Here is a 57,671-nt window from a genome sequence, read left to right as displayed (position 1 = left end):
CCGCTGACCACGCTCCCAATTGGCGCGACTCAGGGCAAGTTTCGGTGTGATCGGCGCATCCTCATGAACGACCAGTACGCGAAGACGCTTTTTATGCGCAGGATCGTCATGCCGGTTATCCGTGACTTCTGCCGAGACCTCCGACGACTCCTTGCCGAACGTCTGGTCATTACCGGTCTGTTGACCAATGACCCGGTACTCGGAAAAAAGCCCGGAAAAGTCCCGCGCGATGACGGCGCTCAACACATTCTTGCCGAGTTCGAGCGCGTCTGCGCTCTGCCCGCGACTACCCGGCCTGGCCAGCACCACATTGCCGTATTCGTCATCGGTGGAAAAAATCCGGAACAGGGTCAGCAGCCGGTCAATGGACTTGAACACGGTTTCGGCAGGCTCGATGGTGTGATCGGCCATCTTCGAGGTCTCCGGTATTTCGCTGATCACCGACAAACCATAAGGAGCAGCCAGCGCTTCAACAATCTTCAACACCCCCACCTCCTTCCACTGGCTCGGCCTGTTGATGGCCGAGCAGTCGATGAGGTCGGCGGTTTTCGAGCGTCCGGAAATCTTTAGCGTGATTTGCTTGCCGTCATAGCTGATCGGCGCGGCAAACACCCAGCCGGTCAGAATCAACTCGCCGCCGATACGTACTTCGCACGCTGCGCCGGGCGTGATCGGATGCGAGATTTCAGTGCCCGGCCACTGCCAGGTAATGCTCACGTCAAAGCTGCGCGCCTGACGCTCGATCCCGGCAGAGATTTCCACCGACTTCCAGCCGGCATAGTCGTGCTCGTCAACCGTCAGGGTGACAACGTTAGGGTCGATCATGGGTCACTCCTGTGCGATCTTCAGCGTGCCTGGCGGTACGAAACCCGGGTGGGCCAGCCGATTGCGCTGCACCATTTCCTGCGCCCGGCTGGCGTCACCGAATCGGCGATAGGCCAGCACCAGCGCGGGCAAAGGCTCGGAGACCTTCATGTCCACCAGACGTACACCGGAGGCCGCCACCGCGTTGAGGTGCCTGATCAACGCCTGACGCAACGTGTTGAGCGCCAGGTAATGTTCGGGATCGGCTTTCAACGACGCTTCCCAGATCGCCGAACTCAGCGTGTCACGCAGTTCGATGACGTCATCGGCAACCGGCACATCGACGCGCTGCAGCGCTTGCGTCACTTGCTGATCCAGCGACGGCACCACGGTGAGCGGCGTGACGGTCGTCGCAACCGGCATGCTCGCGACGATTTTCGCCACCTTGACCAACAAGGCATCCTGAACCAGATTGGCCGCGGCCTGAGCCGTCACGCCGGTATCCAGCCCGCTGCCCTGGCTAACCAGATTGATGCCGGACACCGCTTCCGCCTGTTGCGTGGCCTCGGAAATCACGGAGCGATAATCGACCGTTTCAACAGAGGACACGCCGCCATTGCTGCCGGACCTTGCTGCCGTGCTGCTCGCAGCGGTGCCGTTACTGCCACTCGCGGAACCGCTGCCTGAACCGCCCCCTGTCGAGCTGCCGGAACCTGACCCGGCATTCGTTCCGGTACTCGCCCCGCCAATACTGCTGGTGCCGTTCGCTCTTCTGGCTCGACGGCTGTCGCCGTCGAAACTGGCGAAGAACGTGGTAAACAGCGTGCTGACCGTCAACGGCGCATTGACCAGCGAATGCACCAGCGCGGTGACATCCGAATAGATCGTCATGAACGGTGTGAACTGCCGCTGAATGGTCGCGAATACGCCCGACAAGGCACTGCGCAGCGCCTGAATGTTGATACGTACCGCGTCCACTGTGGCCATCACCGAGCGGTAGCGCCTGAGCGCCGAATCCAGCAGGCTCTCGGACGCGCCCAGCAACTGCCGTCGCGTATTGAGCGTCGACACGGGAAACTTGAGCGGGTTGGCCGGATAGAATTTCAGGTCCAGTCGGACGAGTCCGCCTTCGTTCAGGTTGTGTGTGACGCCGCACTCGCCAACCTGGACCTGCACACGACCCAGCCACGGATGCACCAGCTCGCCGGCACCTTCCTGCTCCAGTGCCTGTAGCAGTCTGTCTCGCTGTTCGAAACAGTCGGGACCGACAATGAACCCCGTCAGCGTATGCACTTTCGACTGTTTGCCCAGCGACTCGAAATAAGGCTCGTCGCGTTGTGGAAACTCATGCAACTGCCCCTTGCGACCTGCCGGAACGACGGCTTTTTCAATGAAAAAACCGACGCCACGGAAAGACGCCGGCAGCAGGCTGTCACGCCATGTACTCATGATCCGGCTCCTGCGCCGAGGGTTCGATAACCGACGTTTGGCGATATCGTCAAACCCGGCTGGTTGGTTTGCACTTGTACGGCGCGCATGCCCAACGGCGCGTTTTCAAAGCGAATGTTGAGCTCGCCTTCAAGTCGCGGGCCGGCCCCGGCTGCGCCCTGTTGCAACAACAGGCTGCCGGGCGCCAGCGGGGTGGGTACGCCGAGCAGTTGGCTGGTCGACGGCACGCCAGTGGCCTGATTGAGCAACTGCTGATTCATGCGAACGTTCTCGACGGCACCGGCCGCCAGAAACGCACCGGTCCCGCCGCCCGGCCCTGCGTTGCGTATCCGCTGTTCTTCCGCGAACCGATTGGCCGTCTCGGTCGCCCTCTGCAGGACGGTCTTATCAGTGTCGCCACCAAACCGGCTCATGATCGGTTCGATGAATGGCTTGATGCCCGCCCACAGACCTGCGAACCAGGTTTTGATCGGCTGCCAGTTCTCGATGACCATGCCCAGCGGCGAAAAACTGAACAGCGTTGCCAGCACATCGGTAAACGGTTGCGCCTCGGCCTTGATGGTTTCCCACAGGCCGACCAGGTACTCGGACAGCGGCTGCCAGTTGGCCACGACCATGCCCAATGGCGACCACGCAAACAGCGTCTGCAGAAAATCAAAAAACGGCGTGGCCAGCGCCTTGATCACGTCCCACAGCGCAGCAAAGAATTCGGTCAGTGGCTGCCAGTTGGCCACAACCATGCCCAATGGCGACCACGCAAACAGCGTCTGCAGAAAATCAAAAAACGGCGTGGCCAGCGCCTTGATCACGTCCCACAGCGCAGCAAAGAATTCGGTCAGTGGCTGCCAGTTGGCTGCGATCATGCCCAGCGGCGTCCAGGCGAAGACCGCCTTGAGTACGTCCCACAGCGCCATCACCGGTCCGCGAATCGCCTCCCAGACCGCCTGGAAATAAGGTGCGACGGTCGACCAGTTGGCGATCAGAAAACCTGCCGCCAGCGCGAGGCCGCGCACGATCAGGCCCAACGGTGACATGCCCATGACCGCAGCCAGCAGCTTGGCGGCACTCGTCGCAGCGAGAACGGCGACTTGCAGCACGCCGAAAGCAATCGCGGCGCCCACGACGCCCTTGATCACCTCTGGATGTTCGGCCGCCAGCGCGGCGACCTGAGAAATCATCGGCCCGATCACGGCCATTGCTTCGTTCATCGCCGGCAGGAACATACTGCCGATATTGATGCCCAGACGATCGACACGGTTGGTCATCTCTTTGATGGCAGTGGCCGTGGTCTGGGAGTTGTCTGCGAACTCCTTCTCGATGGAGCCGCTGTTTTGCACGCCCTCCCCGACCTTGGCCAGGTTGGACCTGAGCACATCGAGGTGGGCCAGCAGCGGCGTGATCGCGCCCAGCGATTCGGCACCGAACAGCTGCGTGATGACGTCCGACTGTTTGCCGGGATCAACACTGGAAACCGCCGTCAGAACCTTTTCAATGGTCCCGGACGGGTCGCTCTGCATGCCCTGGGTCAGCTGATTGACGTCGAGCTGCAACGCTTCGAACGCCCCGGCTTTCGCCGCGCCCCCTTCGGTCAACGACTGCATGAAACGCTTCATGCCGCTGGCGGCCACATCGGCCGGCACATCGACGCTGGCCAGGGTTGCGCCCATGGCCGCCAGTTGCCCGGAGGCCATCCCCGCAACCGGCCCGAGCGGGCCCATTGCAGTGACCATGGTGGCGATTTTCTTTTCCAGGTTGTTGCCGCCGAGCACGTTGATCTTCTCGGACAACGCCGCGACCTGCGGCTGAGTCATCTGAAACGATGACCGCCACGAAGCCATCATGTCGCCCGACTCGGCCGCTGTCTGATCGAATGCGACGCCCATTTTCACGGCGTCGCTGGCAAACCCGGTCAGTTCTTCGCGCGGTACATTGGCCTTGGCGCCCGCGGCGACAATCGCCGCGATACCGTTGGCGCTTTCCGGCAGTCGTTCACTGAGGTCCAGAATGTCGGAACTCATCTGCTGGAACTGTTGCGGTGTTTCAAAGGTGACCGACCGTTTCACGCCGGCCATGCTGGTCTCGAAACCGATCGCTGCCTTTACCCCGGCAATCAAGGGCTCTGCCAAAGCATTGCCCTTGATCATCTCGCCCACCTCGACGCCCCCAAGACCAGAGCCTTTAAGCCTGTCCTCGAAGCCTTCAACGTTGTTGCGGATAGTTGCCAGCGTTGGAGACAGCTGGTCGACGCCGGTAATCAGCGTCTTGATAGTGTCTGCCATCACTCCCCCTGCAGGATCTGGTTGATGCGTTGCGTCTGCAAGATCGACTCGGTGATGACGTCCAGCTGCCTGGACATCATCAGTTCGGGATCGGTCTTCCAGAAATACGCGAGGTCGTAAACGACGGCGATCAGTCCTTCGAGGTCGCTGATGCCGCTGCCATGAAAAAACTCGCAACCTTCCAGCTCAACGTATTGATGTCGCACAGGTCCATCTGATTGACCGACGAGGGCGGGATGCCGGCGCAGACGGCGATGTACTTCGCCGCCACGTCCAGGTCCAGGGAAACTTCCTCGTTCTTGTCGATCCTGTACGGCAGAGCCTTGATGGCCCGCGCTTCCTGCGCCGTAGGGCGCCGGAAGGTCAGTTGCGAAAGGGTTTCGCCGTGCGCTTCGATCGGGCTGGCCAGGTCGATGACTTCACTCATTGCCAGCTCCCCTGATTGCCGTCGAATTGCAGCTCGATGGTGCCGTCGTCAGCTTTGCTGCTCGGCGTATCCACCAGGTAGGCGCCGGACAGGACGTAGGTCTTGCCGTTCTTGAATTCACAGGTGATGGTCATGTCCACACCGGTAGTGAGCAGCTTGAGCGGCAGATCCGCGGTATGCACGGCGGTGAATTTCAACCAGGCAGCCTTTTCGGTTTCCTTGTAGTAACCAGGCACGACCGTCTCGCGCTTGATGTTCATCAGAGGCGCTTCGCCGCCGCCGCTGATGGTCAATTGGGTGCCATCCACTTTGATGTAGCAGGTACCCGCAACTTTCTGACCCATGTTGTTTATCTCCAGAATGAAAAAACCCGCACGAGGCGGGCTTGAAAGGGTTGGTTAGGCTTATGCCGCTTCGTCGTACTGCAAGCGGAACTGGTTGAGCAGCGCGAACACGCGCAGGCCGTTGATGTAGTCAGGCGGGAACATCACGTTCACGCGGCTTGGGTCATTGCCGTCACGCTCGACAATCAGGTGCTGGGCGAACGTTTCGGCGTTCTCCACATGACCCTCTTCTTCAAGACGTGCGTATTGCGCAATCAACTCGCCACGGATGGTGCTCGGCGTGATGATCGGCTGGCCGGCACCGAAGCGCGTGCCATCGTTGGCCAGCTTGTGGCGGCCGTACTTGCTGGTGATGATGCCTTGCAGACGACGGATGATGAACGCCGACTGGTGCATGGTTTCACTGTCCAGGTACGAGTTGTCCGCCTGGCCGTAAGCGTTCTTCTGGTAGGTGGTGATCGAACGCTGAATGCGCACGTAACCGCCTTCGTAGTACGCCGTGGCGATGCCGTAACGCAGTAGCGACTCACGCTCGGTCAGGGTGAAACGCTGACTGGCCGGCGCCGGATCGATGCCAGGCATGGTGCCGCTCTGGGTCGGACGGCTGGCGTCGGCAGAGATGAACACCGCCGTGCGTGCAGCCAGGGCAGCGGCTTGCAGCCAGACAGGTTGCGGCACACCGTTTTCGACACCCTGCAGGGTGATGTGCTGATCGTTGCGCAGTTGACCTGCGGCCACCAGCGTACCGACCGTGCCGCGCTTGGCGCTGTAAACGTGACCGTACAACTGACGCGCCCAGCTCCAGCGACCGGTGCTGTCGTCCATTGCCGCTTTCCAGGCATCCAGCGTGGCGGTGTCGGTCCAGGGCATGCAGATGAACTCGAACGGCTCATCGCCCAGCGCAGCCAGTGCCTTGAGCTGATCAGGCGTACCTACGCCACCAGTCATGGCGGTGACTGCCGCCGTCAGGCCGGCAGGAATGACTTCGCCATTGGTCTTGCCCTGGCGATTGAATTCCAGCTGGATGTCATTGCCGCTTGCCCCGCTCCATTTGCAGGAAAGGGTCAGCACACCCGCTTCGACAGCCGCGGTGATCGGCAGATCAGGTGTGGCGTTGATTTTCACCGACAGTGCCGTGGCCGCCTGGGCAGCGGTTGCGCCGTTAACGACAGTGGCCTGCACTCGCATGCCGCCGACATACAGGTTCAGCAGACCGGCTTCGGTCGCCGCCCCGCTGAGGGTGACTTTCGCGCCGGCCTTGGCGCCTTCAGTATTGAGCAGCGGCAGGCACCAGACTTCGCCGGTGGGGTCCGCCTTGCGCCAGGTTTCATACATCGAGGCCAGCATGGAGCCCTGACCGCCGATGTTTTTCGCCAGCGCCACGCTTGGCACCAGCACCAGAGAACCCAGTTCGGGGCCGGACACATCGTCGTTGACCTGCGCAACGATCAGTCGACGCATGCTGGCCGACGCGCTGTTGGCGGCCGAGTTGTCCATCTCCGCATAAAACAGCGGAACGCGAACGTCGGATGGAATGTTGTTAAAGCTGATAGCCATTGTTTGGCTTCCTCTTGGTTAAGCCGTGAAGGCTTGATGGGTGGTGGTGGATTGCTCGGTTTTAAGGGTGATGTCGCCGTCGTTCTGACGACGCTGCCACCAGGCGTTGAAGGTCACCTGCCGGCCTTCGACGGGCAGCAAATCGCCCGCCTCCGGATCCGGCACAGTGCGGCCCTCGGCCGGTACTACGGTGATGCGTTGAGTCATGGGGTTACCTCTGCTGTGAACTTCGCTTCGATACGGCCATCAGGGCCGGGGGATTTCAGGTTCGGATCTGCGGGGTCAACGCAGTCCATCTCAATGGTGGCGCCGGTAAACCCGGGCAAACCATCCAGATACGCTTCGTGCCAGGTCTCGGCAGGCTGATCGGAGGTATTGCGGCCCAGTTGAAACTGCGCTGCAAAGCCGAAGCGATACGTCACCCGGTCGCCGCTGATCTGCACCAGCGCGCCACCGGTGTACTGCATCGCGTCGTAATCGTGATCCGGGTTCCAGCCCACCAGCGCACGCCACAGTTCGGCGCGCAGTGCATGCAGTTGCTCACTGGCTTCCTGCCCGCGCTTGTCACCGCCATCGAGCACCACCACGACATCGATCGTGTCGGTGATGTTCTGGCGAATGACGTTCTGCAAATCGTTGGCGGTGGACTGATCGCCAGTGGCAATCACGTACGCCGACGGGTGGGCGAGCTGATCACCGAGGGCGACCGCCGCCCAGTCGATACCGGCACTGATTCGCCCGGCAAAGCTCGGGCAGGTCGCCTGCAAGTGGGCAACTATCGGGGTTATCTTCATGAGGGGTTCCGCGTGTGTTGAAGGTTGATTGCGGCGTGGGAAACGCCTACTGGTTCGCCTTGCCCAACGCCTCATCAGCCTTGTCTGCAGCACGGCTGGCCGTGTGAGCGGCCTGATTGGCAATTGATGCAGCACTCTCGACCTTGTCTGCCGCCTGGGTGGTGGTTTCGGCCAGCCTGTCCAGGCGCCGGTCGCGCTTGCCCAGTGCTGCGTCGTAGGCATTGCGAACCTCGGCCAGCTGCTGCGTATGCTCGGCATTCGCCGACCACTGCCCGGCCTGAAAACCGAGCATCAGGCACCCAGCGATCAGCAGCACGGAAATCAGCCAGACCTCCAGGCGCCGCCACCAATGGCGAGCGATGAAATCAATTGCGCATCTGTGCATCGTTTGCACCTCCGAGTTGGGATCGCAGCCGGGCTATTTCGGCGCTTTGCGTGGTGACCTTGTCGGTGAGTTGAACGATGTGGCTGGTGAGGGCTTCGATCTTGCCCTCCATCCGCCCAACCGCTGCGGCGAGCTCGTTGCGCTCCTTGGCGAACTGATCAGCCCGCGCTTCAGCTTCCTTGCGCGCCTGGCGCTCGGAGTCGAGCAGTTCATTGAGGCGGCGCACCGTACCGATGTCCGCGTTGTCCATCGCCCGGTCTGTTGCATCTCTGGAAAGAAACTTGCGCAGCCATAGAAAGCCGCCAAGCAGTATTGTGCCCGTGCCGCCCAGCCAGGTAGCTGTGCCTGGGCCTAGGTCGGTTGGGTCCATTGGTGCTCCGTAATAGGGTGGTGGACTCTCAAGGCCCTCGAAAATCGAAAGCCTGAATAAACTGGAAAGAGCCCCTTGATGCGGGGCTCCGTTGTTGGGTCAGAACGGAATGACTCGCACCGTCATGCTTGTGCATAACCCCATAGGGCAATGCGCTCGGCAAAGTACGGTGTGACCAGTGCGACGGTCTCCGCCTGATTGCTGGCCTCCAGGCTCATCTTTTCGCCATCGGTGCCTGGCCCTGTGACCCACAGTGTCACTGGCACTTTTTCCGCCTTCGCTTTATCGAGCAGGTTTTTCAGCGCGGTGCGACCGGCAGCCGTTGGCGGAATCCCTGTTTCGCCGATAAATGCAGCCATCTTGTTGGTCTTGGCATAGGTCAGAAACGGACCCACGATTTCATCGCGCAGAACGGTCGGCGAGATCAGGTCGTTGTTATTGGCGTAGGCACCGCTGGAGCTTTTATCGTAATCGCCGTAAGCATGGGCTTCCCAGACAATTGCATTGGCCGGGTCGACGATCTTCGACTGAAGGTTGGCAGAGACGGTGGCCCAGTTTCTGGCGCTTGCAAACTCAAGCCCACAAATGAACACCGGCTTTTTCGAGCTGTTGCGCAACGCCTGCAGCACGGTATTCATCGTGCTGATGTACAGCGCCTCAAGAGCAGGGAACGTAATGTAGTCCTTGGCACCCACCGTAGTATTCGAATACGGCTCGTTACCCAACCCCCAGCCCAGCACCATCGGATCGTCGCATTCGGTGACCAGCTTCTGGTGAAAGTTGGCCAGGTGAACGGCGCTCCAGAAAGTGCCACTGACACCGTTCCCATCCTTGATCAATACCGACTCGGTTGCCTTCCAGCCGTTCTGATTACCGGCCTCCGCAGCAGGAAGAATGCGCCCGGTCAGGTTCCCGTTTGCATCGGTTTCGTAGCGATGCAAACGCATGTAGTGGTGCGGATCAGGAATGATTCTGGCCTCGCCATTGGAGTCTTCACGGATCCAGCCAAGCATTTCTTTCCAGCGCTTCACGAAGTCGGTATTCAGGTTCGCCCCTTGGCCTGGCAAGCCGTCCAGAGTCGACAGCTGAATAGCGCGCTGAAGTTCGAACGGGAAACGGATCAGACGCACGCCCCGATTCTTGACCCAGGTAGTGATGGTTCCACGATTGGGCCACTGATAATGAGTCCCTGCCTCGCCCGGCACGATCTGCCCGGCGTTTGCCACTGAACCCAGGTTGATACCTACCAGCGGAATATTCTTGAGCTGGCTGACAGCAGAACTGCTATTGGACATGATTAATACCTCTGGTTAGCACCGCGAGGCAGCAACGACGCTGCTGTACCTCTGTCGCTCAACGGCGATAACTCGAGGCTCGTGGCCTTCACATGATTCAACGTTCCGCAGCGGGAACATTTGATCTGGAGCTCTGTGTACTCACCCATGCGGGCCAGCAGCTTCTTGCACTGCCCGCATCGATAGTCCTTCAACATGTGCACTGGCCTCCGTGTGCCTGGCCCAATAAAAAACCCCGCCGAGGCGGGGTTTGAGATGGGTCGCGAGTGACCGGTTGTGGCTGTTGATCAGCCTGTTTCCGGCTGCTGCCCTGAGGCGCAAATCGCATATCGTGGGACCTTTTTACCCCCCTCCGGAAAGCCTGGGAAGGGGCAGTTTCGGGGTGGGTCGAGTTTGACCGGAGTTCAACACGAGTTCGGCCACAGCTGTGCAATCGACCCGGATAAACGGCGTGAAACCGTGTCTTCATTTACCCTTGCGCAGCCTTGTCGGCGACGGCGTTGTTGCTTCTGGAAGCGCTGCGCTCAGCGAGAATCGCCAGCACTTGCTGGTGAAGCTTGTTGATCCAGTTGCGATAGGTGCGGTCTGCGCCTTCATTGATGCCCACCAGACGCATCTGCTCGCGCACCGGCAACGACTCGACATAACGCAATGTCGCCAGTTGCGCCAGTTCAGGCCCGCGGCTCTTTGCAGGGCTGCGCGAAAGCTGCGCCACAGCCGCCTCGACTTCGCTGCTTATATAGTCCAGGCCGCTGCCATTACCCACCAGTGCGCGCGAGCCGGGTGTGCGACGCGGAATGTACGCGCCCCACTCCATGATCCCGGCCATCGGGCTGCTCAGTCCGCCGCCCAGGCCAATGCGCATGCGCTGTTCTCCCCAATGCTGCATCACGGCTTCTATTTTCTCGATCATCGTGTCTCTCCTGTGGGACCTTTCTGAAACGCTGCGCAACGTCTTTCGCTGCGCAGAACCAAGGCCTTACAATACATTTTGTATTTTTATGACACAACGAAGCATTACATTATGTATATTGCTCAACACCCTACAGCCTGTATGATTCGACGCATGAACAGAAAATGGTATGAAGTCGCAAGACAGGTCATGGAAACCCAGCAAATCAGCCAGGAAGAGATGGCTGAGCGGATGGGCGTGACGCCCGGCGCGGTAGGGCATTGGCTGAATGGCAAGCGTGAGCCGAAGATCGAGGTTATCAATCGGTTCCTGACCGAGCTCGGCCTGCCGATTCTCACCACCTCCATTCCGGCCAGCGAGCCCGGCATGCACAACGTGGAGCCTACGGTGCAGCCCTCGCGTTTCTATCGCTATCCGGTCATCAGCTGGGTAGAGGCCGGTGGCTGGAGCGAAGCCGTCGAGCCCTACCCTGCCGGCTATTCGGACACCTTCGAGATCAGCGACTATAAAGCCAAGGGCAGAGCCTTCTGGCTGGTGGTCCGTGGCGATTCAATGACCGCACCTGCAGGCCAGAGCATTCCTGAAGGCATGTTGATTCTGGTCGACACCGGAATCGAGCCCACTGCTGGCAAGCTGGTCATCGCCAAACTGCCGGAAAGTAACGAGGCCACGTTCAAAAAACTGGTCGAAGACGCCGGACGCTACTTTCTCAAGCCGCTGAACCCCGCCTACCCGACCCTTGCGGTGACCGAGGAGTGCAAACTGATCGGTGTCATCAGGCAGATGACGATGCGTCTCTGACCCCCGGCATGCCACGTCCAAGCCCCGATAACCGGGGCTTTTTCATGCGCCACCGTTTCGTCCCGGGCAGGTGTCCGTGTAGGAAACATTTGTAGCTTGCGTGAGAAACACCCCTCAATTACTGTATGCACATACAGTAAAAAGGAGTTCACTCATGCTCAAGCAGTTCCCCGACACCTCGCAACATGACGCTTACCTGGCCTTGGCACAGCGCATTCAGGACGCTATCACCAGTGACAAGGCGCAGATCGAGCATCAGGTCCTGCTGATCAGGGAGCCTGGCGAATCGGTGGCTCACTGGGAGCGCATCATGGATCAGATCAGCGAGGCCGAAGGTATCAGCGTGACCCGCAACCCTGAAAACGGCACTGCTCGCGTGTCCTGGTACATCGATTCCCTGTGAGACGAACAATACAAATCGTATTTAAAATACAAACTGTATTGTCACGACGCGCTACATATCGTATTGTTTGTCTGCACCCCATCTCGGGAGTACTCACATGCAAACCACAGGGAGTCATGGAATGAACGAAATACTGGATCAACTTCGCAAAGAATTCGCCACGCCGTGCCCTTCACTGAGCGCCGTCCGAGAGCGTTATTTTTCGCACCTGTCGAACGACAGGAATCTGCTGCGCAAGATCAACGCAGGACGCATCGACTTGAAGGTCAGCCGCACAGGCGGCAGTCGTCAGGGTCACCCCTTCGTGTACCTGCATGACCTGGCCAACTACCTGAGCGCCATCGTGACCAACAGGGCAGCCTGAGGTCAAAAAAGCACCGCCGCAGCGCGATAATGTTCATCGAACTTTGCAGCCATGAAAAATCTTGCTACGTTTCCGGTACAAAACAAAAACAATCGGGATCCGTTCATGACCAAGACATCGAGGCGCTGGCCCTTCGCGGCCTGCCTGTTATCGCTTGCCTGCGGCACCGCTGCTGCCGCGCCCTATTCGACCATGGTGGTGTTCGGTGACAGTCTCGCCGATGCCGGGCAGTTTCCGGACACCGCCGGGCCCAGAGGCTCCACGCTCAGGTTCACCAATCGTGTCGGCCCCACCTATCAGGACGGCAGCGGTGAAGCGTTCAACCTGAACTCGTCGACGCTGATCGGCAGGATGCTCGGTGTGCCGTCAGGAGATCTGGCGGCGTCGACGTCACCGGTCAATGCTGCGCTGGGAGTGCCCGATGGCAATAACTGGGCGGTCGGCGGCTATCGGACCGATCAGATTCTCGACTCGATCAACTCGCAATCCACCGTCGTCGACCCGAACACCGGCACGCTGCTGCGCAGCCGGACAGGTTATCTGCCCGCCAACGGTTTTCGCGCTGACCCCAACGCTCTTTACTACCTGACCGGAGGCGGCAACGACTTTCTGCAAGGTCGCGTGTTGAGTGCCAGCAGCGCCGCGCAAGCTGCCAATCAGCTGGCAGACAGCGCGCAAGCCCTGCAACAGGCCGGTGCGCGCTACATCATGGTCTGGTTGCTGCCGGACATCGGTAAAACGCCAGCCTTGAGCGGTTCGCCACTGGCTTCGGCCACCTCGGCACTCAGCGCGGGTTTCAATCAGCAACTGGTCAGCCGACTGGCGCAGATCATTCCGCTGAACGTTCCGTTGCTGATCAATGAGATCCTCGCTGAACCGGCACGCTTCGGGTTCGATCCCAACGAGAATCTGGTCAGCACCTGTTTCAGCGGCAATAGCTGCCGGGAAAGCACCACCAACGGCAGGTCCAGTGCGACGCCGAATCCGAACCGGCTGTTCTTCAACGATCGCGTGCACCCGACCGAGGCCGGACAGAGGTTGCTGGCCGACTACGCCTACTCGCTGCTTTCGGCCCCTTGGGAAGTCTCCCTGCTGCCGGAAATGGCCAATGGCACGCTGCGTATGCATCAGGACGAAATTCGCGCCCAGTGGCTAAGCGACTGGGGCAACTGGCAAGGTGTCGGGCAGTGGCAGAGCATGCTTTCGGCAGGCGGTCAGAAAATGGACTTCGACGCGCAGGACAGCTCGGCTGATGCTGACGGAAGAGGCTATAACCTGACCATAGGCGGCAGCTACCGGTTTGCCGAAAACTGGCGCACAGGGATTGTCGCCGGCGCGTATCGCCAGAATCTTGAGGCCGGCCCAAGAGACTCGGACTACAAACTCAACAGCTACATCGCCACTGCGTTCCTGCAGTATCAGGCCAACCACTGGTGGGGTGATCTGGCAGTGTCGGGCGGCAAACTGGACTACGAAAATGCCGAGCGCAAGTTCGCGCTGGGCGTCAGCGAAGGTCAGGAAAAAGGCGATACCGACGGTGAAATGTGGGCTGCCAGCGGGCGAGTGGGCTTCGACATCGCGGGCCCGACCAGTCGCTGGCATCTGTCGCCTTTCGTCAGCGCCGATTACGCGCACATCGATGTCGATGGCTACTCGGAAAAAGGCGACCGCTCGACCGCGCTGACCTTCAGTGACCAGACGCGCAAATCGCGGCGTGCAGGCGTGGGTGTACAGGGCAAATTCCAGGTGACACCGAGCACACAGGTATGGGGAGAAGTTGCCCATGAGCGGGAGTTCGAGACCGATCAGCAGGACGTAACCATGGCGCTCAACAGTGTCCAGTCAGTGGGTTTCACGCTGGAAGGCTACACGCCGCAACGCGACCTGAACCGGGCAACGCTGGGCGTCAGCCAGAAGCTGACTCAGGACCTGACACTGCGCGGCAATTACAACTGGCGCAAGAACGATGACGTTACCCAGCAAGGAGTGAATGTCGCGTTGAGTCTGAGTTTTTAGACTGCCGCAGGAGGGAGCGTGAGGGACGATGATCTGACTATCGTGCCCATGCTCCGCGTGGGCATGCCTTGCTGGACGCTCCGCGTCCTATCCTGAGAACTGCGGCGCGGTGCGGATCGGTGACGCGGAGCGTCACCCACGGCATTCCCACGCTGGAGCGTGAGGAACGATAATCTCAACTATCGTGCGTGGCGCTTTTTCAGGGTTTCACTATCGTGCCCATGCTCCGCGTGGGCATGCCTTTCTGGACGCTCCGCGTCCTATCCTGAGAACTGCGGCGCGGTGCAGATCGGTGACGCGGAGCGTCACCCAAGGCATTCCCACGCTGGAGCGTGAGGAACGATAATCTCGACTATCGTGCGTGGCGCTTTTTCAGGGTTTCACTATCGTGCGACGCTCTGCGTCGCATGCCTTTCTGGACGCTCCGCGTCCTATCCTGAGAACTGCGGCGCGGTGCGGATCGGTAACGCGGAGCGTCACCCAAGGCATTCCCACGCTGGAGCGTGAGGAACGGTAGCTCTCTAACTACCGTTCATTACCAGAGCAGCAAGCCTGCTCAACCCTCGGCAGTCTGCGAGGCCAGGGCCACGGCGCGGAACATGGCGCGGCGTTTGTTCAGGGTTTCTTCCCATTCCAGCACTGGCACGGAGTCGGCGACAATGCCGCCACCGGCCTGTACATGCAGCTCACCGTTCTTGATTACCGCAGTCCGAATCGCAATCGCCGTGTCCATGTTGCCGTTCCAGGCCAGATAACCGACTGCCCCGCCATAGACGCCGCGCTTGACCGGCTCCAGCTCATCGATGATTTCCATGGCGCGGATCTTCGGTGCTCCGGACAGGGTGCCGGCCGGCAGAATTGCGCGCAGAGCGTCCATCGCGCTCAGCCCGCTTTTCAACTGGCCTGTAACGTTGGACACAATGTGCATCACGTTGGAATAACGCTCGATGACCATTTTCTCGGTCAGTTTGACGGTGCCAATCTCGGACACCCGACCGGTATCGTTGCGGCCAAGATCGATGAGCATCAGGTGTTCGGCGATTTCCTTGTGATCGGAAAGCAGGTCTTCTTCCAGCGCGCGATCCGCCTCTTCGGTGGCGCCACGAGGGCGAGTACCGGCAATCGGACGCACGGTGATCAGGTTGTCCTCGACCCGCACCAGCACTTCCGGCGAACTACCGACGACATGGAAGTCGCCGAAGTTGAAGAAATACATGTAAGGCGTCGGGTTGAAGCAGCGCAGCGCCCGATACAGATCGATGGGCGCGGCGCTGAAATCGATGGACATACGCTGTGACGGGACAACCTGCATCACGTCGCCAGCGAGGATGTACTGCTTGATCGTCTCGACCGCCGCCTCGTAATCATCCTGAGTAAAGCTGGAGCGAAACACCGGGTCGGCAGCCGGAGGCCGGTCCAGGTCAAGACCGCGGCGCGGCGTGATCGGCTGGCGCAGCTTGTGCATCAGTTCATCGAGCTGCGCCACACCACTTGCGTAGGCGTCCTGCTGCGCTGGATCAATCAGCACGATGGCGTGCATCTTGCCCGCCAGGTTGTCGAACACCACGACCGCGTCAGACACCATCAACAGGATATCCGGCACGCCCAGCGGGTCAGGATTCGGGCAGTTGGCCAGACGCTTCTCGACATAGCGCACACAGTCGTAGCCAAAGTAGCCCACCAGCCCGCCGTTGAAGCGTGGCAGCCCGGCAATCGTCGGCACGTTATAGCGCGCCTTGAAGGTCTCGACGAAGTCCAGGGGGTCTTCGACATCCAGGCTTTCGATCTCGACGCCATCATGGGTCACGCTGACGTGATGACCATGCACGCGCATCACGGTGCGGCATGGCAGGCCGATGATCGAATAACGCCCCCACTTCTCGCCGCCCTGAACCGACTCCAGCAGGTAGGAGTTGGGCTGGTCGGCAAGCTTGAGGTAGATCGACAGCGGTGTGTCGAAGTCGGCCAGGGTTTCGCGGGCAAGCGGGATGCGGTTGTAGCCTTCAGCAGCCAAACGCAGGAATTCTTCACGGTTCATGAGCAACCTCGTGGTTTGAGGACAAAACGGTCAGGTAGGCAAACGTGCCGGCAGGCCGGCCAGAATCAGGTCAGGCGCGCCAACGCCAGCGGGCCAGGGCCTTGATGACTTTCATCCAGAGTTTGCGAGTGACCACCACGATGGATTCTCTTGAGGAGGGACGTTTGATGTCGGGCAACAGTATCTCAGCGTCCATGTCCAGGCAACCGGGAATCAGCCTGCGCAGATCATCGATGACCATCGCCGGGTTTTCCTCGGCAATCGGCCGCCCATGGTTGTAGCCATAGCTCAGCGCGACGCAGGCCACACCGGCAGCCTTGGCCGCCTGAACATCACTGCGCGAGTCGCCGACGAACAGTGATTGCGAGGCCGGTACGCCGGCCATTTTCATCACGAAAAACAGTGCAGCAGGATCGGGCTTTTTCTGCGGCATGGTGTCGCCGCCGATGATCCAGCGAAAGAAACGCCCCAGTTTCATCTCGTCCAGCAGCGGCGCGACGAAGCGCTCCGGCTTGTTGGTGATGAGGGCCATTTCGACACCCATTTTCTGCAGCCACTTGAGGGTTTCGCGCACGCCGGGATAGACCACGGTGAACTCATGCTTCTGCGCATAAGCGCGCATGAAGATCTCCAGGCCCTGCTCGGCCAGCGCGTCATCGACCCCGCTGTGGTCGAGGTTGTTGGCCAGCGCGCGGCGTACCAGCATCGGCGCACCGTTGCCCACCCAGGACCGCACCGATTCCAGCCCGGCGATCGGACGCCCCAGCTCGGCGAGCATGGTGTCCACCGCCACGGCCAGATCGGGCACCGAGTCCACCAGGGTGCCGTCCAGGTCGAACATGATCAGCTTGGGAAGTTTGCCTGCAAACAGCTGCTCGAAGCCGCTCATGCGCGGGATGACGCCAGTTCTGTGCGCATCTTTTCGATCACTTCGCGGTAGTCCGGTGCATTGAAAATGGCTGAACCGGCGACGAAGGTATCAGCACCTGCCGCTGCAATTTCGCGGATATTGTTGACGTTCACGCCGCCGTCGATTTCCAGGCGGATGTCGCGTCCGGAAGCATCGATCAAGGCGCGTGCTTCACGCAGCTTGTTGAGCGTGCCGGGAATGAACCTCTGCCCGCCAAAACCGGGGTTGACGCTCATGAGCAGGATCATGTCGACCTTGTCCATGACGTATTCGAGCAGGTTCAACGGCGTGGCCGGGTTGAACACCAGGCCCGCCTTGCAGCCACCCTCGCGGATCAACTGCAGCGAACGATCAATATGCTGGGTCGCTTCCGGGTGAAAGGTAATGTAGGTGGCACCGGCCTCAATGAAGTCGCCGATGATGCGATCCACCGGGCTGACCATCAGGTGCACGTCAATCGGTGCGGTGACGCCATATTTGCGCAACGCGCTGCACACCATCGGACCAATGGTCAGGTTCGGGACATAGTGATTGTCCATGACATCGAAGTGGACAAAGTCGGCGCCGCTGGACAGCACGTTGTCGACTTCCTCACCCAGACGGGCGAAGTCAGCGGAAAGAATCGATGGGGCAATAACGAAGGGCTGCATGACGCACCTGTTTGAGCAGAATCACGGTGCGCGGATTGTACGCCAAGCTTCGCCCGGAGCGGTAAGCCTCAAGCTGCACGCCAATGGATTCGCCCTGGCTGGCCGCTTGAGACTTGTCGCGCTCGGTTACTGAGCCGTTCTGAGTTTTTCGCTGCGCCCGCGTAACCACTCAAGCACCAGCAGCAAGACCACCGAAAAACCGATCAGCAAGGTCGCAGCGGCGGCGATGGTCGGGCTGAGGTTTTCGCGAATGCCGCTGAACATCTGCCGAGGCAAGGTGGCTTGTTCCGGCCCGGCGAGGAACAGCGTGACCACCACTTCGTCGAACGAGGTCGCGAAGGCGAACAGCGCGCCGGAAATCACCCCCGGCGCAATCAGTGGCAGGGTCACGCGCCGGAAGGCGGTCAGTGGCGACGCACCAAGGCTGGCAGCCGCACGCACCAGATTGTGATTGAAACCCTGCAAGGTCGCCGACACGGTGATGATCACGAACGGCACACCCAGCACCGCATGGACCAGAATCAGCGAGGTGTAGCTGTTGCCCAGGCCCAGCGGCGCGAAGAACAGGTAACTGGCGACGCCGACAATCACCACCGGCACCACCATCGGCGAAATCACCAAGGCCATGACCAGCGCCTTGCCAGGGAAGTTGCCGCGGGTCAGGCCGATCGCTGCCAGCGTGCCGAAGCCCATCGCCAGCAGGGTCGCGGCCGGGGCGACGATCATGCTGTTCTTCAGCGCGCGCATCCACTCGGCGGAGTTGAAGAAGTCCTGATACCACTGCAACGAGAAGCCTTGCAGCGGGTAGACCAGAAAGCTGCCGGAGTTGAATGACAGCGGCACGATGACCAATACCGGAAGCACGAGAAACAGCAGCACCAGGGTGCAGATGATGCGCAAGGCGTAGTACCAGAGGCGCTCGATCGGCGATGTGTAAGGGTTCAGCATGGTGACACTCCTCAGCTCAGACGCAGGCGGCTGGCGCCGACCAGCCAGCTATAAATCAGGTACAGCACGATGGTCGCCAACAGCAGCAGCCCGCCGAGCGCGGTGGCCATGCCCCAGTTGATGCTGGTGTTGGTGTAGAAGGCGACGAAGTAGCTGACCATCTGATCGTTCGGGCTGCCCAGCAATGCCGGGGTGATGTAGTAGCCAATCGACAGAATGAACACCAGCAGGCAGCCGGCGCCGATCCCGGCGTAAGTCTGCGGGAAGTACACGCGCCAGAAGCTCGCAAACGGGTGGCAGCCCAGCGAAATCGCAGCGCGCATGTAGGTCGGGGAGATGTTCTTCATCACGCTGTAGATCGGCAGGATCATGAACGGCAGCATGATGTGCACCATCGAGATGTACACGCCGACGCGGTTGAAGACCAGCTCCAGCGGCTTGTCGATGATGCCCATCGCCAGCAGCGCACTGTTGATCAGACCGCTGGACTGCAACAACACGATCCAGGCAGCCACGCGCACCAGAATCGAGGTCCAGAACGGCAGCAGCACCAGAATCATCAGCAGGTTGCTCTGCCGGGCGGGCAGGCTGGCCAGCAGATAGGCCAGCGGATAAGCCAGTACCAGACAGATCGCGGTAATCACCAGGCCCATCCAGAATGTGCGGGCGAAGATGTCCAGATAGATCGCCTGGTCCGGGGTCGCCGGGGCGACTTCGCCGAGGTCATCGATACGATGGTCGACGGCCGCCAGCAGGTAATACGGCGTAACACTGCTGGTATTGCGGCGCACCGCCTGCCAGTACGCCGGGTCGCCCCAGCGCTCGTCCAATGCTTCGAGCGCTTCTTTATAAGAGGCAGGCTCGGTCTTGAACGGCAGCGCGCGGGCGGTCTTGCTCAGCAGGCTGCGATAACCGGCCAGTTCCATGTTCAAACGCTTGGACAGATCGCCCAGCGTGGAATTCTTGCGTGTTTCGGCCAGGTCCAGGCTCATTGCCTTGTAGACCGACTCGGGCGGCAGCCCTTTTCCATCCCACTTTTGCACTTCGACCACAGTGGTCGGCAGTGCAGTCACGACTTCCGGGTTGCCAACACTCTTGTAGAGCAGCGCGGCGATGGGCACCAGAAACACCAACAACAGGAAAATCACCAACGGCGCGATCAGTGCCTGAGCCTTCCAGCGGTTGACCCGCTCGGCGCGAGCGAGACGTTGCTTCAAGTTGGGGCTGGCGCCTTCAGTCAGGGGCACGGCGATGGCCATAGCGAACTCCGGGATCTTTCAACGAGGGGGCGCTCCCCGTTTCAGGGAGCGCCCGGTTCTGACTCAACGCAAATGACTTACTTGGCAGCCCAGGCAGTGAAACGCTGCTCGAGGGATTCGCCGTTGTCGGTCCAGAACGCCACGTCCATCTGCACCTGATCCTTGATGTTCTCAGGCGTGGTCGGCATGTTCTGCAGGGTTTCCTTGTCCAGCAGCTTGACCGCCTGGGTGTTGGCCGGGCCGTAGGCAATGTTCTGCGAGTAGGTCTTCTGCTGATCGGGGCTCAGCATGTAGGCGATGAACTTCTTCGCGGCATCGGCGTTTTTCGAACCCTTCGGGATGGCCCAAGCGTCGAAGTCGTACACGCCGCCAGCCCACACGACCTTGAGGTTGCTTTCCTTCTGCACGGCGGCGATCCGGCCGTTGTAGGCCGAGCTCATCACCACATCACCGGAAGCCAGGTACTGCGGCGGCTGTGCGCCAGCTTCCCACCACTGAATGTTTGGCTTGAGCTCATCCAGCTTTTTGAACGCGCGGTCCTGGCCATCTTTGCTGGCCAATACCTTGTAGACGTCTTTCGGCGCAACGCCGTCGGCCATCAGGGCGAATTCCAGGGTGTACTTGGCGCCTTTGCGCAGGCCGCGCTTGCCTGGAAATTTCTTGGTGTCCCAGAAATCGGCCCAGCCGCTGGGTGCAGTGCTGACCTTGTCAGCGTTGTACGCCAGCACGGTGGACCAGACGAAGAAGCCGGCACCACAGGTGGTGATGGCGCCAGGCACGAAGTCAGCAGCATTGCCCAGCTGTTTCGGGTCCAGCTCTTCGAACATGTCTTCGTCGCAACCACGCGCCAGTTCCGGCGATTCGACTTCTACCAAGTCCCAGGAAACGCTCTTAGTGTCGACCATGGTTTTGACCTTGGCCATTTCCCCGTTGTACTCACCGGCGATGATCTTGCCGTTGCCGGCCTTTTCCCAAGGCGCGTAAAACGCTTTTTCCTGAGCGGCCTTGTTGGCACCGCCAAAGGAGATGACGGTCAGGTCGGTGGCAGCCATGGCCTGCGCGGCGCACATCAGGCCCAACGTGATAGCGGTGAACTTCAAAGACTTCAACATAGGTTCTTTTCTCCACGAGCAGTGTTGGTAAGCGATTGGGATGGGCGATCAGGTCGCCTCTGTTATTGCTTTTATTGATAGATCAATGCACTTGCTGCAAGGGGTCGAGCGCGCGGACGTGCTCGACTTGCCAGCCGATCGGCACGACATCGCCCACGCTGAGCGTCGGGTCCAGTTCAGCAATCGGCTGTTTGACGAAGAAGTCGTTCTTGCCTGCCACTTCCAGGCGCACGCGAACGTGGTCGCCCAGATAGATGAACTCGGCCACACGACCGGAAAACCGGTTGGCACAGCTCTCGCTGCGACCATTGAGGTTAATGCGCTCGGGACGGATCGACAGGGTCACCGGACCGCCAGGCTGACCGACGTTGATCGCCAGTGCGTGGACTTTCTCGCCACGCTCCAGCTCGACCACACAGCGGTCGCCGTCCTGGCTGACCAGACGTCCATTGAGGCGGTTGTTCTCGCCGATGAAGTTGGCCACGAAGGTGTTCTTCGGCTCTTCGTACAGGCTGCGGGGCGGTGCGATCTGCTGGATCTCGCCCTGATGGAAGACGGCGACCCGGTCGGACATGGTCAGGGCTTCGCCCTGGTCGTGGGTCACATAGACCACGGTCACGCCCAGGCGCTGGTGCAGGTGCTTGATCTCCATCTGCATGTGTTCGCGCAGCTGCTTGTCGAGAGCACCGAGCGGCTCATCCATCAGCACCAGCTGGGGTTCGAACACCAGCGCGCGTGCCAGCGCCACGCGTTGCTGCTGGCCACCGGACAACTGCGCCGGGTAGCGATGCGCAAACGTGTCCAGCTGGACCATGCCCAGTGCCTTTTTGACCTTCTCGCCGACGTCGGTCTTGCTCATGCCACGCACCGACAACGGGAACGCCAGGTTCTCGGCCACAGTCATGTGCGGAAACAAAGCGTAGTTCTGAAACACCATGCCGATGTCGCGTTTGTGCGGCGGCACGTTGTTGATGGCGCGGCCACCGAGGAGGATTTCACCAGCCGTCGGGGTCTCGAAACCGGCCAGCATCATCAGGCTGGTGGTCTTGCCCGAGCCGGACGGACCGAGCAGGGTCAGGAACTCGCCCTTGCGAATGTCCAGGTTGAGGTCTTTGACGATCAGTGCTTCGCCGTCGTAGCTCTTCTGCACACCACGAAAGCTGACTAGAACATCATTTGCTCCAGCGCTTGTATCGACGTCGCTCATTACCCACACCTTTGTTTTGTCTGCGTGGGCTCAAGCCTAGAGCAGCCCGAAGCCCCGGCAAATCGGGGGCCGGGAGAGAATCGCCTAGGCTGGCTGGAAGGCCAGGGGTAGGGATTGCCCTACAGAGATGGCGCGATTGGATATGTCGGTTCCTCCCCTTCTCGACGCGCGGCATCGCAAGAGGACGCAGAGCGTCCCGAACGGCATGCCCACGCGGAGCATGGGCACGATAGCGTTCTCAAGGACGCCTATCGCTCCGAACGGTATGCCCACGCAGAGCACGAGAACAATAGCGTTCTCAAGGACGCCTATCGTTCCGCAGGCTCCGCGTGGGAATGCAGGTCTCGACGCTCTGCGTCGCAAAGGGGCGCGGGGTGTCAGGTGTCGTTTTCAGACTCAGAGCAGCTTGTGCTCCATTGCGTACTTGACCAGATCGGCCAGCGAGTTGAGTTTCATTTTTTGCATCAGCCGCGCCTTGTGGGTGCTGATGGTCTTGCTGCTCAAGGCCAGTTGCTGAGCGATGTCGTTGACGTTGGCGCCCTGGGCGAGGCGCTCGAATACTGAAAACTCGCGCTCCGACAGCAGCGAGTGCAGAGGCCGGCTGTCGGTGAGGCCGACTTCGAAGACCATGCGGTCGGCCAGATCCGGATCAATATAACGCCCGCCGGCTGCCACCCGGCGAATGGCCGTCAGCAGCAGCGCCGGATCGCTGTCCTTGGTGGCATAACCTGCCGCGCCGACCTTCAATGCACGCGCAGCCATCTGCGCCTCATTGTGCATCGACAGCACCAGAATGGCCGGCGGGTTGGCCAATGCGAGAATCCTCGGTATCGCCTCAAGCCCGTTGACGCCGGGCATGGAGATATCCAGCAGCACCACTTCGCAGGCCACATGACGCAGGGTTTCGAGCAACTGTTCGCCATTGCTCGCCTCGCCCACCACTTGCAGATCTCTGGCCAAGCCAATCAATTGCTTGATTCCTTCGCGCACGATGGTGTGGTCTTCGGCTACCAAAACACGAATCACTGTCTTCGCTCCTGTGCGAGGGTGTCCAGCGGGATATAGGCGCGCAAGGTTGTGCCCTCACCCACCTCACTGTCCAGCTCCAGTCGGCCACCGAGCATCAGCACCCGCTCGCGCATCCCGACCAGACCGAACGAAACCGCCCTGCCTGACTCGATGACAAACCCCTGCCCGTCATCGGCGACGCTCATGCACATCATGCCGTCCTGCAGCGTCAGACTGATCTCTACCGTGTGTGCCCGGGCATGGCGCATCACATTGGTCAGGGCCTCCTGAAGGATCCGGAACATGCCTGTAGCCCGGGCATCGCTGAGCGCCGGGAGATTGTCCGGCACCTGCACCAGACAAGGGATCTGCGTGCGCGCCTCGAAACGGCGCGCCTGCCATTCAATGGCTGATGCGATGCCGGCATCGAGAATCGGCGGCCGCAAGGCCGTGGCCACATCGCGCACCAGTTGAAACAACTGAGCGATCAGACGCTTCATGCTGTCCAGTCGCTCGCTCAGGCCAGGGTCGAGGTCGGCATAGGCCAGCTCGCACATCGACGTCTCGAGCTTCAATACCGTCAGCATCTGACCCAGTTCGTCATGAACCTCGCGGGCAATATGCGCCTTCTCCTCTTCACGCACGCTTTCCAGATGCGCCGACAAGTCACGTAACTGGTCATGCGCGCGGCGTCGTTCGCTGACGTCAGTGAGGAATACCACCAAGTATTCGGCGTCACGAAAGCGCAGGAAGCTCAACGAGATATCGGTGGGCAGCAGGCTGCCATCGGCGCGCAGGCAATGGGTCTCGAAGACTTGCGGGCTGTCTTCGCTGGAGCGCGCGTTCTTCCACAGGTTGAGCCAGCGATCCATATGCAGACCGGGCTCGAAATCGATCAGCGGGCGCTCTACCACCTGCCCCGGCGCATAGCCCAGCATGGACTCCGCTGCCCGGTTGGCGTAACGCACACGGCTGTCCCAGTTGACCCACAGGATGCCGACGGTGCTTTGATCAATGGAGAATTGCGCCAGATGCAAGGCTTCCTCGCCCTCGACACGAAGGGCGAGTTCTTCGCGTGCAGCCAGCAGTTCCTGCTCCAGCGCCTGCTGCTGGCGTCGCTGCCAGACCACGATGGCGAAACACGCCAGCAACATCACCAGCAGCAGAATGCACAGGTTCTTCCAGAGCTTGGTCGACTCGATGAAATGTGCGGGGGTCAGCGGCATCCAGCGAGAATGCAGTTGCTCCAGCTCCTTGGCAGGGATCGCCCGCAATGCTGCGCTGACGATGGCCGCCAGTTCCGGCATGTCGCGACGTGAAGCCACACGTAACAATTGGGGCAGCCCGATATCCCCCACCACCGCCAGCCCTGCGAACTCCGGCTCGCGCAGCAAACGGCTGAGTTGCGCCTCGTCCACCACGGCATAACGTGCTTGCTGACTGAGCAACAATTGCAGCGCCTGGCGCTCCAAAGGCACTCCTTGCAGATTGAGGTGCGGGAAATTGCTGCGCAGGTAGTCCGCCGTGGTGCCGGGCATGCGCACCGCAACGCGGGAAAGGCTATCGAGTTTCTCCAGGTCCACGGCAGTGCTGCCATCACGTTCGCCGATCAACAACTGCGAAACACGCAAATACGGGTCGGAAAACAACCACAGACGCAGGCCTGCCGGGGTTTGCATCAAGCCGGGCGCAACGTCGATTTCACCCTTGGCCAGCGCGTTCTCCAGCGCGCTCTGGTCAGGAAAGTTTCGCCACAGCAACTCGACCGGCAGCGTCGCCGCCAGCGCATTCATCAAATCGACATTGGCGCCGGACAATTGCTGCAAACGTTGATCGAACTGCGCGTAAGGCGCCCGCAGTACCAGCCCTACGCGCAACGGACCATGCTGGTCGAGCCAATTACGCCGCGCCGAACTCAACTGCGCAACGGCAGGTGTTTCAGGTTCGTCAGCCTGCGTATCGACCATCTGAGCCATCAAGAGCAAAGCCAGGCAGCCGATAAAACCGGTGCGCAGAAGACGAATCATCAGTATGTCGCTCTCGTGTGTGCGTATCGCGGCCATGTGCCGCGCAGGCTCAGGCCTGACAAAAGCCGATCAACCCATTAGGCTGCCGGGATAGTTTCTGGCTTGGAATATCCGATGTCCTACACCTTTCGCGCAACGTTTCCTGCATTGTTTCTGTCATTGATACTGCCTTGCGCCTTGCCTGCCGTCGCAGCCGACCCGGCCCCTGCCAAAGACGCTGCCGCGGATGCGCCGGTCGAAAGAGCCCCGCTGCTCAGCCGCTCGCAGGAAGACGCAATAGCACTGGAACGCCAATTGCCTCGCGAAGACCAGCAGCAACTTCAGGCCGGAGACGAAAGCTTTCTCGCGCTCTGGAAACCCGCCAACACCGACACCCCTGAAGGCGCGGTCATCATTGTGCCTGGCGACGCTGAATCACCGGACTGGCCCGACGCTGTCGGCCCGCTGCGTCGCAAGTTTCCGGATGTCGGCTGGTCGAGCCTGAGTATCACCATGCCGGATCCGCTCGACAACACGCCGGGGGCACGCGAGCCCGATGCAACTCCGGCAGATGCAAACGCCAGCAAAGCCACTGAAACGCCGAAGGAAACACCCAAGGACGCCAGCGCGACAGCGAAGGACCCGGCGGCAGAAGCCGAGGCTCTGGCGGCTGCTGAAACAGCCAAGGCTGCAGCCGACGAAGAGATTAACAAGGCCCAGGCCGAGCGCATCTTTGCGCGGATCGAAGCCGCGATCAGCTTTGCGCAGCAGAACAAGGCACGCAGTATCGTGTTGATCGGCCACAGCAGCGGCGCGTACTGGGCGGCCAGGTTCCTCAACGAGCGGACATCGCCTGTGGTGCAGAAGCTGGTGATGCTGGCGGCGCGTGAACCCCTGAATGCCAAGCCTTCGCTGCTGGATATGGTGCCTCAGTTGAAAGTAAAAGCCGTCGACTTAATCTACAAAAACTCGCCTGACGAGGCTGCAAAAGCCCGCCTGCAGGCCAGTAAACGCACCAAGGGGCCGGGTTTTACCCAGATTGGTCTGATCAACATCGCCGGCAGCGGAGATACCGAACAAGAGCAGCTATTTCGCCGTGTCCGTGGCTGGATAGACGCCAAAGAGGAAAAATAAGCGCAGGTTCAGTTGAACCCGCGTCGGGCTTTCACCACCCGATAGGCATTGTGCAACTCGCTGGTCTTCTCGGTCGCCACCCGCACTTGCTGCGGATTGGCGCCCGAGCCGGCAATCTTGTCAGGGTGATGCCGGCTGAGCAGACGCCGGTAGGCACGCTTGATGCTCAGAGGATCCGTGTCCGACCTTATCCCCAGCAGCGTCATCGCACTTTTGTAGTCGTCGCCGCTGCTGATCGGTGAACGCTTCATAGGGTCGTGGTCAGCCGCCAGCGCCTCGACCTGCGGCCCTGTCCAGCCAAGCCACATGCCCCATACCCCGATCAGCTCGCGCTCGACCCGAGAAGCCTTGCCGTCCGCCCAGGCCATCCGCCAACAGGCGCGCAACATGTCTTCGGCAATGTCCGGCTGCCGTTGCAGACCACGCAGATAACTGCGCAGGCCATCGGAGCCGTCGCGGCCGCGCTTGAAAGCGTTGATGGCGCGCAACTGATCCGTCTCGTTCAGATTCAAACGGCGCATCTCGATACGTGCCTGGTGGATATGGCTGGCCAGAACCCGTCCGTCACTTTTGGCCAGACGGCCCAGCAACACGAACAGCAGGTCGTCCTGGGGGATCGTTGCACGCCCACCCAGACGCTCACGCAGATGCGCCCAGCTTTGCAGTTTCAGGCGCCGGTCCAGCGCCTGCCCCAATAGAGCACCGAGCATTGCGCCTGGAATACTGGCAATTGCGTAACCGACTCCAGCGCCGATCAGTGTGCCGGGCCAAAGCATTCAGCGAGTCTCCGCAAGCATCTGCTCGGCTTCAGCCAGGCGCTCGTGGGTACCGACATCGACCCAGCGCCCTCGGTAGTGCTCGCCCGTGACCAGTCCCTTATGCATCGCCTCGCGCAACAGCGGCGCGAGCTTGAACGCGCCGGGCTCAGAGTTGGCAAACAGCTGTGGATGGAGGATGGCGATGCCGCTGTACGTCAACCGCTGACCTGCCGAATCGTCGTCGCGCACCTGACCGTCAACCAGTGAGAAATCACCCGTCGGATGGTGCGCAGGGTTATCGACCAATACCAGATGCGCAAGGCCCGCAAGCGGCACGCGCAATGCGCCGAAGTCGTAATCGGTCCAGATATCCCCGTTGATTACCACGAACGGCTCAAGGCCAAGCAGCGGCAATGCACGCTGAATGCCACCGCCCGTTTCCAGCGGCATGCCTTCAGGCGAATAACGAATGCTCAGGTCGAAACGCTGACCGTCACCCAGGTAATCCTCGATCTGCTGGCCCAGCCACGCATGGTTGATGACCAGTTGGTGAAACCCTGCATCGCGCAAGGCGCTCAGGTGGTATTCGATCAACGGCACATCACCGACACGTACCAACGGTTTGGGTGTGTGCAGGGTCAACGGGCGCATTCGCTCGCCTTTACCGGCGGCGAGAATCATCGCTTTCATGCAGTCCTCTTCGACACAATCAAGATCTTTTCCAAAATGGCCATCTTTCAAGGCGGCCATGTCTAAACCGGCCCTCTCACGCTGGCCGTCTCTGTCTTTTCAGACAGCCGCGTCTACCGGTTGCAGACTGGTGAGCAACTGCCCGAGTTGCGCCAGCTCTGGGCGACGCGACAAAACCGCTTCTATATAAGCGAAAAAGCGCGGAACGTCTTCCAGGTAGCGCGGTTTCCCATCGCGGTGGCAAATGCGGGCAAAAATGCCGATCACCTTCAAATGTCGCTGTACGCCCATCAGATCACTGGCGCGCTCAAATGCGGCAAAATCTTCCTGTACCGGAATGCCGACGGCACGCGCCTGATCCCAGTAGGTGCGCAGCCAGTCACTGACACGCTCCTGCGGCCAGCTCAGGAATGCGTCCTTGAACAGGCATGTCACGTCATAGGTGACCGGGCCATAGACCGCATCCTGGAAATCCAGCACGCCCGGGTTGGGCTCGCTGATCATCAGGTTTCGCGGCATATAATCGCGATGCACCAATACTTTGGGCTGTGCCAGGGCGCTGTTGATCAACAGCTCGCTGACCTGCTGCCAGTCGCTCAACTGCGCCTCGTCCATCTCGATACCCAGGTGCCGCTTTACGTACCACTCGGGAAACAGCTCCAGCTCACGGCGCAGCAACGCCACGTCATAGCTGGGCAACGGCGCGTCCATAGGCAGTTGCTGGTAGGCCAGCAACGCCTGGATAGCATCAGCGAACAAGGCATCGGCATTATCGGCGTCAATGACATCCAGATAAGTCTGGCGACCCAGATCGTTGAGCAGCAAAAAGCCTTGTGTCAGGTCTTCGGCATAAATTTTTGGAACATTAATGCCTGACTTTTCCAATAAATGAGCGATATCCACGAACGGTTTGCAGTTTTCCTGCGGTGGAGGGGCGTCCATGACAATAAAAGTTCGGCCCGCACCCTCCCAGCGAAAATAACGGCGAAAACTTGCGTCACTACTGGCCGCAGTCAATGTAGCCGGGGGCACAGCGCCCCAACCGTGCGCCGAAAACAGCGCCGGCAACTGCTCATCGAGCCAAACTTTCAGGGATTGCAGGCGTATATCTTGATCTGACATTACAAGGGTCTCCGACGGCGCTAGCCGTCAAGCGGGTCATGCTTTATTATCCGGAATCTTTTTCAGCCCATCGAGAGGCGTGCGGCCCCCCCGCGGGCAGATGGCGCGCAGGAAGCCCGGACTAATAAGATGGCATTGAAATCCCCCGCGTTTCGTAAAAAATTTCCGTTGCTCGTAACCGGCAGTCTGCTGGCGATGCAACCTCTGGCCACTCAGTTCGTGGTCGCCGCGGAACAGTATGACTGCTCAGTCTCTGCTTCGGGTGCCTGGAACTGTGCGCCGAAATCCAATGCTGCTGCAGTGGATCTGCCTCCGCGCCCCGTGCATGACACGACGTCGGTCAGTTCCAACGGCACGGTCACCTCACAAGGCACCTCTTCGGGTGAACAGTCTGCGGGTACGCAACTGGTCACTGAAGCCAAGGGCAAAGGTCTGAAGTCGCGTAGTGCTGACTACAGCCACCTCGATTGGGTTCCTCGCGAAAAGCTTACCGCAGCGCAACTGGCCGAGACCGGCCCGTATTGCTCGGGTGCCTACGTCGAGCCGATCCGTCCTGGCATGGACGACAAGACGCCGATGAAAGACGCGCCGATGTTCGTCGGAGCCAAGGCTTCGCGTTACGAACAGGAAGCGCAGGTCGCCACGCTGGCGGGTGATGTCGTGATGCGCCAGGGCAGCATGCAGGTGCAGGCCCAGGAGGCTGCACTGCATCAGGCCGAGAACCGTGGCGAGCTGAACGGCGATGTCCGTCTGCGCGACAATGGTGCACTGATCGTCGGTGACAAGGCCGAACTGCAACTCGATACCGGCGAAGCCCGTGTCGACAACGCCGAGTACGTCCTGCACAAGTCGAACATTCGCGGTAACGCCCTGTACGCCAAGCGTGCAGAGAACGCGATCATCCGGCTCAAGGACGGTACCTACACGACGTGCGAGCCGAACAGCAACGCCTGGACGCTCAAGGGCAACAACATCACGCTGAACCCGGCCACCGGCTTCGGTACAGCGACCAACGTTACCCTGCGGGTCAAGGACATACCGGTTCTGTACACGCCGTATATCTACTTCCCGATCGACGACCGTCGTCAGTCCGGTTTCCTGCCGCCGTCCATTGCAGCAGGCGGCGACAACGGCTTCACGCTGGTCACCCCGTACTACTTCAACCTGGCGCCGAACTACGACGCCACGTTGTACCCGCGTTACATGGCTGATCGTGGCTTGCTGATGGAAGGCGAGTTCCGCTACCTGACCAAAGGCAGCGAAGGTCAGTTTGGCGGCGCGTACCTGAACGACGAAAACGACGACCGCAAACTGCAGTCGGACTACGACAAGACCCGCTGGATGATCAACTGGCAGCACAAGGGCGGGCTTGATACGCGCTGGCTGACCCAGGTCGATTACACCGACATCAGCGATCCGTACTACTTCCAGGATCTGGAAACCGATCAGATCGGCGTTAAAAGGACTGACTTCCTCAACCAGCAAGGCTCCCTGACCTACCGTGGCGACAGCTTCTCGGCAGTGCTCAATGCTCAGGCCTACAAGCTGGCGACGGTTGCCAACGTTACGCCGTACAACCGCCTGCCTCAGCTGACACTGAACGGTACGTTGCCCTACAACCCCGGCGGCCTGAAGTTCGATTATCAGACTGAAGCGGTGCGCTTCGAACGTGACCTGCGCAGCGGCGCGTTCATCGATGAAGACGGCAACTCCGAGACACGCCTGGACAACAACATCGCCGGCCTGGCTCGCGCCAACGGCGATCGTCTGAACCTGGCACCGTCGGTCAGCCTGCCGATGAACTGGACCTATGGCTTCCTGACGCCGAAGCTGAAGTATGTCTACACGCAATACGATCTGGATCTCGACAGCCAGGGCAAAAACACGCTCCTGGCCGGCGAAGAGTACAGCAGCAGCCAAAGCCGCAGCGTGCCGATCTTCAGCGTCGACAGCGGCCTGTACTTCGACCGCAATACCAACTGGTTCGGCAAGGATTATCGCCAGACCCTGGAGCCGCGCCTGTTCTATCTCTATGTTCCAGAGAAAGACCAGACCGACATCCCGGTATTCGACACCAGCGAAAGCACCTTCAACTTCGCTTCGCTGTTCCGTGACAACCGCTTCACCGGTTCCGACCGCATCGGCGACGAGAACAAGCTGTCGCTGGGCGTCACCAACCGCTGGATCGAGGAAAACGGCTTCGAACGTCAACGCTTCAGCATCGGTCAGGCGCTGTATTTCGAAGACCGCAAGGTGCAGTTGCCGGGCGTGGTGTTCGCGGATCGTGATGATGCGCGCTCCAACGTTTCGCCTTATGCACTGGAATACGAATACCGCTTCAACCGCGACTGGCGCTTCAACTCCGATTTCAACTGGGATCCGGACAGCCGAAGCACCCGTTCGGGCAGCGCAATGTTCCACTACCAGCCTGAAGACAATCCGAACAAGGTCGTCAACCTTGGCTACCGCTATCGCAACGACCAGATTCGTTACGACGAAAGCACCGGCCGTTGGGTCGTGGGTGGTGGCGACTACGGCACCCCGGGTTCGCCAAACTATGTGAAGGACTACTACAAGATTCAGCAGCACGATTTCTCGGTCATCTGGCCGATCGTGCCGCAGTGGAGCCTGATCAGCCGCTGGCAGTATGACTACAACCGTGAACGCACCATCGAAGCTTTCGGCGGATTCGAGTACGACAACTGCTGCTGGAAAATGCGTCTGGTCAATCGCTACTGGATCGACTACGACGAGTTCAGCCAGGCAGCACCTCAGAACGAGAAAGGCGACCGCGGCATATTCCTACAAATCGTGTTGAAGGGGCTCGGCGGTGTCACTGGCGCCAAGGTAGACAGCTTCCTCGACAAAGGCATTCAAGGTTATCGTGAACGTGAAGACCAAGCTTTCTGATTGTCTGCGCCCGCTGATGCTGGGCGCGTTACTCCTGAGCGGTGCAGTGCATGCTGCGGTTCAACCTCTGGACAGTGTCGTGGCTATCGTCGACAACGACGTGATCATGAAAAGCCAGATGGACCAGCGTGTACGTGAAGTTCAGCAGACCATTGCCAAGCGTGGTTCTGGTGTACCGCCTGCAGAAGCCCTGCAACCACAGGTTCTGGATCGTCTGATCCTGGAAAACCTGCAGTTGCAGATGGGCGAACGCTCTGGCATTCGCGTCTCCGACGACGAGTTGAATCAGGCCATTGGCACTATTGCCCAGCGCAACAACATGAGCGTGGATCAATTCCGCGCCGCGCTGGCGCATGACGGTCTGTCCTATAACGATGCGCGCGAACAGGTGCGCCGGGAAATGATCATCAGCCGCGTGCGTCAGCGCCGGGTGGCCGAACGTATCCAGGTGTCCCAGCAGGAAGTGAAGAACTTCCTCGCCTCCGATCTGGGCAAGGCTCAGTTGTCTGAAGAGTTTCACCTGGCCAACATTCTGATCGCTACGCCTGACAGCGCTTCTTCGGACGCCATCCAGGCTGCAGCGGCCAAGGCCAAGGGTATCTACGACCAGCTGAAGAAAGGTGCTGACTTCACCCGGCTCGCAGCCACCTCCTCGTCCAGCGAAAACGCGCTGGAAGGCGGCGACATGGGCTGGCGCAAGGCTGCGCAATTGCCACCGCCGTTCGGTGACATGCTCAGCTCGATGCCTGTCGGTGACGTGACACCTCCTGCACGTACGCCGGGCGGTTTCATCATTCTCAAGCTGCTGGAAAAGCGTGGCGGCCAGGGTCAGGCGCAAATGCGTGATGAAGTGCATGTGCGTCATATCCTGATCAAGCCAAGCGAAATTCGTAACGAGGCAGAGACCAAGCGTCTTGCCCAGAAGATCTACGACCGCATCCAGAACGGCGAAGATTTCGCCGAGCTGGCGAAAAGCTTTTCGGAAGATCCGGGTTCTGCGCTCAATGGCGGCGATCTGAACTGGGTTGATCCCAACTCTCTGGTTCCGGAATTCCGTCAGGTCATGAGCGAAACGCCACAAGGCGAATTGTCCAAACCGTTCCAGACCCAGTATGGCTGGCATGTTCTCGAAGTACTCGGTCGTCGCTCAACGGACGCTACCGATCAGGCTCGTGAACAGCAGGCGCTGAACGTATTGCGTAACCGCAAGTACGACGAAGAGCTGCAAACCTGGCTGCGTCAGATTCGCGACGAAGCCTACGTTGAAATCAAACTCCCTGGCGCGACCCAGGCTGCACAGTGAAACCCAAGCGTTTCGCACTGACACCCGGCGAGCCGGCCGGCATAGGTCCCGACCTTTGCCTGCTGCTCGCCACGCAGCCTCAGCCATACCCCCTGATTGCCATCACCAGCCGTGACCTGCTCCTTGAGCGGGCCGCGCAACTGGGTGTGGCGGTCAGTCTGATCTCAGTCACGCCCGACGCGCTTCCCGACCTGCCTGCACCTGCCGGCAGTCTGTATGTCTGGGATACGCCACTGGCCGCTCCGGTGGAAACCGGCGTGCTGAACAAGGCCAATGCTGCATTCGTCCTGGAAACCCTGACTCGCGCGGGCCAAGGCTGCCTGGATGGGCTGTTCAGCGGCATGATCACCGCCCCGGTGCACAAAGGCGTGATCAACGACGGCGGTATCGCGTTTTCCGGACACACCGAATTTCTCGCTGAACTGACTCACACCGAACAGGTGGTGATGATGCTGGCGACCGGCGACCTGCGCGTAGCACTGGTGACCACCCACCTGCCGTTGCGCGATGTGGCCGACGCCATCACAGCGGATCGTCTGGAGCGCGTGACACGCATCCTGCACGCCGATCTGGTCAACAAGTTCGGCATTGCCCACCCACGCATTCTGGTCTGCGGCCTCAATCCTCATGCCGGCGAAAGCGGGCATCTGGGTCGTGAGGAAATCGACATCATCGAACCTGCTCTGGAGCGCCTGCGCAGCGAAGGCCTGGACTTGCGCGGCCCGCTGCCTGCAGACACTCTGTTTACCCCCAAATATCTGGAGCACTGCGACGCAGTGCTGGCGATGTACCACGATCAGGGCCTGCCCGTGCTGAAGTACAAAGGTTTCGGCGCAGCGGTCAATGTGACGCTCGGCCTGCCAATCATCCGCACCTCTGTCGATCACGGCACGGCGCTGGACCTGGCCGGCACCGCAAACATCGACACCGGCAGCCTGCACGTCGCACTGCAAACCGCCTACCAGATGGCCGAGACCCATTCATGACCGAGCAATACCAACACCGGGCGCGCAAGCGCTTCGGGCAGAACTTCCTGCACGATGCAGGCGTTATCGACAAGATCCTGCGCGCCATCCGTGCCAAACCTGAAGACCGGCTGCTGGAAATCGGGCCGGGCCAGGGTGCACTGACCGAGGGCCTGCTCGACAGCGGCGCTCAGCTGGACGTGGTCGAGCTGGACAAGGACCTGATCCCGATCCTGAACGGTCAGTTCGCCAACAAGCCGAACTTCAACCTGCATCAGGGCGACGCGCTGAAGTTCGATTTCAACACCCTCGGCGCCGAACCGCGCAGCCTGCGGGTGGTGGGCAACCTGCCGTACAACATCTCGACACCGCTGATTTTTCACCTCCTGCAGAACGCCAGCCTGATCCGCGACATGCACTTCATGCTGCAAAAGGAAGTGGTCGAGCGCATGGCTGCCGGACCCGGCGGTGGTGACTGGGGCCGCCTGTCGATCATGGTTCAGTACCATTGCCGCGTGGAACACCTGTTCAACGTCGGACCGGGTGCGTTCAACCCGCCGCCGAAAGTGGACTCGGCCATTGTGCGCCTCGTCCCTTATGAAACACTGCCGCACCCTGCCAAGGATCACCGTGTGCTGGAGCGCATCGTGCGTGAAGCGTTTAACCAGCGTCGCAAGACCCTGCGCAACACGCTCAAGCTGCTGTTGACCAGCGACGAGATTACCGCTTCCGGAGTAGACGGCAGCTTGCGTCCCGAGCAGCTCGATCTGGCTGCATTCGTTCGTCTGGCAGACACTCTCAGCGAAAAAGTTGTGACCGAGTGAACCCTGCGGACAAGTAAACGGCAGGCTCGGTCTTCATTTTCCGCTTACTTGTCCTAGACTGATCTACCTGCCGCACACGCCCTTTTTCGCAGCTATGGATTTCAAGGCCTATTGCATGCCCGATTCTCGTTACAAGGTCGACGTCAGCGTCGTCACACGCTTCCTCTCGGAACAGTCACAACCCGAGCAGAACCGCTTCGCTTTCGCCTACACCATCACCGTGCACAACAACGGCGAGTTGCCTGCCCGGCTGCTGTCGCGGCACTGGGTCATTACCGACGGTGATGGCAATGTCGAGGAAGTACGGGGCGAAGGCGTGGTTGGCCAGCAGCCACTGATCAAGGTCGGCCAAAGCCATACCTACAGCAGTGGTACGGTCATGACCACCAAAGTCGGCAATATGCAGGGCACCTACCAGATGCTTGCCGAAGACGGCAAACGCTTCGATGCCGTTATCGAGCCTTTCCGTCTGGCCGTTCCGGGCTCGCTGCACTGATGGCAGTGTACGCCGTGGGTGACCTGCAAGGCTGCCTCGAACCTCTGCAATGCCTGCTCGAGCACGTCCACTTCAACCCGGAGCAGGATCGCCTCTGGCTGGTGGGAGACCTCGTCAATCGTGGCCCGCAATCGCTGGAAACGCTTCGCTATCTGTACAGCATCCGCGAATCGCTGGTGTGCGTGCTCGGCAATCATGACCTGCACCTGCTGGCAGTGGCCCGTAAAAAAGAGCTGCTGAAGAAAGGCGACACGCTGCTTGAAATCCTTGAAGCGCCTGACCGCGACGACCTGCTCGGCTGGGTACGCCAGCAAAAGCTCATGCATTACGATGCAGAACGCAATGTCGCTATGGTGCATGCCGGTATCGCGCCGCAGTGGACGCTGAAAAAAGCCTTGAAGCACGCCGCCGAAGTCGAGCACGCGCTGCAGGACGAACAGTTGTACGGCGCCTTTCTCGACGGCATGTACGGCAATGAACCAGCCAAGTGGGACAACGACTTGCAAGGCGTAACGCGTCTGCGGGTCATCACCAACTACTTCACCCGCATGCGCTTCTGCACCAGCGAGGGCAAGCTCGACCTGAAGAGCAAGGAAGGTGTCGGCACCGCGATACCTGGCTACGCGCCCTGGTTCAGCCATCAGAGCCGCAAGACCCGAAACGTGAAAATCATTTTCGGCCACTGGGCTGCACTGGAAGGTCGCTGCGACGAACCGGACGTCTTTGCCCTCGACAGCGGATGTGTCTGGGGCGGCTCGATGACGCTGCTCAATGTCGATACGCTTGAACGTCATCAGTGCAATTGCGATGCTATCGGCAATGCCGCCGACGGGCTTGTTACCCGCGTGCAAACCGGCGCTACTCCCCTTTCGTAACCTCAGGCTCAGGAGCCCAGGCAATGACTGAATTCAAACGTATCCCACCTGAACAGGCGCAGGCTCTGCGCGAGCAAGGCGCCGTGCTGGTCGATGTTCGGGATCCACAGGCTTTTCAGAGCAATCACATTCCCGATTCCGTGCATCTGGACAACCACTCGATCGCCGACTTCATCCGCGAGGCCGACCTGGACAAGCCGTTGGTGGTCGTCTGTTACCACGGCAACTCCAGCCAGAGCGCTGCAGCTTATCTGGTCGGCCAGGGTTTCTCCGATGTGTACAGCGTTGACGGTGGTTTCGAGCTGTGGCGCGCCACTTACCCGCAAGAAACCGTGCAAGGCTGATAGAAAATATTTTTATGACAGCTGATCCCGCGTTCTACGCGGGCTCGCGAGCCATCTGACGAACGGTCACCCCCTCTTCTCGCGCATCCCTTCTTTATCTTTCCGAATCCGAACTATCCTTAGCCTAGGCCATCCGTATTCAGGGGAGAGCCGGTACACCGGCGCGTGGGTCATCGGTAGTTACTTTTAAGGTGTTCTGGGGGGAAACAGCAGCCGTAGTGCTACGGTTGTTGCCAGCATCGACTGACGATCCGCCGCCGGCTCCACGTATCGAGCGAGGTGACGTCATGAGTATATTCAGCCACTTCCAACAACGCTTCGAAAGCACGAGGCAAGAAGAGCTCTCGCTACAGGAGTATCTGGAGCTCTGCAAACAGGATCGTAGCGCCTATGCCTCTGCCGCAGAACGCCTTCTGCTGGCTATAGGCGAACCTGAACTGGTGGATACCTCCACCAACTCCAGGCTGTCGCGCATTTTCTCCAACAAGGTCATACGCCGCTATCCGGCCTTTGCCGACTTCCACGGAATGGAAGAATGCATCGACCAGATCGTTTCGTATTTCCGCCATGCCGCCCAAGGCCTGGAAGAGAAGAAGCAAATCCTGTATCTGCTCGGCCCGGTGGGCGGCGGTAAATCGTCCCTGGCGGAAAAACTCAAGCAACTGATCGAAAAAGTACCGTTCTACGCCATCAAGGGCTCGCCCGTCTTCGAATCGCCCTTGGGCTTGTTCAACGCCACCGAGGACGGCGCGATCCTCGAAGAAGACTTCGGGATTCCGCGACGCTACCTGAGCACCATCATGTCGCCCTGGGCAACCAAACGCCTGGCCGAATTCGGCGGTGATATCAGCCAGTTCAAGGTCGTGAAGCTCTACCCTTCTATTCTCAATCAGATTGCCGTGGCGAAAACCGAACCCGGCGATGAAAACAACCAGGACATCTCTGCGCTGGTCGGCAAGGTGGATATCCGCAAACTGGAAGAATTCCCGCAGAACGACGCCGATGCCTATAGCTACTCGGGCGCGCTGTGCCGGGCCAACCAGGGCCTGATGGAATTCGTCGAGATGTTCAAGGCGCCGATCAAGGTCCTTCACCCGCTGCTCACCGCAACCCAGGAAGGCAACTACAACAGTACCGAAGGGCTGGGCGCGATACCGTTCAACGGTATCCTGCTGGCGCACTCCAACGAATCGGAATGGCACAGCTTCCGCAACAACAAGAACAACGAAGCCTTCATCGACCGTATCTACATCGTGAAGGTGCCGTACTGCCTGCGTGTCAGCGACGAGATCAAGATTTACGACAAGCTGCTGTTCAACAGTTCGCTGTCCAAGGCGCATTGCGCGCCGGACACTCTGAAAATGCTCGCGCAGTTCACCACGCTGTCGCGCCTCAAGGAGCCGGACAACTCCAACATCTACTCCAAGATGCGCGTGTATGACGGCGAGAACCTGAAAGACACCGACCCGAAAGCCAAGTCGATTCAGGAATACCGCGACAGCGCGGGCGTCGACGAAGGCATGAATGGCCTGTCGACCCGCTTCGCGTTCAAGATTCTGTCCAAGGTCTTCAACTTCGATCCGCACGAAATCGCGGCCAACCCGGTGCATCTGCTTTACGTACTGGAACAGCAGATCGAACAGGAGCAATTCCCTGCCGAAACGCGCGAACGCTATCTGCGCTTTATCAAGGAATACCTGGCACCGCGCTATATCGAGTTCATCGGCAAGGAAATCCAGACGGCGTACTTGGAATCCTACAGCGAGTACGGTCAGAACATTTTCGACCGCTACGTGTTGTATGCGGACTTCTGGATTCAGGATCAGGAATACCGCGATCCGGAAACCGGCGAGATACTCAACCGCGTGGCCTTGAACGAGGAGCTGGAAAAGATCGAGAAACCGGCTGGCATCAGCAACCCGAAAGATTTCCGCAACGAAATCGTCAACTTCGTGCTGCGTGCCCGCGCCAACAACAATGGCAAGAATCCTACCTGGCTCAGCTACGAGAAGCTGCGGGTGGTGATCGAGAAGAAAATGTTCTCCAACACCGAGGATCTCCTGCCCGTCATCAGCTTCAATGCCAAGGCCAGCAAAGAGGATCAGCAGAAGCACAACGACTTCGTGACACGAATGGTCGAGAGGGGCTACACGGACAAGCAGGTACGTCTGCTTTCCGAATGGTATCTGCGCGTGCGGAAATCGCAGTAAAGCAGCTGCAAGCTTCAAGCTATCAGCTGCAGGCGAAAAGCGATCGAGACCCGGGCTCGGGATCGATCGCATGCTCGCCTGCAGCTTGATGCTTACAACTTGAAGCTCCCCGGAGGAGCCTATGAGCTATGTGATCGACCGACGTCTCAACGGCAAGAACAAGAGCACGGTAAACCGGCAGCGGTTTCTGCGGCGTTACCGTGACCACATCAAGAAAGCAGTGGAGGAAGCAGTCAGCCGTCGCTCCATCACTGATATGGAACACGGCGAGCAGATCAGCATTCCCGGGCGTGACATCGACGAACCGGTCCTGCACCACGGTCGCGGCGGCAAGCAGACCGTTGTTCATCCTGGCAACAAGGAGTTCACCACAGGTGAGCACATCGCCCGCCCTCAAGGCGGCGGTGGCGGCAAGGGCCCCGGCAAGGCGGGCAATTCCGGCGAAGGGATGGATGAGTTTTCGTTTCAGATCACTCAGGAAGAGTTTCTCGAGTTCATGTTCGAAGACCTTGAGCTGCCGAATCTGGTCAAGCGCAACCTGACCGGCACCGACACCTTCAAGACCGTGCGTGCCGGGATCAGTAACGAAGGCAATCCGTCGCGGATCAACATCATCCGTACCCTGCGCTCGGCGCATGCACGGCGCATCGCGCTGTCCGGCAGCAGTCGCGCGAAACTCAGGGAGGCCACTACCGAGCTTGAGCGCATGAAGCGTGAAGAGCCGGATAACTTCGGTGATATTCAGGAACTGGAAGTAGAGATCGACCGACTGAAAGCACGCATACGTCGTGTGCCCTACCTCGACACTTTCGACCTCAAGTACAACCTGCTGGTCAAACAACCCAACCCCAGCTCCAAAGCGGTCATGTTTTGCCTGATGGACGTCTCCGGCTCCATGACTCAAGCGACCAAGGACATCGCTAAGCGTTTTTTCATTCTGCTGTACCTGTTCCTCAAACGTAACTACGACAAGATCGACGTGGTCTTCATTCGTCACCACACCAGCGCCCGCGAAGTGGACGAGGAAGAGTTTTTCTATTCCCGGGAAACCGGCGGCACCATCGTTTCCAGCGCCTTGAAACTGATGCAGGAAATCATGGCCGCACGCTACCCGAGCAGTGACTGGAATATCTACGCGGCACAGGCGTCGGATGGCGACAACTGGAACGACGATTCGCCCATCTGCCGGGAAATTCTCACCAAACAGATCATGCCTTTCGTGCAGTACTACACGTACGTGGAAATCACGCCGCGCGAGCACCAGGCCTTGTGGTATGAATACGAACGCATCGGTGAAGATTTTGCCGACACGTTTGCCCAGCAACAGCTGGTCTCTGCCGGTGATATCTATCCGGTATTCCGCGAACTCTTTCAGCGAAGGTTAGTGTCATGACCGCCAGAGAGCAGAAGCGCCAACCCCTTTCCACGGGGTCAGAGTGGACATTCGAACTGATCCGCGCCTACGACCGCGAAATCGGCAGGATTGCCGAGCGGTATGCGCTGGATACCTACCCCAACCAGATCGAAGTGATCACGGCCGAGCAGATGATGGACGCCTATGCTTCGGTGGGCATGCCGCTGGGCTATCACCATTGGTCCTACGGCAAACACTTCCTCAGCACGGAAAAGTCCTATTCTCGCGGCCAGATGGGCCTGGCCTACGAGATCGTCATCAACTCGGACCCGTGTATTGCCTACCTGATGGAAGAAAACACCATCTGCATGCAGGCGCTGGTCGTGGCCCATGCGTGCTATGGCCACAACAGTTTCTTCAAGGGCAACTACCTGTTTCGGACCTGGACCGACGCCAGCTCGATCATCGATTACCTGGTGTTCGCCAAGCAGTACATCATGCAGTGTGAGGAACGCCATGGCATCGATGCCGTGGAGGACTTGCTCGACTCCTGCCATGCGCTGATGAACTACGGTGTGGACCGCTACAAGCGCCCGTACCCGATTTCCGCCGAAGAGGAGCGCCGTCGGCAGAAGGACCGTGAGGAGCACCTTCAGCGGCAGATCAACGATCTTTGGCGCACGATCCCAAAAAATGCCGACAAAAGCAGCAAGGAAGACAATGCACGCTTCCCGGCCGAGCCGCAGGAAAACATTCTCTATTTCATCGAGAAACACGCCCCGCTGCTGGAGCCCTGGCAGCGTGAAGTGGTGCGCATCGTGCGCAAAATTGCGCAGTACTTCTATCCACAGCGCCAGACCCAGGTGATGAACGAAGGCTGGGCGACGTTCTGGCATTACACGCTGATGAATGACCTGTACGACGAAGGGCTGGTCACTGACGGCTTCATGATGGAGTTCCTGCAGTCGCACACCAGCGTGATTTTCCAGCCCGGTTTTGACAGCCCCTACTACAGCGGCATCAATCCCTACGCGCTGGGCTTTGCCATGTATCAGGACATCCGCCGGATGTGCGAAAACCCTACCGATGAAGACCGGCAGTGGTTTCCGGAAATCGCCGGCACCGACTGGCTGACGGCGATCAAGTTTGCGATGACCAGCTTCAAGGATGAGAGCTTCATCCTCCAGTACCTGTCGCCCAAGGTGATTCGCGACCTGAAACTGTTCAGCATCATGGACGACGACCAGCAGGATGACTTGCTGGTGCCCGCCATTCATGATGAAAACGGCTACCGAACCATCCGCGAGATACTTGCTGCGCAGTACAACCTGGGCAATCGGGAGCCCAATGTGCAGATCTACAGCATCGACCGCCGAGGCGACCGTTCGCTGACCCTGCGCCACCAACAGCACAATCGCAAACCGCTCGGAGAATCGACAGACGAGGTGCTCAAACACCTGCACCGGCTGTGGGGCTTTGACATCCACCTGGAAACCTTGCAGGGCGATCAAGTGGTCAAAACCCATCACGTCCCCCCGAAAGGCGAGCATGCCGACAGTGAATATCCCCGGCTTGATATGGCGGTCGTCCACCTTTAAGCGCCAGGGCAATAGCGCTTAAAACGCCTATTCATTCAGCTTTAGCCTCCGCAAGCACGGCACAAGGTTTATCCTGTCGCGCTTACGGAGGTTTTTTATGCAGATTTATAAAGTGGGCGGTGCTGTACGCGACCGTCTTCTGGGTCAACCTGTCACGGACATCGACTGGGTCGTGGTCGGCGCAAACACCGAGGACATGCTGATCAAGGGCTATCGTCCGGTCGGTACAGATTTCCCGGTGTTTCTGCATCCGCTGACCAATGAGGAATACGCGCTGGCGCGCACCGAGCGCAAGAGCGGCGTGGGCTACGGAGGCTTTGTTTTCCACGCCAGCCCCGAGGTGACGCTTGAGCAGGATTTGATTCGACGTGACCTGACGATCAACGCCATGGCGGAAGACAAGGACGGTAATTTAACCGACCCCTACAACGGCCAGAAGGACCTGGAAGCGCGGATATTGCGTCACGTTTCCCCCGCATTCGCCGAAGATCCGCTCAGGGTCTTGCGCGTGGCCCGATTCGCCGCACGTTACGCCGGTTACGGTTTTACCATTGCCCCCGAGACCCTTGGACTGATGCGACAGCTCAGTGAATCGGGCGAACTCAAGGCGCTGACTGCCGAGCGAAGCTGGAAAGAGATCTCTCGCGCACTCATGGAGGAACAGCCTCAGGTGTTCATTCAGGTGCTGCACGATTGCGGCGCGCTCAAGGAGCTGATGCCGGAGGTCGAAGCGTTGTTTGGCGTACCGCAGCCGGCGGCGCATCACCCGGAAATAGACACCGGTGTACACGTGCTCAGCGTCCTCGAACAGTCCGCACGCCACAAACACCCGCTAACGGTTCGCTGGGCCTGCCTGCTGCACGACCTCGGCAAAGGGCTGACGCCGGAAGCCGAATGGCCAAGGCACATCGCCCATGAGCACACCGGCCTGCGCCTGATAAAAGTGGTGAACGAGCGTTTTCGTGTACCCAGGGACTGCCAGGAACTGGCGCTGCTGGTCGGCCAGTACCACACGCACGGCCACCGAGCGCTGGAGCTGAAACCCTCGACCCTGCTGGAGCTGCTGCAAAGCTTCGACGTCTACCGCCGCCCGCAGCGTTTTGAAGAGTTCATTGCGGCGTGCGAGATGGACGCGCGAGGACGTCACGGCTTTGAACAACGCAGTTATCCACAGGCCGGTTACCTGCGCGGCGCAGCCGAGGCCGCACGCGCGGTATCCGTACAGCCGTTGCTGGAACAGGGTCTGAAGGGCAAGGAACTGGGTGATGCGCTGAAAAACGAGCGTTTGAAGGCACTGAAAACCTACAAGGCTGAGCACATCGCCTGACAGGCTCTTGTGCACGGTTATCGCTCCCACGCTCCGCGTGGTAGCGCAGCCCTGGACGCTCTGCGTCCGATCTTCAGCCTTGGCACGAGAAGCGTTAGAGCGGGAAGGCGCGGACACGCTCAGCTACGCAGCAAATCCTCAGGCGTCAGTGCCAGCCCGCGCCACTCGAACGCCACCGGCCAAAGCTGCTGATCAATCTGCGCATCAGCCCAAAGTTTGCTGAAGGCAATCCCTACACCAGGATGCAGACGTTCAGGGGCGATCAACGCCAATGGGCGCAGCACGAAGGCATTCTTTAAGATTTCCGCCCTCGGCAGAATCAACCCGTCGAAATTACCGACCTGCTCGCCGTACAGCAGCACATCGATATCCAGCGGCAACCCTTTGCGATCCGGGGCGTAGCGGCCATTGTCCGCTTCGATGAATTTCAGGCGCCGATCCAGCTCCATCAAGGGCAGATCGGTCAGCGCCGACACCACGAGGTTGAAGAACGGCCCGCTCTTGATACCCACGGCATGGCTCTCAAAAACCGGCGAACAGCTCAGGTCGGTCAGGAAGCCATCCAGCGCATCAAGCCCTGCTACCAAGTGGCGCTCGCGCTCGATGTTGCTCCCCAGGCCGAGGAAAATCCGCGTCAGCGACATCCGCGCTCGATCTCCACGCCCACACCGGCAGCGGCCGCTACAGCACCGGGCTTGGTCAGTTTCAGGCGCAGCCAGGGAATATTGAATTCACCCATCAGCACTTCAGCCAGTCGCTCGGCGAAGGTCTCCACCAGCTGGAACTGTGCCTGCTCGGCGAACGCCTGAATACGGGTCGAAACACTGGCGTAGTCGAGAGCCTTGCTCAGATCGTCCCCAGCAGCTGCGGGGCGATTGTCCCAGGCGAAGCTGAGGTCAAGACGCAGGCACTGACGAATGCCGCGCTCCCAGTCATAGGCGCCAATGACCGTATCGACCTCAAGCCCCTCGATGAAAACTCTGTCCAAGCACTACTCTCCACTGCACGACAAGGGCGCGATGCGCCGTTAGAATCAGGGCATCCTCGCCCGGAATGGTTCGCATGTTTTGGTTACTGGCCACCTTCGCCTACCTGCTTGGCTCGCTGTCCTTCGCCATTCTGCTCAGCCGCCTGAGCGGCAGGCCGGACCCGCGCGCCAGTGGCTCCGGCAATGCTGGCGCGACCAACATGCTGCGTCTGGCCGGAAAAAAACTCGCCATCCTGACCCTGTTCGGCGACCTCTGCAAAGGCCTGGTGCCGATCCTGATCGCCAGCGCCTGGAACATGGACACCGCACAGCAGGGCTGGATCGGCGTGTGTGCGGTGCTGGGCCATCTGTTCCCGTTGTACTTCCGCTTTCGCGGCGGCAAAGGCGTAGCGACCGCCGCCGGTGTGCTGCTGGGCCTGTATCCGCCTGCCGCCGCCCTGGCGATAGTCGCCTGGCTGCTGACGCTGTACCTGACCCGCACCAGCTCGCTCGCAGCCCTGATCGCCACACCCCTGACCCTGCCGTTGCTGGCGTGGCAGGAGCCTCATGCGTTGCTGCCGATGAGCGTGTTGACCCTGCTCATCGTCTGGCGCCATCGCGGCAATCTACGCGACCTGCTCGCCGGGCGCGAACGACATTTCTGAGGCGCAACCCGCCTCGCCTGCCGTCACAGCCCCGACAACTGCTCCATGGGCCAGCGCGCCTGCACGCTGATGCTCAAATCTTCCTTCTGTCCGGCCTGCAAACGCTGACAACCGGCAAACGCAATCATGGCGCCGTTATCGGTACAAAACTCGGGCCGTGCGTAATAGACATGCCCGCGCAAGTCGCCAAGCATGCTTTCCAGCGAGGCGCGCAGTGCCTTGTTGGCGCTCACGCCACCGGCAATCACCAGGCTCTTGAGGCCGGTCTGCTTGAGCGCGCGCTTGCACTTGATGGTCAAAGTCTCCACTACCGCCTGCTGGAAGGCCAGAGCGATGTCGCAGCGGGTTTGCTCACTGTCGTCTCCAGCGTTCCGGCATTGCTGCCAGGTATTGAGCGCTGAGGTTTTCAGGCCGCTGAAGCTGAATTCCAGCCCGGGCCGATCAGTCATCGGCCGAGGGAAGACAAAGCGCCCCGCCACGCCCTGCATGGCCGCCTTTGAAATCTCCGGGCCGCCGGGGTACTGCATGCCCATCATCTTCGCGGTCTTGTCGAAGGCCTCGCCTGCGGCATCATCCAGGGTCTCGCCCAGCAGCTCGTACTGACCGATGCCGTCGACGCGCACCAGCTGCGTATGACCGCCGGACACCAGCAAGGCGACGAACGGGAACTGTGGCGGGTTTTCTTCCAGCATCGGCGCCAGCAGATGACCTTCCATGTGATGCACGCCCAGCGCCGGGATATCCCAGGCGAATGCCAGCGCCTGAGCGCACGAAGCGCCGACCAGCAAGGCGCCGACCAATCCAGGGCCGGCCGTGTAGGCAATGGCGTCGATATCCGTGGCCACGCAGTCCGCCTCGGCCAGTGTCTGGCGAATAAGGGGCAGCATGCGCTTGACGTGATCGCGTGAAGCCAGCTCCGGCACCACACCGCCATAGGCACGATGCAGGTCGATCTGGCTGAATAATGCGTCCGCAAGCAAACCGCGTTCGCTGTCGTACAATGCGACGCCGGTTTCGTCGCAGGAGGTTTCTAATCCCAGTACTAGCATGGGGTTGCGCCTTGTAGGGGGCAGATTTGAAGGCGCGCATAATAGTCGCCGACCGAGGTGCCGACCAGCGGTTTTCGATCAGAGGCTTTGCATTCCTCTCAATGAGGGGTTAACATCCGCAACCCTTAAAAACCGACGTACTTTTGTGCAGTGTTTGCACTGAGCGTTGACCCCGGTAATGAATGAAGGTAGCTCTGGATGCCAGCCGTCAAAGTTAAAGAGAACGAACCCTTCGACGTAGCTCTGCGTCGTTTCAAGCGCTCCTGCGAAAAAGCCGGTGTTCTGGCTGAAGTTCGTAGCCGCGAATTTTACGAGAAGCCGACTTCGGAGCGTAAGCGCAAGGCAGCAGCTGCTGTCAAACGCCACGCCAAGAAAGTCCAGCGCGAACAGCGCCGCGCCGTTCGTCTGTATTAATTTACAGACCTTCGTCGCAAGCTTCTGCCTTGCCCGGCCAACCAGCCGGGCTGTCGGCAGTTACAGCTTCGCTGTTTTGCGTTCGCTTTATTGATTGATCCTGTCCAGGCCGCCGATGCGACTCGGATATGTCAGTCAAGCACGTCCAGCCTGTTCACAGGCTACATCGGTCATGCCCACTCGGGCAGCACATCGACCGATGACCAGACGAGTATGCCTTGATGACTTCGCAAGAAGCTCAGCCAAGGCAGCGTCTTCCGTGCCTTCAGGCTCTGACCACTTCTCGTGGACAACGAAGCTTGCGGCCTTTCTGATCCACTCGCGGGATCAAGCTTTATCCCTTTCAGGCCAACACCGCCCTTCGGATGCAAAGACGTGCCCGTTTATTGCCAACGTCTTCAAAAAGACGGCTGACAGGCTGACGGAACGCTCGTAGAGTCATCCGATACTTTTGCACCACGCTTGAATGATGAGAACGCCATGGCCGGGCTGATTCCCCAGAGCTTTATCGACGACCTTCTGAACCGCACCGATATAGTCGATGTTGTCAGCTCGCGCGTGCAGCTCAAGAAAGCCGGGAAGAATTACACCGCGTGCTGTCCGTTCCACAAAGAGAAAACACCCTCTTTCAGCGTCAGCCCGGACAAGCAGTTCTATTACTGTTTCGGTTGCGGCGCAGGTGGCAACGCGCTCGGCTTCATCATGGACCACGACAACCTGGACTTCCCCCAGGCCGTCGAGGACCTGGCCAAGGCCGCCGGCATGGAAGTGCCTCGCGAACAGAGCGTAAAAGGCCAGAAGCCCCGGCAACCGACCGATTCCCCGCTCTACCCGCTGCTGACCGCCGCAGCCGAGTTCTACCGTCAGGCCCTGAAAAGCCACCCGTCACGCAAGGCTGCGGTGGATTACCTCAAGGGCCGCGGGCTGTCCGGCGAAATCGCCAGGGACTTTGGCCTGGGCTTCGCCCCTCCCGGCTGGGACAACCTGTACAAGCACCTGAGCAGCGACTCATTGCAGCAAAAGGTGATGATCGATGCCGGCCTGCTGATCGAGAACGCCGAAACCGGCAAACGCTACGACCGCTTCCGCGACCGGGTGATGTTTCCGATTCGCGATTCACGCGGGCGCGTCATTGCCTTTGGCGGCCGCGTACTGGGTGATGACAAACCCAAGTACCTGAACTCCCCGGAAACACCGGTTTTCCACAAGGGTCAGGAGCTGTACGGGCTGTTCGAGGCGCGCAAATTCAATCGCAACCTCGATGAAATCATCGTCGTCGAAGGCTACATGGACGTCATCGCCCTGGCCCAGCAAGGCTTGCGCAATGCCGTGGCGACGCTGGGTACTGCGACCAGCGAAGAGCACTTGAAGCGCCTGTTCAGGGTCGTGCCTAACGTGCTGTTCTGCTTCGACGGCGATCAGGCCGGGCGTAACGCCGCGTGGCGGGCACTGGAAGCGACCCTGTCGAACCTGCAGGACGGACGCCGGGCGCGCTTTCTGTTTCTTCCCGAGGGCGAAGACCCGGACACGCTGGTGCGCTCCGAGGGCACCGATGCGTTCAAGGCACGTATCAATCAGCACGCGCAGCCGCTGGCCGATTATTTTTTCGAGCAACTGACCAAAGAGTCCGACCCGCGCTCGCTGGAGGGCAAGGCGCACATGGCCACCCTCGCGGCGCCATTGATCGACAAGGTGCCCGGCGCGAACCTGCGTATTCTGATGCGTCAGCGCCTGACCGAAATTACCGGGCTGACCGGCGAGGCCGTCAGCCAGCTGGTGCAGAGCGCGCCGGCAGAGGCGCCACCGAGTTACGACCCGTATGTCGACTACGACGCCATGCCTGATTTTGCCGATTACCAGCCACAAGGCGGTTACGAGCCTCAACAGGAATGGACGCAGAAGAAAACCGGCGGTCCGAATCAAAAAAAATGGGACAACAAATCCTGGGGCAAAAAAGGCAAGCGCCAGGACTTCGAACCTCGCACGCCGCGCGTCCCCACCGCCGTCGAGCCGCCCATGCAGGCCGCACTGAGAACCTTGCTGCATCACCCCGAATTGGCGGAAAAGGTCGAAAATGCCAGCCATTTCGCTGCAGAAGACCAATCCAACGCACAACTGCTGGTCGCTCTTATCGAGGCCAGGCAAAAGAATCCGAACCTTCGGTCGTTACAGTTGATAGCGCGATGGCACGGGACTGAGCAGGGCCGTTTGCTGCGCGCACTGGCAGAAAAGGAATGGCTGATTGAGGCCGACAACCTTGAACAACAGTTTTTCGACACTATAACTAGCTTATCCGCTCGCCAACGCGAGCGCAGTCTGGAACATCTGATCAGCAAGGCTCGGCAGACCGAGCTGAGCGCAGAAGAGAAAATTCAGCTTAGGGAACTGCTAAATCGCAATGTTCCCGCACAAACCCCGACCTCAACTGGCGCGTGAGGTCATAGCTCGGGTATAATCCTCGGCTTGTTTTTTGCCCGCCAAGACCTTCAGTGGATAGGGTGTTATGTCCGGAAAAGCGCAACAGCAATCTCGTATCAAAGAGTTGATCACCCTGGGTCGTGAGCAGAAGTATCTGACTTACGCAGAGGTCAACGACCACTTGCCCGAGGATATTTCAGATCCCGAGCAGGTGGAAGACATCATCCGCATGATCAACGACATGGGGATCCCGGTACACGAGAGTGCTCCGGATGCGGACGCCTTGATGCTGGCCGACGCCGATACCGACGAGGCAGCCGCAGAAGAAGCGGCTGCAGCGTTGGCAGCGGTCGAAACCGACATCGGTCGTACCACCGATCCTGTTCGTATGTACATGCGGGAAATGGGCACCGTTGAACTTCTGACCCGTGAAGGCGAAATCGAAATCGCCAAACGTATCGAAGAAGGCATCCGTGAAGTGATGGGCGCAATCGCGCACTTCCCAGGCACGGTTGACCACATTCTCTCCGAATACACACGCGTCACCAGTGAAGGCGGTCGCCTTTCCGATGTTCTGAGTGGCTATATCGACCCGGACGACGGCATTGCGCCGCCTGCCGAAGTCCCGCCGCCTGTCGATCCCAAGGCCGTCAAGGCCGAAGGTGCCGATGACGACGAGGAAGAGTCGGCAGACGCCAGCGACGAAGAAGACGAAGTCGAGAGCGGTCCTGATCCGGTCATCGCCCAGCAGCGCTTCGGTGCGGTTTCCGATCAAATGGAAATCACCCGCAAGGCCCTGAAGAAATTTGGTCGCGACGACAAGCACGCCATTGCCGAAATGGTTGCACTGGCCGAACTGTTCATGCCGATCAAGCTGGTTCCAAAACAGTTTGAAGGCCTGGTTGAGCGTGTACGCGGTGCCCTTGAGCGTCTTCGTGCCCAGGAACGCGCCATCATGCAGCTGTGTGTACGTGATGCACGTATGCCGCGCGCCGACTTCCTGCGCCAGTTCCCGGGCAACGAAGTTGACGAAAGCTGGACTGACGCACTGGCCAAGGGCAAGAGCAAATACGCCGAAGCTATCGGTCGCCTGCAGCCTGACATCCAGCGTTGCCAGCAGAAGCTGTCCGCACTGGAAGAAGAGACCGGCCTGAAAATCGCCGAGATCAAGGACATCAACCGTCGCATGTCGATCGGTGAGGCCAAGGCCCGCCGCGCGAAGAAAGAGATGGTTGAAGCGAACCTGCGTCTGGTGATCTCCATCGCCAAGAAGTACACCAACCGTGGCCTGCAATTCCTCGATCTGATCCAGGAAGGCAACATCGGCTTGATGAAGGCTGTGGACAAGTTCGAATACCGTCGTGGCTACAAGTTCTCGACCTATGCCACCTGGTGGATCCGTCAGGCGATCACTCGCTCGATTGCCGACCAGGCACGCACCATTCGTATTCCGGTGCACATGATCGAGACGATCAACAAGCTCAACCGTATTTCCCGGCAGATGTTGCAGGAAATGGGTCGCGAACCGACCCCGGAAGAGCTGGGTGAACGCATGGAAATGCCTGAGGATAAAATCCGCAAGGTATTGAAGATCGCGAAAGAGCCGATCTCCATGGAAACCCCGATCGGTGACGACGAAGATTCGCACCTGGGTGACTTCATCGAAGACTCGACCATGCAGTCGCCAATCGATGTCGCCACTGTCGAAAGCCTGAAAGAAGCGACACGCGAAGTGCTGTCGGGGCTTACTGCCCGTGAAGCCAAGGTTCTGCGCATGCGTTTCGGCATCGATATGAATACCGACCACACCCTTGAAGAGGTTGGTAAGCAGTTCGACGTAACCCGCGAGCGGATTCGTCAGATCGAAGCCAAGGCACTGCGCAAGCTGCGTCACCCGACAAGAAGCGAGCACCTGCGCTCGTTCCTCGACGAGTAATCGCACCAGCGAGTCAACAAGACCCCCGGCATGCCGGGGGTTTTGCGTTTCCGGGCAGAAGAAAATTCAAACTTTGCAGGCCCAGTCGTCAATTGACCAAAACAAGAAGAGGTCAGACGTCAGTCTAATTGCAGCGCCTGACAAATTGACCTACAACTATGTATCACACCAGACAACAGCGCTCTTCAAATCAAGCCTTGGATCATTGAAGTTACAGGGTTACGCCACACCATCATCAGCGATAGTCAGACACGGACGTAAGCCGCATATGCGTGGAGTAATCAACAAAAGTGACCGGGAAGCGTCATGCCTGTCCGAAGGAAAATTCGCCTCGATCTTCGCTCAATGCCCGGATGCCATGCTTATCGTCAGCCTTGCTGACGGGCACATCATGGATGCCAACGAGGCGTTCGTAGAGCGAACCGGCATCCCCCTTGATGAAGTAATTGGCAAGACACCGACAGAACTGAATCTGTGGGCAGTGCCAGGCATCGGCCCAAAAGTCTTGCTGCAATTGCAGACCGGCGATATCCATAATCTGGAGATACCCTTTCGGCGCAAAAACGGCGAAACCTTTTCAGGGCTCATGTCCGCCCAACCGTTCGAGCATAGCCCGATACCTGCCGTGCTGGTGATAGTGCGTGACATCACCCTGCTCAAACAGGCCCGGCAACAATTGCAGCTTTCCGAAGAGAAGTTCGCCAAAGCCTTTCATGCCTCGCCTGACGGGATGGCGATTACCCGACAGCAGGACGGCATGCTGCTGGAGGTCAACGAAGGGTTCTGCCGCTTGACCGGGTATAGCGAAAAGTACTGCCTTGAGCACTCGACATTCGACCTGGGCATCTGGGTTGACCTCAGCGAACGCTCAAGACTCATCGAGCAAATGAAACAACATGGTTTCGTCAGGGATCTGCGGGTCCGGATTCGTAACAGCAATGGCGATGTTCGACTGTGCGAGCTGTCATCTCAACCCGTCATCATTGCCGGTGAAGACTGTCTGCTGACGACTACCCGGGATATCACCGAAAGCAGGCAAATGCAGGAGAAACTCCATCTGGCGGCCACCGTTTTCGAGAGCACTGCCGAAGGAGTGCTCATCACCAATACCGACCAGACCATCAGTGCCGTCAACCGTGCATTCACGGAAATCACTGGCTACAGCGAAAGTGAAGCCATCGGCAAAACCCCTCGCCTGCTTGCCTCTGGCCAACACGACAGCGCGTTCTACGCCGCGATGTGGCACCAACTGGCGGCCGAGGGCCACTGGCAGGGTGAAATCAGCAACCGCCGCAAGAACGGCGAGCTTTACCCGAGCTGGCTGACCATCAGCGCCGTGCGCAACAAGGACAACCTCCTGACCCACTTCGTCGCCGTGTTCGCCGACATCTCCAGCCTCAAACACGCACAGGCGCGCCTCGACTATCAGGCCCATCATGATCCGCTCACTGGCCTGCCCAACCGAACACTGTTCGAGAACCGGCTTCAGGCCGCCCTGCTGCACAGCGAAGAATCCGGCAGCCTCGGCGCAGTCCTGTTCCTCGATCTGGATCGCTTCAAGCACATCAATGACAGCCTGGGCCACCCGGTCGGCGACCTGCTGCTGAAAGGCATCGCACACCGGCTCAAGGAAACCCTGCGCGACATCGACACCGTCGCACGCCTGGGCGGCGACGAGTTCATCGTTCTGCTACCCGGCCTGCTGCAAGCCAGTGACGCACAAGCCATCGCCAATAAATTACTGGCCTGCTTCAACACGCCCTTCGAGGCTGGCGAACATGAGCTCTACATCAGCCCCAGCATCGGCAGCTGCGTGTTCCCCACCGACGGCACAGACGTAGCCACGCTGGTCAAAAATGCCGACGCGGCGATGTACCGCTCCAAGGCAAAAGGCCGCAACCGGGTCGAAAGCTATACCTGCGACCTCAGTGACCAGGCCAGCGAGCGCATCGCCCTTGAGCAGGAACTGAGAAGAGCCCTGGAGCGCAATCAACTGACGTTGGCCTACCAGCCCAAAATCAACCTGACGACCCACACACTAGCAGGCGCAGAAGCCCTGATCCGCTGGAACCACCCGACCTTTGGCGATGTGCCGCCCGAACACTTCATTCCCCTGGCAGAAGAAAACGGCATGATCCTGCAGATCGGCGATTGGGTGCTGGAGCAGGCCTGCCGCCAGATGGGCGTATGGCGCAAGACCTGTCAGCCGTTCGGCCCGTTGTCGGTGAACCTGGCAGGCGCGCAACTGCGCCAGACCAACCTGCTCGAACGCATCGAACAACTGCTCACGGACAACGGCCTCGAACCCGGCTGCCTGCAACTGGAAATCACCGAAAACTTCATCATGAGCCAGACCCAGGAAGCGCTGGCCGTGCTGCACCAATTGAAAACACTCGGCGTGCAACTGGCGATCGACGACTTCGGCACCGGCTACTCTTCACTGAGCTACCTCAAACGCCTGCCACTGGACATCCTCAAGATCGACCAGTCCTTCGTCCGCGGCCTGCCGGAAGACACCCACGACGCCGCCATCGTCCGCGCCATCATCGCCCTTGGGCGCAGCCTGCAACTGACCGTGATCGCCGAGGGCGTGGAGAACAGCGAACAGCAGCAATTTCTGACCAGCGAAGGCTGCGAACAGATCCAGGGCTACATCGTCAGCCTGCCCCTCGACGCCGAAGAATTCCGCGAGCGATTTCTTCTTATGAATCTTTCGGACTTTTCGGATAGCACAGCCGCGAAACCGCCGTTATAATCCGCGACCTACTGAGGGCCCATAGCTCAGTTGGTTAGAGCAGAGGACTCATAATCCTTTGGTCCACGGTTCGAGTCCGTGTGGGCCCACCATACTCAAAGCCGCGCAATGCGCGGCTTTCGCGTTTCTGGCGGAACCATCTCGGATGCAGTCCTATGGTCCAAGGGTACAATTTAGGTACAGTGCTGGTTTGGGAACCCTGCAAGCAGATGCCGACACCCTTGCACGCCTCCAGCGTTCGGCGACCAATGCCACAGGCCAAATGCAGGCGATTCAATCGGCCAATCAGCTGGCCAGCGCTCAAACCAATCAGCTTCTACAAATTCGAAGCCTGCTAATCGCTCAGCAAAATGCTCTCGCCACCAGCGCACAGATTGAAGCTGATCGTGATGCTCAAAGGCTTGCGGCTAGTAACAAAGCGCTTGCGGGTCGCAATAGCAAAAGCAGCGACAAGGAGTGGTGAGGAAATGAGCCTACCTATTCGACCTATCTTCGGTATAGCCCTCGCAGTACTGCTCATGAGCGGCTGCGATGCACAGAACGACGCCAAGCCCGCCGAATGCCATGGCTCAGATGGGCAGTTACAGCGGAGCGGCCCTGCCGCAGATGCAGGCTGCGTCCTAGGGCATGGAAACACCCAAAGCACAGACAGGAAATGGTGACTCATGAAGAAGCTATCCGCCATCTACCTATTACTCATCACACTGGTATCCAGTCATACCGCTCAGGCAGCCAGCCTAGACAGCGGTAACATGCTCAACAAAATCCTCGATAGCTTTTCGAAGGTTGCGGTCACTTGGCGATCCGAGATCACAGATAAAGCATCATGGCTGTTTTGGGGATTAGCATTAATCAGCATGGCTTGGACCTATGGTCTGATGGTACTCAGGAGCGCTGATATACAGGCTTTCTTTGCCGAGACCATCCGCTTCTTTGGTACGTTGGGATTCTTTTGGTGGCTACTCATTAATGGCCCAGCTATATCACTAGCCATCATCGATACCATGCGCGCCATCAGTGCGAACGCCTCCGGGCTAGGTAGCGGCTTGTCGCCATCGAGCATCATAGACATCGGTTTCAATATTCTCACGAAGGTCGGGGAATCCTAGTCGGTGATGTATCCGGTAGTTACAGCGCCGATGCTTGCCGCCGCTATCGTGGTGCTGGTGATACTGGCGCTGATCGCGGTCAATATGCTCCTGTTGCTCGTGTCGGCATGGTTGCTCGCTTACGCAGGTATCTTCCTCTTAGGATTTGGCGGCAGCCGCTGGACATCGGATATCGCAATCAACTTCTATAAAACCGTGCTTGGCGTGGGCATCCAGCTTTTCACCATGACGTTTCTGATAGGCGTAGGTAAGTCATTCCTGGACCAGTACTACAAGGCGTTTGAGGTTGGAACGCCCGACCTGACTAGCCTCTGTGTACTGCTTGTGGCTTCCGTGATATTGCTCACGCTGGTCAACAAGCTCCCACCCATGCTGGCTGGCATCGTCGGTGCTGGCGGGCAAGCCTCAGGGATCGGCAGCTTCGGTGCTGGAGCCGCGCTGGGGGCAGCCACAATGGCGGCATCAGCAGTAGCGTCAGCAGGAAGCGCCGCACTGGCGGGAGCTAGTGAGTTAGCAGGAGGCGCTTCGGCACTCAGCGCAGCTTTCAAATCGGCTCAGGCAAGTATGGAAAGCACTTCAAACGACAGCCGTAGCTTCATGGGGGACTCCGGCGACCAGCCGACGTCGAGCGGCGTAGGGTCTTCGGCTTTCTCACGAGCTATGGGTTCAGGCAGCGAGCAGGAATCGGGCTATGCATCGAGAGTCGAGACCGCCGGAAGGCTGGCGGCTCAAGCAGGATCGGTTATTGCCGATCATGTGGGTCACAGCTTGAGCAGCCAGGCAAGTGCCGCGATAGCAGGCACTGCGGGGGGAAGGCTAGCAACGGCAATTGATGAAAGCAGCAAAAAGTCGCAAGCTGGCGACAACCCTTTGTTTGAGGGTGATAGTTTGAGCGCTCGCTCTGATGAAATTTCGGACTTCGTTAACAAAAGCCCACCGCGGGATTAGGCTTTACTGGCACCGTCGCAGTTTGACTGCGGCGGTCTTTCCCACCACAGGTACTTGAGCAGAAGAATGAAGCCCACCTCTCCAGTAGAACCGCACTTCATTGACGAACAGGACGATGTCACCATTTCCTTACCCGCATTCGTGACACGCACGACGCTTCAATCAATTTTGCAGGCAAACGGGGTAAAGACTTTGACGGAGCTTGGAACACGTAGACCCACACCAGCAACGGATGAACCTACGTTTTTTGAGACTCATAGGCCCGAGTAGCGGCTACCTGAATCCAAATCCTAAATGCACAGCGACACGGTGAAGATGCTGGAGCACCTCTTTGTAATGCTCCGGCGATTGAGAGACGAACCGACTCCTTATACCTCCTCTGCCTCATTCCCGGGCTCGTAGTCATAGTCAGCCAGCTCGGCTGATACCTCACCTCTTTTGAGTTCGCCCAGTCCTGTCGTGCCGACCATCAAGGCGCTTTTGATCTCGATGTTGAATTCTATATCACGACCCGAAACATCATATTCCCTCCGATGACTACCGCTCGCAGAGCCAGAGAAGGTTACGCTAAGTCCATTTCCGAACGTAATGTCTTCCAAATCACCGATTTCAACCTCATCATAAATGGTGTCTGACTCAGCAATCGGACCGGATAGCTCATCGCTGTCTAGTAGCTCATATCTCATGTTCTCGCATGCTTCCCTGCAGACCTCTTCGATCTCATCTTTCGATAGCAACCTAAAGTCAAAATTCTCAAATATCGAAATTACATGATCGAATAATATTTCGGCGTCTAGGTTCTCGTTCCTTTCTCCTTCATCCTGAACGATTGTTTCTAGAGCTAGTGCGAATTCCTCAGGGTCATAATAAATGTATGACACTTGAGAAAGGGTTTTGTTGTTGAAGTTATCGTCATCTACCAGTGTTTGAAAGCTCTTGTAGCCGAAAATCATCGCTACAATTTCAGCGAGGCCATTCAAAGATAAGTAAATCCCGTCATCCTTAAGGCTCTCTTCGACCGTCTGCATCAAGGCATAAGCTGCTGGAAAGCGATTTGATGCCAGAGCTGCTTTTAGCTGCGCACTTGCAAGACTAAATCGCTCTTTTTCCAGCTCCGCATTCGCCTTCTTTTTCTCTTCTTCCAACTCAGCCTGATTAGCATGGCTTTTTGCTTCGGCTGCGGCGGCGATAGCAGCTTCAGCGGTGGCCTTGGCTTCTGCGGTCGCTGCGGCGGCTGCCTCGGCTTTCTCCCTGAGCCGGGTAGTCCTGTGTTTCCGTTGTTCGTTGACTTCTTTTCTCCGTTCAATGTCTAACTTGACATTCTCCGCTAAAAATTCTTTTTCGGGATCTGCCAGTAGCCGCTGTTTATTTAATGCTTCCTGCCGCTGAACCTTACTGATTTCTATCGCTACCGCTTGTTCGTGCAAGCGTTCATTAGCGTATCTCAGTATGGATTTCAAAAACCACGATCCCCAAGGAAAGGCGAATATGAATAGAGCGGTCATGAGCAGAGGAATTGTTACGAGCGAATTGAATTCGAATATTTTCAATTCGTGGTAATGCTTGCTAGTCGCAGCTATACGATCTGTGGCTGTCCCTTCCCCCCAGACCAGCAGCGCCAAGCTGTCCCAGTTGCAGACTAACCATGAACCGATAAAAGCGCCGATGAATGGATCTTCAATCTTGGTTCTGGTGCTTCCAGAAATAGCCTCTAATATATCGTCAATGAATTTCACTATGGTTTACCAAATGTCTAAAAATCTATTCTGAGTGAAATCTGAAATTGCTCTGAGCACGTTCAGAACCAAATTTGAAAGCGTTCACAATAGCTCAGGAACCATCGCTATCACGATGCGCTTGACTCGGTTTGGGGGTGAGCTGCGGCGCTCGATTTCCGAGGGTTCTTGATGAACATGGCTGTGCCGCCGTGGCGCATGTCGATCTCGAAAAGCTCAGAGGTTCTGATAAGGTCGCCTAGCGTCCGGTGCCCATAGTTCACTGCTGAGAACGAGCTGTTATTACGTATGAATTCACCGACCTGGCTCAGATGTGACCACCCTGCATCGTCAGCTGTTTTTTCTGCTGCGGTCCTGAGCAGCCGCACGAGTGAGGTGTCGCTACGCAGCTCGTTGCGTGTGCGCTTCGTCGATTTGAGTGGCTC

At 59.1% G+C, this 57,671-nt stretch carries 52 protein-coding genes, 1 tRNA gene and 1 pseudogene (2 of these 54 cut by a window edge); 24 read left to right on the top strand and 30 right to left on the bottom strand.

Going from position 1 to position 57,671, the window contains the following annotated elements:
• The 13 genes from BLR16_RS21950 to BLR16_RS21885 all read right to left on the bottom strand — a co-directional run.
• On the bottom strand, positions 1-825 hold the 5' portion of the coding sequence (locus tag BLR16_RS21950) for a phage baseplate assembly protein (RefSeq protein WP_046269563.1). Its footprint begins 303 nt before the window's first position; the window shows 825 of its 1,128 coding nt (coding positions 1-825); the start codon lies at positions 823-825; its stop codon lies off the left edge, out of view.
• A 3-nt stretch (positions 826-828) separates the two neighbouring features.
• On the bottom strand, positions 829-2,253 hold the full coding sequence (locus BLR16_RS21945) for a DNA circularization protein (RefSeq protein WP_003433198.1): 1,425 nt from the start codon (positions 2,251-2,253) through the stop codon (positions 829-831).
• Entirely contained in the window at positions 2,250-4,532 is a 2,283-nt protein-coding gene (locus tag BLR16_RS21940) for a phage tail tape measure protein (RefSeq protein WP_074807394.1), read from the bottom strand. Before BLR16_RS21940 ends, BLR16_RS21945 begins: the two co-directional genes overlap by 4 nt.
• A 130-nt stretch (positions 4,533-4,662) precedes the next feature.
• On the bottom strand, positions 4,663-4,959 hold the full coding sequence (locus BLR16_RS21935; protein WP_003316280.1) for a phage tail assembly protein: 297 nt from the start codon (positions 4,957-4,959) through the stop codon (positions 4,663-4,665).
• Positions 4,956-5,303 carry a phage tail tube protein gene (locus BLR16_RS21930; RefSeq protein ID WP_003372729.1) on the bottom strand — a complete coding sequence of 116 codons (348 nt, stop codon included), beginning with the start codon at positions 5,301-5,303 and terminating at the stop codon, positions 4,956-4,958. Before BLR16_RS21930 ends, BLR16_RS21935 begins: the two co-directional genes overlap by 4 nt.
• Positions 5,304-5,363: 60 nt before the next feature.
• The gene (locus BLR16_RS21925; RefSeq protein ID WP_003433200.1) at positions 5,364-6,860 is read right to left on the bottom strand and encodes a phage tail sheath subtilisin-like domain-containing protein; all 1,497 of its coding nucleotides are present in this window, start codon (positions 6,858-6,860) and stop codon (positions 5,364-5,366) included.
• Between the two features lie 18 nt (positions 6,861-6,878).
• Positions 6,879-7,067 (bottom strand): DUF2635 domain-containing protein, encoded by a 189-nt coding sequence (locus tag BLR16_RS21920; protein ID WP_003419716.1) that lies wholly within the window; start codon positions 7,065-7,067, stop codon positions 6,879-6,881.
• Positions 7,064-7,654: a phage tail terminator protein gene (locus tag BLR16_RS21915; RefSeq protein WP_003433201.1), complete on the bottom strand. Its 591-nt coding sequence runs from the start codon at positions 7,652-7,654 to the stop codon at positions 7,064-7,066. The genes BLR16_RS21920 and BLR16_RS21915 overlap by 4 nt, the downstream gene beginning before the upstream one ends.
• A gap of 46 nt (positions 7,655-7,700) precedes the next feature.
• Positions 7,701-8,039 (bottom strand): hypothetical protein, encoded by a 339-nt coding sequence (locus tag BLR16_RS21910; protein ID WP_003372736.1) that lies wholly within the window; start codon positions 8,037-8,039, stop codon positions 7,701-7,703.
• Positions 8,020-8,409 (bottom strand): hypothetical protein, encoded by a 390-nt coding sequence (locus BLR16_RS21905; RefSeq protein WP_003411734.1) that lies wholly within the window; start codon positions 8,407-8,409, stop codon positions 8,020-8,022. The genes BLR16_RS21910 and BLR16_RS21905 overlap by 20 nt, the downstream gene beginning before the upstream one ends.
• Positions 8,410-8,531: 122 nt before the next feature.
• Complete coding sequence (locus BLR16_RS21900) at positions 8,532-9,704, bottom strand: cellulase family glycosylhydrolase (protein WP_016982694.1); 1,173 nt, start codon at positions 9,702-9,704, stop codon at positions 8,532-8,534.
• Positions 9,705-9,706: 2 nt separating this feature from the next.
• Complete coding sequence (locus BLR16_RS21895) at positions 9,707-9,901, bottom strand: Com family DNA-binding transcriptional regulator (RefSeq protein ID WP_003372742.1); 195 nt, start codon at positions 9,899-9,901, stop codon at positions 9,707-9,709.
• A 272-nt stretch (positions 9,902-10,173) separates the two neighbouring features.
• Positions 10,174-10,617, bottom strand: coding sequence for a hypothetical protein (locus BLR16_RS21885; protein WP_002551910.1), 444 nt, complete (start codon positions 10,615-10,617; stop codon positions 10,174-10,176).
• Between the two features lie 189 nt (positions 10,618-10,806).
• On the opposite strand from BLR16_RS21885, the gene BLR16_RS21880 reads away from it, so the two are divergent.
• The 4 genes from BLR16_RS21880 (at position 10,807) to estP (ending at position 14,201) form a co-directional block, all read left to right on the top strand.
• Positions 10,807-11,418, top strand: a complete 612-nt coding sequence (locus tag BLR16_RS21880; protein ID WP_003372744.1) for a LexA family protein — start codon at positions 10,807-10,809, stop codon at positions 11,416-11,418.
• A 154-nt stretch (positions 11,419-11,572) separates the two neighbouring features.
• Complete coding sequence (locus BLR16_RS21875; protein WP_002551908.1) at positions 11,573-11,821, top strand: DUF1654 domain-containing protein; 249 nt, start codon at positions 11,573-11,575, stop codon at positions 11,819-11,821.
• A 121-nt stretch (positions 11,822-11,942) separates the two neighbouring features.
• Complete coding sequence (locus tag BLR16_RS21870) at positions 11,943-12,185, top strand: pyocin activator PrtN family protein (RefSeq protein ID WP_003316268.1); 243 nt, start codon at positions 11,943-11,945, stop codon at positions 12,183-12,185.
• A gap of 105 nt (positions 12,186-12,290) precedes the next feature.
• Entirely contained in the window at positions 12,291-14,201 is a 1,911-nt protein-coding gene (gene estP, locus BLR16_RS21865) for an esterase EstP (protein WP_074807462.1), read from the top strand.
• Between the two features lie 556 nt (positions 14,202-14,757).
• Here estP and trpE read toward each other — a convergent pair.
• The 9 genes from trpE to BLR16_RS21815 all read right to left on the bottom strand — a co-directional run bounded on the left by trpE (position 14,758) and on the right by BLR16_RS21815 (position 25,396).
• The gene (gene trpE, locus BLR16_RS21855) at positions 14,758-16,239 is read right to left on the bottom strand and encodes an anthranilate synthase component I (protein ID WP_074807388.1); all 1,482 of its coding nucleotides are present in this window, start codon (positions 16,237-16,239) and stop codon (positions 14,758-14,760) included.
• A 70-nt stretch (positions 16,240-16,309) separates the two neighbouring features.
• A complete protein-coding gene (locus BLR16_RS21850; RefSeq protein WP_058416475.1) occupies positions 16,310-17,128 on the bottom strand; it encodes a phosphoglycolate phosphatase in 819 nt (272 codons plus the stop codon).
• The gene (gene rpe / locus BLR16_RS21845; protein WP_074807385.1) at positions 17,125-17,799 is read right to left on the bottom strand and encodes a ribulose-phosphate 3-epimerase; all 675 of its coding nucleotides are present in this window, start codon (positions 17,797-17,799) and stop codon (positions 17,125-17,127) included. Before rpe ends, BLR16_RS21850 begins: the two co-directional genes overlap by 4 nt.
• 126 nt (positions 17,800-17,925) lie before the next feature.
• Positions 17,926-18,747 (bottom strand): ABC transporter permease, encoded by an 822-nt coding sequence (locus BLR16_RS21840; RefSeq protein WP_003394916.1) that lies wholly within the window; start codon positions 18,745-18,747, stop codon positions 17,926-17,928.
• A gap of 11 nt (positions 18,748-18,758) precedes the next feature.
• Positions 18,759-20,006: an ABC transporter permease gene (locus BLR16_RS21835; protein WP_003372759.1), complete on the bottom strand. Its 1,248-nt coding sequence runs from the start codon at positions 20,004-20,006 to the stop codon at positions 18,759-18,761.
• 77 nt (positions 20,007-20,083) lie between these two features.
• The gene (locus BLR16_RS21830; RefSeq protein WP_003433222.1) at positions 20,084-21,118 is read right to left on the bottom strand and encodes a polyamine ABC transporter substrate-binding protein; all 1,035 of its coding nucleotides are present in this window, start codon (positions 21,116-21,118) and stop codon (positions 20,084-20,086) included.
• Between the two features lie 82 nt (positions 21,119-21,200).
• Entirely contained in the window at positions 21,201-22,325 is a 1,125-nt protein-coding gene (locus BLR16_RS21825; RefSeq protein WP_003372763.1) for an ABC transporter ATP-binding protein, read from the bottom strand.
• Between the two features lie 396 nt (positions 22,326-22,721).
• Complete coding sequence (locus tag BLR16_RS21820) at positions 22,722-23,351, bottom strand: response regulator (protein ID WP_074807382.1); 630 nt, start codon at positions 23,349-23,351, stop codon at positions 22,722-22,724.
• Positions 23,348-25,396 (bottom strand): sensor histidine kinase, encoded by a 2,049-nt coding sequence (locus BLR16_RS21815; RefSeq protein ID WP_161437958.1) that lies wholly within the window; start codon positions 25,394-25,396, stop codon positions 23,348-23,350. The genes BLR16_RS21820 and BLR16_RS21815 overlap by 4 nt, the downstream gene beginning before the upstream one ends.
• A 78-nt stretch (positions 25,397-25,474) precedes the next feature.
• Between BLR16_RS21815 and BLR16_RS21810 the strand changes: the two genes are divergently transcribed.
• Positions 25,475-26,473, top strand: a complete 999-nt coding sequence (locus BLR16_RS21810) for an alpha/beta hydrolase family protein (RefSeq protein WP_054081688.1) — start codon at positions 25,475-25,477, stop codon at positions 26,471-26,473.
• Between the two features lie 8 nt (positions 26,474-26,481).
• Here BLR16_RS21810 and BLR16_RS21805 read toward each other — a convergent pair whose 3' ends face one another.
• From BLR16_RS21805 to BLR16_RS21795, 3 genes are all read right to left on the bottom strand, one after another.
• A complete protein-coding gene (locus tag BLR16_RS21805; protein WP_003433228.1) occupies positions 26,482-27,249 on the bottom strand; it encodes a TerB family tellurite resistance protein in 768 nt (255 codons plus the stop codon).
• Entirely contained in the window at positions 27,250-27,921 is a 672-nt protein-coding gene (murU, locus tag BLR16_RS21800) for an N-acetylmuramate alpha-1-phosphate uridylyltransferase MurU (protein ID WP_003433236.1), read from the bottom strand.
• Between the two features lie 99 nt (positions 27,922-28,020).
• On the bottom strand, positions 28,021-29,043 hold the full coding sequence (locus BLR16_RS21795; RefSeq protein WP_044309473.1) for an aminoglycoside phosphotransferase family protein: 1,023 nt from the start codon (positions 29,041-29,043) through the stop codon (positions 28,021-28,023).
• Positions 29,044-29,172: 129 nt separating this feature from the next.
• Between BLR16_RS21795 and BLR16_RS21790 the strand changes: the two genes are divergently transcribed.
• From BLR16_RS21790 to BLR16_RS21740, 11 genes are all read left to right on the top strand, one after another.
• The gene (locus tag BLR16_RS21790) at positions 29,173-31,953 is read left to right on the top strand and encodes an LPS-assembly protein LptD (protein WP_003433243.1); all 2,781 of its coding nucleotides are present in this window, start codon (positions 29,173-29,175) and stop codon (positions 31,951-31,953) included.
• A complete protein-coding gene (locus tag BLR16_RS21785; RefSeq protein WP_003433245.1) occupies positions 31,934-33,256 on the top strand; it encodes a peptidylprolyl isomerase in 1,323 nt (440 codons plus the stop codon). The genes BLR16_RS21790 and BLR16_RS21785 overlap by 20 nt, the downstream gene beginning before the upstream one ends.
• The gene (gene pdxA / locus BLR16_RS21780; protein WP_003433247.1) at positions 33,253-34,242 is read left to right on the top strand and encodes a 4-hydroxythreonine-4-phosphate dehydrogenase PdxA; all 990 of its coding nucleotides are present in this window, start codon (positions 33,253-33,255) and stop codon (positions 34,240-34,242) included. The genes BLR16_RS21785 and pdxA overlap by 4 nt, the downstream gene beginning before the upstream one ends.
• Complete coding sequence (gene rsmA, locus BLR16_RS21775; protein ID WP_003433248.1) at positions 34,239-35,045, top strand: 16S rRNA (adenine(1518)-N(6)/adenine(1519)-N(6))-dimethyltransferase RsmA; 807 nt, start codon at positions 34,239-34,241, stop codon at positions 35,043-35,045. The genes pdxA and rsmA overlap by 4 nt, the downstream gene beginning before the upstream one ends.
• A gap of 115 nt (positions 35,046-35,160) precedes the next feature.
• Positions 35,161-35,541 (top strand): Co2+/Mg2+ efflux protein ApaG, encoded by a 381-nt coding sequence (gene apaG, locus BLR16_RS21770; protein WP_003316251.1) that lies wholly within the window; start codon positions 35,161-35,163, stop codon positions 35,539-35,541.
• On the top strand, positions 35,541-36,416 hold the full coding sequence (locus tag BLR16_RS21765; protein WP_074807379.1) for a symmetrical bis(5'-nucleosyl)-tetraphosphatase: 876 nt from the start codon (positions 35,541-35,543) through the stop codon (positions 36,414-36,416). The genes apaG and BLR16_RS21765 overlap by 1 nt, the downstream gene beginning before the upstream one ends.
• 23 nt (positions 36,417-36,439) lie before the next feature.
• Entirely contained in the window at positions 36,440-36,760 is a 321-nt protein-coding gene (glpE, locus tag BLR16_RS21760) for a thiosulfate sulfurtransferase GlpE (RefSeq protein ID WP_003372784.1), read from the top strand.
• Positions 36,761-37,047: 287 nt separating this feature from the next.
• Positions 37,048-38,970 (top strand): PrkA family serine protein kinase, encoded by a 1,923-nt coding sequence (locus tag BLR16_RS21755; protein ID WP_003372786.1) that lies wholly within the window; start codon positions 37,048-37,050, stop codon positions 38,968-38,970.
• 121 nt (positions 38,971-39,091) lie between these two features.
• Positions 39,092-40,363 carry a YeaH/YhbH family protein gene (locus BLR16_RS21750; protein ID WP_003433255.1) on the top strand — a complete coding sequence of 424 codons (1,272 nt, stop codon included), beginning with the start codon at positions 39,092-39,094 and terminating at the stop codon, positions 40,361-40,363.
• Entirely contained in the window at positions 40,360-41,922 is a 1,563-nt protein-coding gene (locus BLR16_RS21745) for a SpoVR family protein (RefSeq protein ID WP_003433256.1), read from the top strand. Before BLR16_RS21750 ends, BLR16_RS21745 begins: the two co-directional genes overlap by 4 nt.
• 97 nt (positions 41,923-42,019) lie before the next feature.
• Complete coding sequence (locus tag BLR16_RS21740) at positions 42,020-43,249, top strand: multifunctional CCA addition/repair protein (RefSeq protein ID WP_065348944.1); 1,230 nt, start codon at positions 42,020-42,022, stop codon at positions 43,247-43,249.
• A 119-nt stretch (positions 43,250-43,368) separates the two neighbouring features.
• Here the strand turns inward: BLR16_RS21740 and folK are convergent, their stop codons facing one another.
• Positions 43,369-43,893, bottom strand: coding sequence for a 2-amino-4-hydroxy-6-hydroxymethyldihydropteridine diphosphokinase (gene folK, locus BLR16_RS21735; RefSeq protein WP_003351503.1), 525 nt, complete (start codon positions 43,891-43,893; stop codon positions 43,369-43,371).
• Positions 43,884-44,237, bottom strand: a complete 354-nt coding sequence (gene folB, locus BLR16_RS21730) for a dihydroneopterin aldolase (protein WP_003316242.1) — start codon at positions 44,235-44,237, stop codon at positions 43,884-43,886. The genes folK and folB overlap by 10 nt, the downstream gene beginning before the upstream one ends.
• A gap of 74 nt (positions 44,238-44,311) precedes the next feature.
• Here folB and plsY point away from each other — a divergent pair, with 74 nt between their 5' ends.
• Positions 44,312-44,881: a glycerol-3-phosphate 1-O-acyltransferase PlsY gene (plsY, locus tag BLR16_RS21725; RefSeq protein WP_024663250.1), complete on the top strand. Its 570-nt coding sequence runs from the start codon at positions 44,312-44,314 to the stop codon at positions 44,879-44,881.
• Between the two features lie 23 nt (positions 44,882-44,904).
• Here plsY and tsaD read toward each other — a convergent pair whose 3' ends face one another.
• Positions 44,905-45,930, bottom strand: a complete 1,026-nt coding sequence (tsaD, locus tag BLR16_RS21720) for a tRNA (adenosine(37)-N6)-threonylcarbamoyltransferase complex transferase subunit TsaD (protein WP_003372796.1) — start codon at positions 45,928-45,930, stop codon at positions 44,905-44,907.
• 198 nt (positions 45,931-46,128) lie between these two features.
• Here tsaD and rpsU point away from each other — a divergent pair, with 198 nt between their 5' ends.
• From rpsU to trbL, 7 genes and pseudogenes are all read left to right on the top strand, one after another.
• A complete protein-coding gene (gene rpsU / locus BLR16_RS21715; RefSeq protein ID WP_002551877.1) occupies positions 46,129-46,344 on the top strand; it encodes a 30S ribosomal protein S21 in 216 nt (71 codons plus the stop codon).
• Between the two features lie 480 nt (positions 46,345-46,824).
• Complete coding sequence (gene dnaG, locus BLR16_RS21710; RefSeq protein ID WP_003411786.1) at positions 46,825-48,780, top strand: DNA primase; 1,956 nt, start codon at positions 46,825-46,827, stop codon at positions 48,778-48,780.
• Positions 48,781-48,847: 67 nt separating this feature from the next.
• The gene (gene rpoD / locus BLR16_RS21705) at positions 48,848-50,698 is read left to right on the top strand and encodes an RNA polymerase sigma factor RpoD (RefSeq protein WP_003411788.1); all 1,851 of its coding nucleotides are present in this window, start codon (positions 48,848-48,850) and stop codon (positions 50,696-50,698) included.
• Between the two features lie 268 nt (positions 50,699-50,966).
• A complete protein-coding gene (locus tag BLR16_RS21700; protein ID WP_074807377.1) occupies positions 50,967-53,453 on the top strand; it encodes a sensor domain-containing protein in 2,487 nt (828 codons plus the stop codon).
• Between the two features lie 15 nt (positions 53,454-53,468).
• A tRNA-Ile gene (locus tag BLR16_RS21695) sits at positions 53,469-53,545 on the top strand.
• 98 nt (positions 53,546-53,643) lie between these two features.
• Positions 53,644-53,916: a TrbJ/VirB5 family protein gene (locus BLR16_RS21690; protein WP_074807374.1), complete on the top strand. Its 273-nt coding sequence runs from the start codon at positions 53,644-53,646 to the stop codon at positions 53,914-53,916.
• 202 nt (positions 53,917-54,118) lie between these two features.
• Positions 54,119-55,510 (top strand): annotated as a pseudogene (gene trbL / locus BLR16_RS21685) (P-type conjugative transfer protein TrbL).
• A 368-nt stretch (positions 55,511-55,878) separates the two neighbouring features.
• Here the strand turns inward: trbL and BLR16_RS21680 are convergent.
• Both BLR16_RS21680 and BLR16_RS21675 read right to left on the bottom strand, forming a co-directional pair.
• A complete protein-coding gene (locus tag BLR16_RS21680) occupies positions 55,879-57,246 on the bottom strand; it encodes a hypothetical protein (protein ID WP_176946518.1) in 1,368 nt (455 codons plus the stop codon).
• A gap of 110 nt (positions 57,247-57,356) precedes the next feature.
• On the bottom strand, positions 57,357-57,671 hold the final stretch of the coding sequence (locus BLR16_RS21675) for an NYN domain-containing protein (RefSeq protein ID WP_074807369.1). The gene runs 459 nt beyond the window's last position; the window shows 315 of its 774 coding nt (coding positions 460-774); its start codon lies off the right edge, out of view; it ends in the stop codon at positions 57,357-57,359.

Source organism: Pseudomonas sp. BS3767 (genome assembly GCF_900099665.1).
Classification (GTDB): Bacteria; Pseudomonadota; Gammaproteobacteria; order Pseudomonadales; family Pseudomonadaceae; genus Aquipseudomonas; species Aquipseudomonas cerasi.
This window is presented reverse-complemented; position numbering and strand designations above follow the sequence as displayed.

What these genes read in the sequence shown, in the direction of transcription:
- BLR16_RS21810 (WP_054081688.1), top strand. Translation starts at nt 25,475, where the DNA reads ATGTCCTACACCTTTCGCGCAACGTTTCCTGCATTGTTTCTGTCATTG.
- BLR16_RS21815 (WP_161437958.1), bottom strand. Translation starts at nt 25,396, where the DNA reads ATGGCCGCGATACGCACACACGAGAGCGACATACTGATGATTCGTCTT.
- glpE (WP_003372784.1), top strand. Translation starts at nt 36,440, where the DNA reads ATGACTGAATTCAAACGTATCCCACCTGAACAGGCGCAGGCTCTGCGC.
- BLR16_RS21745 (WP_003433256.1), top strand. Translation starts at nt 40,360, where the DNA reads ATGACCGCCAGAGAGCAGAAGCGCCAACCCCTTTCCACGGGGTCAGAG.
- rpoD (WP_003411788.1), top strand. Translation starts at nt 48,848, where the DNA reads ATGTCCGGAAAAGCGCAACAGCAATCTCGTATCAAAGAGTTGATCACC.
- BLR16_RS21805 (WP_003433228.1), bottom strand. Translation starts at nt 27,249, where the DNA reads ATGCTTTGGCCCGGCACACTGATCGGCGCTGGAGTCGGTTACGCAATT.
- trpE (WP_074807388.1), bottom strand. Translation starts at nt 16,239, where the DNA reads ATGAACCGTGAAGAATTCCTGCGTTTGGCTGCTGAAGGCTACAACCGC.
- dnaG (WP_003411786.1), top strand. Translation starts at nt 46,825, where the DNA reads ATGGCCGGGCTGATTCCCCAGAGCTTTATCGACGACCTTCTGAACCGC.
- BLR16_RS21875 (WP_002551908.1), top strand. Translation starts at nt 11,573, where the DNA reads ATGCTCAAGCAGTTCCCCGACACCTCGCAACATGACGCTTACCTGGCC.
- BLR16_RS21750 (WP_003433255.1), top strand. Translation starts at nt 39,092, where the DNA reads ATGAGCTATGTGATCGACCGACGTCTCAACGGCAAGAACAAGAGCACG.
- BLR16_RS21755 (WP_003372786.1), top strand. Translation starts at nt 37,048, where the DNA reads ATGAGTATATTCAGCCACTTCCAACAACGCTTCGAAAGCACGAGGCAA.
- BLR16_RS21700 (WP_074807377.1), top strand. Translation starts at nt 50,967, where the DNA reads ATGCGTGGAGTAATCAACAAAAGTGACCGGGAAGCGTCATGCCTGTCC.
- BLR16_RS21905 (WP_003411734.1), bottom strand. Translation starts at nt 8,409, where the DNA reads ATGGACCCAACCGACCTAGGCCCAGGCACAGCTACCTGGCTGGGCGGC.
- BLR16_RS21790 (WP_003433243.1), top strand. Translation starts at nt 29,173, where the DNA reads ATGGCATTGAAATCCCCCGCGTTTCGTAAAAAATTTCCGTTGCTCGTA.
- BLR16_RS21895 (WP_003372742.1), bottom strand. Translation starts at nt 9,901, where the DNA reads ATGTTGAAGGACTATCGATGCGGGCAGTGCAAGAAGCTGCTGGCCCGC.
- BLR16_RS21945 (WP_003433198.1), bottom strand. Translation starts at nt 2,253, where the DNA reads ATGAGTACATGGCGTGACAGCCTGCTGCCGGCGTCTTTCCGTGGCGTC.
- BLR16_RS21885 (WP_002551910.1), bottom strand. Translation starts at nt 10,617, where the DNA reads ATGATCGAGAAAATAGAAGCCGTGATGCAGCATTGGGGAGAACAGCGC.
- estP (WP_074807462.1), top strand. Translation starts at nt 12,291, where the DNA reads ATGACCAAGACATCGAGGCGCTGGCCCTTCGCGGCCTGCCTGTTATCG.
- BLR16_RS21920 (WP_003419716.1), bottom strand. Translation starts at nt 7,067, where the DNA reads ATGACTCAACGCATCACCGTAGTACCGGCCGAGGGCCGCACTGTGCCG.
- rpe (WP_074807385.1), bottom strand. Translation starts at nt 17,799, where the DNA reads ATGCAGCCCTTCGTTATTGCCCCATCGATTCTTTCCGCTGACTTCGCC.
- BLR16_RS21795 (WP_044309473.1), bottom strand. Translation starts at nt 29,043, where the DNA reads ATGTCAGATCAAGATATACGCCTGCAATCCCTGAAAGTTTGGCTCGAT.
- tsaD (WP_003372796.1), bottom strand. Translation starts at nt 45,930, where the DNA reads ATGCTAGTACTGGGATTAGAAACCTCCTGCGACGAAACCGGCGTCGCA.
- BLR16_RS21870 (WP_003316268.1), top strand. Translation starts at nt 11,943, where the DNA reads ATGAACGAAATACTGGATCAACTTCGCAAAGAATTCGCCACGCCGTGC.
- BLR16_RS21935 (WP_003316280.1), bottom strand. Translation starts at nt 4,959, where the DNA reads ATGAGTGAAGTCATCGACCTGGCCAGCCCGATCGAAGCGCACGGCGAA.
- BLR16_RS21900 (WP_016982694.1), bottom strand. Translation starts at nt 9,704, where the DNA reads ATGTCCAATAGCAGTTCTGCTGTCAGCCAGCTCAAGAATATTCCGCTG.
- plsY (WP_024663250.1), top strand. Translation starts at nt 44,312, where the DNA reads ATGTTTTGGTTACTGGCCACCTTCGCCTACCTGCTTGGCTCGCTGTCC.
- BLR16_RS21940 (WP_074807394.1), bottom strand. Translation starts at nt 4,532, where the DNA reads ATGGCAGACACTATCAAGACGCTGATTACCGGCGTCGACCAGCTGTCT.
- BLR16_RS21830 (WP_003433222.1), bottom strand. Translation starts at nt 21,118, where the DNA reads ATGTTGAAGTCTTTGAAGTTCACCGCTATCACGTTGGGCCTGATGTGC.
- BLR16_RS21850 (WP_058416475.1), bottom strand. Translation starts at nt 17,128, where the DNA reads ATGAGCGGCTTCGAGCAGCTGTTTGCAGGCAAACTTCCCAAGCTGATC.
- murU (WP_003433236.1), bottom strand. Translation starts at nt 27,921, where the DNA reads ATGAAAGCGATGATTCTCGCCGCCGGTAAAGGCGAGCGAATGCGCCCG.
- BLR16_RS21825 (WP_003372763.1), bottom strand. Translation starts at nt 22,325, where the DNA reads ATGAGCGACGTCGATACAAGCGCTGGAGCAAATGATGTTCTAGTCAGC.
- folK (WP_003351503.1), bottom strand. Translation starts at nt 43,893, where the DNA reads ATGTCGCTGACGCGGATTTTCCTCGGCCTGGGGAGCAACATCGAGCGC.
- BLR16_RS21740 (WP_065348944.1), top strand. Translation starts at nt 42,020, where the DNA reads ATGCAGATTTATAAAGTGGGCGGTGCTGTACGCGACCGTCTTCTGGGT.
- BLR16_RS21930 (WP_003372729.1), bottom strand. Translation starts at nt 5,303, where the DNA reads ATGGGTCAGAAAGTTGCGGGTACCTGCTACATCAAAGTGGATGGCACC.
- BLR16_RS21880 (WP_003372744.1), top strand. Translation starts at nt 10,807, where the DNA reads ATGGAAACCCAGCAAATCAGCCAGGAAGAGATGGCTGAGCGGATGGGC.
- rsmA (WP_003433248.1), top strand. Translation starts at nt 34,239, where the DNA reads ATGACCGAGCAATACCAACACCGGGCGCGCAAGCGCTTCGGGCAGAAC.
- BLR16_RS21765 (WP_074807379.1), top strand. Translation starts at nt 35,541, where the DNA reads ATGGCAGTGTACGCCGTGGGTGACCTGCAAGGCTGCCTCGAACCTCTG.
- apaG (WP_003316251.1), top strand. Translation starts at nt 35,161, where the DNA reads ATGCCCGATTCTCGTTACAAGGTCGACGTCAGCGTCGTCACACGCTTC.
- BLR16_RS21835 (WP_003372759.1), bottom strand. Translation starts at nt 20,006, where the DNA reads ATGGCCATCGCCGTGCCCCTGACTGAAGGCGCCAGCCCCAACTTGAAG.
- BLR16_RS21840 (WP_003394916.1), bottom strand. Translation starts at nt 18,747, where the DNA reads ATGCTGAACCCTTACACATCGCCGATCGAGCGCCTCTGGTACTACGCC.
- BLR16_RS21910 (WP_003372736.1), bottom strand. Translation starts at nt 8,039, where the DNA reads ATGCACAGATGCGCAATTGATTTCATCGCTCGCCATTGGTGGCGGCGC.
- rpsU (WP_002551877.1), top strand. Translation starts at nt 46,129, where the DNA reads ATGCCAGCCGTCAAAGTTAAAGAGAACGAACCCTTCGACGTAGCTCTG.
- BLR16_RS21915 (WP_003433201.1), bottom strand. Translation starts at nt 7,654, where the DNA reads ATGAAGATAACCCCGATAGTTGCCCACTTGCAGGCGACCTGCCCGAGC.
- BLR16_RS21925 (WP_003433200.1), bottom strand. Translation starts at nt 6,860, where the DNA reads ATGGCTATCAGCTTTAACAACATTCCATCCGACGTTCGCGTTCCGCTG.